The organism is Nostoc sp., from assembly GCF_036919595.1.
GTDB lineage: Bacteria > Cyanobacteriota > Cyanobacteriia > Cyanobacteriales > Nostocaceae > Nostoc.
On record NZ_JBALCO010000073.1, the window covers coordinates 1 to 57,671 of the forward strand.

General features: G+C 41.6%; 45 protein-coding genes and 1 pseudogene (1 of these 46 running past the window's edge). 18 read left to right on the forward strand and 28 right to left on the reverse strand.

Translation table 11 applies throughout. The features are described from left to right. Positions 1–330 precede the first annotated feature (330 nt). From V7K21_RS10155 to V7K21_RS10165, 3 genes are all read right to left on the reverse strand, one after another. Positions 331–906, reverse strand: coding sequence for a Uma2 family endonuclease (locus V7K21_RS10155; protein ID WP_335173885.1), 576 nt, complete (start codon positions 904–906; stop codon positions 331–333). Between the two features lie 53 nt (positions 907–959). Beyond that, positions 960–4,943: a magnesium chelatase subunit H gene (locus V7K21_RS10160; protein ID WP_335173810.1), complete on the reverse strand. Its 3,984-nt coding sequence runs from the start codon at positions 4,941–4,943 to the stop codon at positions 960–962. Positions 4,944–5,977: 1,034 nt separating this feature from the next. Beyond that, on the reverse strand, positions 5,978–6,796 hold the full coding sequence (locus tag V7K21_RS10165; RefSeq protein WP_335173812.1) for an Rpn family recombination-promoting nuclease/putative transposase: 819 nt from the start codon (positions 6,794–6,796) through the stop codon (positions 5,978–5,980). Positions 6,797–6,898: 102 nt separating this feature from the next. Between V7K21_RS10165 and V7K21_RS10170 the strand changes: the two genes are divergently transcribed. Together V7K21_RS10170 and V7K21_RS10175 are read left to right on the forward strand one after the other, a co-directional pair. Continuing rightward, the gene (locus V7K21_RS10170) at positions 6,899–8,188 is read left to right on the forward strand and encodes a lipid-A-disaccharide synthase (protein ID WP_335173814.1); all 1,290 of its coding nucleotides are present in this window, start codon (positions 6,899–6,901) and stop codon (positions 8,186–8,188) included. 573 nt (positions 8,189–8,761) lie between these two features. Beyond that, positions 8,762–9,634, forward strand: coding sequence for an FkbM family methyltransferase (locus V7K21_RS10175; RefSeq protein ID WP_335173816.1), 873 nt, complete (start codon positions 8,762–8,764; stop codon positions 9,632–9,634). Positions 9,635–9,783: 149 nt separating this feature from the next. On the opposite strand, the gene V7K21_RS10180 is transcribed toward V7K21_RS10175, so the two are convergent. Further along, positions 9,784–10,170 carry a hypothetical protein gene (locus V7K21_RS10180; protein WP_335173818.1) on the reverse strand — a complete coding sequence of 129 codons (387 nt, stop codon included), beginning with the start codon at positions 10,168–10,170 and terminating at the stop codon, positions 9,784–9,786. A 707-nt stretch (positions 10,171–10,877) separates the two neighbouring features. Beyond that, complete coding sequence (gene mutS / locus V7K21_RS10185) at positions 10,878–13,472, reverse strand: DNA mismatch repair protein MutS (protein WP_335173820.1); 2,595 nt, start codon at positions 13,470–13,472, stop codon at positions 10,878–10,880. 775 nt (positions 13,473–14,247) lie between these two features. Between mutS and V7K21_RS10190 the strand changes: the two genes are divergently transcribed. Next, positions 14,248–15,291, forward strand: a complete 1,044-nt coding sequence (locus V7K21_RS10190; protein WP_335173887.1) for a transporter substrate-binding domain-containing protein — start codon at positions 14,248–14,250, stop codon at positions 15,289–15,291. A gap of 456 nt (positions 15,292–15,747) precedes the next feature. Here the strand turns inward: V7K21_RS10190 and V7K21_RS10195 are convergent, their stop codons facing one another. Continuing rightward, positions 15,748–17,100 (reverse strand): ATP-binding protein, encoded by a 1,353-nt coding sequence (locus tag V7K21_RS10195; RefSeq protein ID WP_335173822.1) that lies wholly within the window; start codon positions 17,098–17,100, stop codon positions 15,748–15,750. 79 nt (positions 17,101–17,179) lie between these two features. Continuing rightward, positions 17,180–17,722, reverse strand: a complete 543-nt coding sequence (locus V7K21_RS10200; protein ID WP_335173824.1) for a methanogen output domain 1-containing protein — start codon at positions 17,720–17,722, stop codon at positions 17,180–17,182. Positions 17,723–18,597: 875 nt separating this feature from the next. On the opposite strand from V7K21_RS10200, the gene V7K21_RS10205 reads away from it, so the two are divergent. Next, entirely contained in the window at positions 18,598–21,216 is a 2,619-nt protein-coding gene (locus V7K21_RS10205; RefSeq protein ID WP_335173826.1) for a PAS domain S-box protein, read from the forward strand. A gap of 130 nt (positions 21,217–21,346) precedes the next feature. Here V7K21_RS10205 and V7K21_RS10210 read toward each other — a convergent pair whose 3' ends face one another. The 4 genes from V7K21_RS10210 to V7K21_RS10225 form a co-directional block, all read right to left on the reverse strand. Then, a complete protein-coding gene (locus tag V7K21_RS10210) occupies positions 21,347–21,568 on the reverse strand; it encodes a hypothetical protein (RefSeq protein ID WP_335173828.1) in 222 nt (73 codons plus the stop codon). Between the two features lie 256 nt (positions 21,569–21,824). Continuing rightward, a complete protein-coding gene (locus V7K21_RS10215; protein ID WP_335173830.1) occupies positions 21,825–22,928 on the reverse strand; it encodes an AI-2E family transporter in 1,104 nt (367 codons plus the stop codon). 101 nt (positions 22,929–23,029) lie between these two features. Further along, the gene (locus V7K21_RS10220) at positions 23,030–23,464 is read right to left on the reverse strand and encodes an NUDIX hydrolase (RefSeq protein ID WP_335173832.1); all 435 of its coding nucleotides are present in this window, start codon (positions 23,462–23,464) and stop codon (positions 23,030–23,032) included. A gap of 28 nt (positions 23,465–23,492) precedes the next feature. Next, on the reverse strand, positions 23,493–23,966 hold the full coding sequence (locus tag V7K21_RS10225) for a hypothetical protein (protein ID WP_335173834.1): 474 nt from the start codon (positions 23,964–23,966) through the stop codon (positions 23,493–23,495). 300 nt (positions 23,967–24,266) lie between these two features. Here V7K21_RS10225 and folD point away from each other — a divergent pair, with 300 nt between their 5' ends. The 3 genes from folD (at position 24,267) to V7K21_RS10240 (ending at position 27,109) form a co-directional block, all read left to right on the forward strand. Continuing rightward, positions 24,267–25,157 (forward strand): bifunctional methylenetetrahydrofolate dehydrogenase/methenyltetrahydrofolate cyclohydrolase FolD, encoded by an 891-nt coding sequence (folD, locus tag V7K21_RS10230; RefSeq protein ID WP_335173836.1) that lies wholly within the window; start codon positions 24,267–24,269, stop codon positions 25,155–25,157. A 138-nt stretch (positions 25,158–25,295) separates the two neighbouring features. Next, positions 25,296–26,228, forward strand: a complete 933-nt coding sequence (gene crtE, locus V7K21_RS10235; protein ID WP_335173838.1) for a geranylgeranyl diphosphate synthase CrtE — start codon at positions 25,296–25,298, stop codon at positions 26,226–26,228. 425 nt (positions 26,229–26,653) lie between these two features. Beyond that, positions 26,654–27,109 carry a divergent PAP2 family protein gene (locus V7K21_RS10240; RefSeq protein WP_298919701.1) on the forward strand — a complete coding sequence of 152 codons (456 nt, stop codon included), beginning with the start codon at positions 26,654–26,656 and terminating at the stop codon, positions 27,107–27,109. 513 nt (positions 27,110–27,622) lie between these two features. Here the strand turns inward: V7K21_RS10240 and V7K21_RS10245 are convergent. The 3 genes from V7K21_RS10245 to V7K21_RS10255 form a co-directional block, all read right to left on the reverse strand. Then, the gene (locus tag V7K21_RS10245) at positions 27,623–28,234 is read right to left on the reverse strand and encodes a L,D-transpeptidase (RefSeq protein ID WP_335173840.1); all 612 of its coding nucleotides are present in this window, start codon (positions 28,232–28,234) and stop codon (positions 27,623–27,625) included. Positions 28,235–28,408: 174 nt separating this feature from the next. Next, on the reverse strand, positions 28,409–28,993 hold the full coding sequence (locus V7K21_RS10250) for a hypothetical protein (protein ID WP_335173842.1): 585 nt from the start codon (positions 28,991–28,993) through the stop codon (positions 28,409–28,411). Between the two features lie 82 nt (positions 28,994–29,075). Beyond that, on the reverse strand, positions 29,076–30,569 hold the full coding sequence (locus tag V7K21_RS10255) for a protein kinase domain-containing protein (protein WP_335173889.1): 1,494 nt from the start codon (positions 30,567–30,569) through the stop codon (positions 29,076–29,078). Positions 30,570–31,319: 750 nt separating this feature from the next. On the opposite strand from V7K21_RS10255, the pseudogene V7K21_RS10260 reads away from it, so the two are divergent. Next, a pseudogene (locus tag V7K21_RS10260) lies at positions 31,320–31,589 on the forward strand (ISKra4 family transposase); the annotation flags it as partial. A 41-nt stretch (positions 31,590–31,630) separates the two neighbouring features. Here the strand turns inward: V7K21_RS10260 and V7K21_RS10265 are convergent. The 4 genes from V7K21_RS10265 to V7K21_RS10280 all read right to left on the reverse strand — a co-directional run bounded on the left by V7K21_RS10265 (position 31,631) and on the right by V7K21_RS10280 (position 34,775). Continuing rightward, entirely contained in the window at positions 31,631–32,296 is a 666-nt protein-coding gene (locus V7K21_RS10265; RefSeq protein ID WP_335173844.1) for a hypothetical protein, read from the reverse strand. A 458-nt stretch (positions 32,297–32,754) separates the two neighbouring features. Next, entirely contained in the window at positions 32,755–33,084 is a 330-nt protein-coding gene (locus V7K21_RS10270; RefSeq protein WP_335173846.1) for an MgPME-cyclase complex family protein, read from the reverse strand. Positions 33,085–33,149: 65 nt separating this feature from the next. Beyond that, complete coding sequence (locus V7K21_RS10275; protein WP_335173848.1) at positions 33,150–33,869, reverse strand: SnoaL-like polyketide cyclase; 720 nt, start codon at positions 33,867–33,869, stop codon at positions 33,150–33,152. A gap of 180 nt (positions 33,870–34,049) precedes the next feature. Continuing rightward, positions 34,050–34,775: a pyridoxine 5'-phosphate synthase gene (locus V7K21_RS10280; RefSeq protein ID WP_335173850.1), complete on the reverse strand. Its 726-nt coding sequence runs from the start codon at positions 34,773–34,775 to the stop codon at positions 34,050–34,052. A gap of 139 nt (positions 34,776–34,914) precedes the next feature. Here V7K21_RS10280 and V7K21_RS10285 point away from each other — a divergent pair, with 139 nt between their 5' ends. From V7K21_RS10285 to V7K21_RS10295, 3 genes are all read left to right on the forward strand, one after another. Continuing rightward, positions 34,915–35,154 (forward strand): hypothetical protein, encoded by a 240-nt coding sequence (locus V7K21_RS10285; protein WP_335173852.1) that lies wholly within the window; start codon positions 34,915–34,917, stop codon positions 35,152–35,154. Positions 35,155–35,401: 247 nt separating this feature from the next. After that, positions 35,402–36,040, forward strand: coding sequence for a Uma2 family endonuclease (locus V7K21_RS10290; protein WP_335173854.1), 639 nt, complete (start codon positions 35,402–35,404; stop codon positions 36,038–36,040). A 133-nt stretch (positions 36,041–36,173) separates the two neighbouring features. Next, entirely contained in the window at positions 36,174–36,413 is a 240-nt protein-coding gene (locus tag V7K21_RS10295; RefSeq protein ID WP_442948865.1) for a hypothetical protein, read from the forward strand. A 48-nt stretch (positions 36,414–36,461) separates the two neighbouring features. On the opposite strand, the gene V7K21_RS10300 is transcribed toward V7K21_RS10295, so the two are convergent. From V7K21_RS10300 to V7K21_RS10320, 5 genes are all read right to left on the reverse strand, one after another. Further along, positions 36,462–36,635 (reverse strand): hypothetical protein, encoded by a 174-nt coding sequence (locus V7K21_RS10300; protein ID WP_335173856.1) that lies wholly within the window; start codon positions 36,633–36,635, stop codon positions 36,462–36,464. Positions 36,636–37,132: 497 nt separating this feature from the next. After that, positions 37,133–38,818 carry a dihydroxy-acid dehydratase gene (ilvD, locus tag V7K21_RS10305; RefSeq protein WP_335173858.1) on the reverse strand — a complete coding sequence of 562 codons (1,686 nt, stop codon included), beginning with the start codon at positions 38,816–38,818 and terminating at the stop codon, positions 37,133–37,135. A gap of 177 nt (positions 38,819–38,995) precedes the next feature. Next, complete coding sequence (locus tag V7K21_RS10310) at positions 38,996–39,130, reverse strand: hypothetical protein (protein WP_335173860.1); 135 nt, start codon at positions 39,128–39,130, stop codon at positions 38,996–38,998. Between the two features lie 925 nt (positions 39,131–40,055). Then, the gene (locus tag V7K21_RS10315) at positions 40,056–40,787 is read right to left on the reverse strand and encodes a calcium-binding protein (RefSeq protein ID WP_335173862.1); all 732 of its coding nucleotides are present in this window, start codon (positions 40,785–40,787) and stop codon (positions 40,056–40,058) included. A gap of 821 nt (positions 40,788–41,608) precedes the next feature. After that, a complete protein-coding gene (locus tag V7K21_RS10320; RefSeq protein WP_335173864.1) occupies positions 41,609–44,737 on the reverse strand; it encodes an MFS transporter in 3,129 nt (1,042 codons plus the stop codon). Between the two features lie 1,067 nt (positions 44,738–45,804). On the opposite strand from V7K21_RS10320, the gene V7K21_RS10325 reads away from it, so the two are divergent. From V7K21_RS10325 to V7K21_RS10340, 4 genes are all read left to right on the forward strand, one after another. Beyond that, a complete protein-coding gene (locus tag V7K21_RS10325) occupies positions 45,805–47,115 on the forward strand; it encodes a histidine kinase (protein ID WP_335173866.1) in 1,311 nt (436 codons plus the stop codon). Between the two features lie 153 nt (positions 47,116–47,268). After that, entirely contained in the window at positions 47,269–47,730 is a 462-nt protein-coding gene (locus tag V7K21_RS10330; RefSeq protein ID WP_334795325.1) for a BON domain-containing protein, read from the forward strand. 185 nt (positions 47,731–47,915) lie between these two features. Further along, entirely contained in the window at positions 47,916–48,347 is a 432-nt protein-coding gene (locus V7K21_RS10335; protein WP_335173868.1) for a CAAD domain-containing protein, read from the forward strand. Positions 48,348–48,832: 485 nt separating this feature from the next. Beyond that, the gene (locus tag V7K21_RS10340; protein WP_334795327.1) at positions 48,833–49,231 is read left to right on the forward strand and encodes a hypothetical protein; all 399 of its coding nucleotides are present in this window, start codon (positions 48,833–48,835) and stop codon (positions 49,229–49,231) included. Between the two features lie 114 nt (positions 49,232–49,345). On the opposite strand, the gene V7K21_RS10345 is transcribed toward V7K21_RS10340, so the two are convergent. Next, on the reverse strand, positions 49,346–50,911 hold the full coding sequence (locus V7K21_RS10345) for a metallophosphoesterase family protein (RefSeq protein WP_335173870.1): 1,566 nt from the start codon (positions 50,909–50,911) through the stop codon (positions 49,346–49,348). A 176-nt stretch (positions 50,912–51,087) separates the two neighbouring features. Continuing rightward, on the reverse strand, positions 51,088–52,059 hold the full coding sequence (locus V7K21_RS10350) for a YegS/Rv2252/BmrU family lipid kinase (RefSeq protein ID WP_335173872.1): 972 nt from the start codon (positions 52,057–52,059) through the stop codon (positions 51,088–51,090). A 191-nt stretch (positions 52,060–52,250) separates the two neighbouring features. Here V7K21_RS10350 and V7K21_RS10355 point away from each other — a divergent pair, with 191 nt between their 5' ends. Then, positions 52,251–52,670, forward strand: coding sequence for a lysozyme inhibitor LprI family protein (locus V7K21_RS10355; protein WP_335173874.1), 420 nt, complete (start codon positions 52,251–52,253; stop codon positions 52,668–52,670). Between the two features lie 461 nt (positions 52,671–53,131). Here the strand turns inward: V7K21_RS10355 and V7K21_RS10360 are convergent, their stop codons facing one another. After that, the gene (locus V7K21_RS10360; RefSeq protein WP_335173876.1) at positions 53,132–53,416 is read right to left on the reverse strand and encodes a hypothetical protein; all 285 of its coding nucleotides are present in this window, start codon (positions 53,414–53,416) and stop codon (positions 53,132–53,134) included. 84 nt (positions 53,417–53,500) lie between these two features. On the opposite strand from V7K21_RS10360, the gene hemC reads away from it, so the two are divergent. Together hemC and glgA are read left to right on the forward strand one after the other, a co-directional pair. Further along, positions 53,501–54,472 carry a hydroxymethylbilane synthase gene (hemC, locus tag V7K21_RS10365; RefSeq protein ID WP_335173878.1) on the forward strand — a complete coding sequence of 324 codons (972 nt, stop codon included), beginning with the start codon at positions 53,501–53,503 and terminating at the stop codon, positions 54,470–54,472. A 131-nt stretch (positions 54,473–54,603) separates the two neighbouring features. Continuing rightward, complete coding sequence (glgA, locus tag V7K21_RS10370) at positions 54,604–56,046, forward strand: glycogen synthase GlgA (RefSeq protein WP_335173880.1); 1,443 nt, start codon at positions 54,604–54,606, stop codon at positions 56,044–56,046. A gap of 228 nt (positions 56,047–56,274) precedes the next feature. On the opposite strand, the gene V7K21_RS10375 is transcribed toward glgA, so the two are convergent. Then, positions 56,275–56,496 carry a hypothetical protein gene (locus tag V7K21_RS10375; protein WP_335173882.1) on the reverse strand — a complete coding sequence of 74 codons (222 nt, stop codon included), beginning with the start codon at positions 56,494–56,496 and terminating at the stop codon, positions 56,275–56,277. A 57-nt stretch (positions 56,497–56,553) separates the two neighbouring features. Continuing rightward, positions 56,554–57,671, reverse strand: the 3' portion of a protein-coding gene (locus V7K21_RS10380) for a HEAT repeat domain-containing protein (protein ID WP_335173883.1). It continues 154 nt past the right edge of the window; 1,118 of the gene's 1,272 nt are visible here — the last part of the coding sequence; the start codon falls outside the window, past its right edge; the stop codon is at positions 56,554–56,556.

Genomic DNA, 57,671 nt, shown 5'->3' on the forward strand with positions numbered 1-57,671 from the left:
TTGCTTGTTACCTTTAGCACTCGATTGCAATTACTTTACCGTATTTGCTGTGCTGTTTCTTAAATCCTTTACTAGTAAGCCTTTCAAGACTTAACAGGAAAAGTCAGGTCATTAATAGCTGCAATTACTTCGCCAGGATGTATTAGTTTTATTAATCTCTTATCAGGAATATCTTGCCAATTATCTATAATTAATACTCTTACTTAATAATTTGGTTAACTTTATTTAGCATTGTCTAAGCAATTAATATCCTATTAGAATAGGAATTAATGATAATCTTTAAGCTGCTACTACCTCTAAATTTCTCATGACTCTTGTTTTGTTTTTTAGTTACCAAATCGCTTCAATATTTAAAACAAATCCCTGTAAAATATCTTCTCCTGACAAAGTAACAGGCGATTCCAACACCTCAACCTCTTGATCTTGCCGATAAATCTCCACTTGCCGCGATTTACGATTAATTAACCAACCTAAACGCACACCATTATCTATGTATTCCCTCATTTTTTCTTGTGCAACCTTCAAACTATCACTTGGCGAAAGTAACTCAACAACAAAATCAGGAGAAATGGGGGGAAACTTTTGTTTTTCTTCTTCAGTTAAAGCATCCCATCGTTCTAACTTTATCCAAGAAGCATCAGGTGAACGATCTGCACCATTAGGTAATTTAAAACAAGTAGAAGAATCAAAAGCGATGCCAGTAAAATCGGTATCTGACCAATTAAATAATTGTTGATTTAGTCTACCATTACGATTTCCGGTTTCTCCCCCGGTTGGTGGCATGATAATTAATTCTCCGGTTGCAGTGCGTTCAAACCTCAAGTCACGGTTTGCCTGACATAGATTAAAAAACTGCTCATCTGTCAGTTCCAATACTGATTGAAGGTTGACGGTGAAAGCATTCATAGTCATATCTCAGATTGAAAAGTTAAGGCAGGCTTGATGCCTGCCCATTAATCCTACTCTATTCCTTCAATCCGGTCTTCAACTTCTTGGTACAACTCGCGTAGACGATTTAAATTATCCTCGCTAGTCTCCCAATAACCGCGTCCATTCACTTCCAACAAAGTTGATACAACCTTGCGGAAAGAATGGGGATTAAGGTTCAGCAACCGTTTCTGCATTTCTTCATCTTTGATGAAGGTTTCGTTAGTATCCTCGTAAATCCAGTTATCCACAGCGCCAGCTGTCGCACTCCAACCCATTGTATTCACCAATCGCTTGGAGAGTTCGCGCACACCTTCATAACCGTGATTCAGCATCCCCTCGTACCATTTGGGATTTAATAATTTGGTACGCGCATCTAAGCGCACGGTTTCTGATAATGTCCGCACTTGAGCGTTAGCTGTGGTTGTATCTGCAATATAAGATGCTGGTTTTTTACCATCACCCCGCAGACTTGCAACTAGCTTAGTGGGATCGGAATCAAAGTAGTGAGAAACGTCCGTCAAACTAATCTCAGAAGAATCCAGATTTTGGAAAGTTGCATCAGCAGTTTTCAATGTACTTTCAAAAATCTGTCGAGATTCGTCCATTATTCCGGGGTTATCGGAATTGAAGGAGAAGGATTTCCGGTTGAGATACATGTCCTGCAACTCGGCTTCGCTATCCCAAGTACTGTTTTCTACTGCCAAGTTGATATTTGACGAGTAGGAACCAGAAGCGTTGGAGAAAACACGCGTTGCTGCTTGACGCAGATTAATCCCCATATCCTCAGCTTGCTGCAAAGCATGTTTGCGAACAAAGTTCATTTCTAAGGGTTCATCTGCTTCAGCTGCCATCTTCACGCCTTGATCTAGCAGGTTCATTTGGTTGATGAACAAATCGCGGAATACACCAGAACAGTTGATTACCACATCAATTCTGGGGCGTCCCAACTCTTCTAGAGATATCAATTCCAATTTATTCACCCGTCCCAAGGCATCGGGAACCGGACGCACACCCACCATCCACATAATTTGCGCTAGGGATTCGCCGTAAGTTTTGATGTTATCGGTTCCCCAAAGGACGCAGGCGATGGTTTCTGGCCATTTACCTTCGTTTTCCGCCTTGTTACGTGCCAAAAGCCTGTCTACAACGATTTTGGCTGATTGGACTGCGGCTGTTGTGGGGATGGATTGCGGATCTAGTGCATGGATATTCTTACCTGTGGGTAATACATCCGGGTTGCGGATGGGATCACCACCAGGGCCAGGTAGGATGTACTCGCCTTCTAAGCCTTTGAGTAATGCTCCTAGTTCGTTGTCAGCACAAACTTGTTGCATACAGAATTCCAAATACTCAAATAGGGGTTTTAGTGTGGCTGTGTCAACTTTGGGATAACCTGCTTTATGCAATGCTTCTACCCAAGGTTCCTTTTTGCCCATGTTGAAGAAATTCAACCGGGAAACTAGAGAAACTCGCCCTTCCGCATCGGCTTGCTCTTGCACAAGGGCGCTAACTGCTGCACGGGTTGCTAAGGTGATATTTTGCAGTAATTGGACATCTTCTAAAATGCCTCTGTCGTTACTTTGGTAAATATCGTCAATATTACGCCCAATGCTGTTAGCGATAATTCCCGGTAAGCCTTGAAGTCCTTCTTCTTGACGATCTAGACTAGCAATGTTGACCAGAGTTGCGATCGCTTCTTCTGCACTTGGCGGTTTCCCAATCACGTGCAACCCACAAGGCAACAACCGAGACTCGATTTCCATCAATCGGCGGTAGACATTGCCAACGATATTATCGCGATCATCGGCACTCATTTCCTTGGCATCGGTTTCTGGCAGATTGATATCCTTATCCAGATTCACAATCCGGCATTTATCCATGATGCTGTTAACAATGGAAATGCCGCGTCCACTATCTTTCAAGGTTTGATAGGAAGCAATTAATTCGCTGAGTTCCTTCAAACCTTTATACAAACCAGCATTTTCTGCCGGAGGTGTCAAGTAGGAAATTGTTTCGGCATAACTCCGACGTTTGGCAATTGTCGCCTCACTCGGATTATTAGCGGCGTAGTAATACAAATTCGGAATTGAGCCAATCAAGTTATCTGGATAACAATCACCAGACATCCCCATCTGTTTACCTGGCATGAATTCCAAGGAACCGTGTGTGCCAAAGTGGAGTACAGCATCAGCTTTCCAAACTTGCTCTAAATAAGTGTAGTAGGCAGCAAAACCGTGGTGAGGACTAGCTGAACGGGAGAACAACAGCCGCATCGGATCGCCTTCATAACCAAATGTAGGTTGGACACCGATGAAGACGTTACCGAATTGCTTTCCATAAATCAACAGGTTTTGCCCATCACTATTAAGATGTCCCGGAGGTGGGCCCCAGTTTTCTTCTAAGCGTTGAGAGTAGGGGGTGAGTGCCTCATACTCAGGAACCGACATTTTGTAAGCAATGTTGAGTTCTGGGCTGTTGTACTGCGCTTGGGCGTCATGGATGACTTCTTGCATCAACGCTTCGGCTGATTCTGGCAATTCGGGTAAGTCGTAGCCATTATTCTTCAGGGCTTTCATCACCTCATAGATGGAACCGAATACATCCAAGTAAGCAGCGGTTCCGACGTTGCCTTTATCTGGTGGGAAGCTGAAAACGGTGATCGCAACTTTTTTATCAAGCTTCGGCTTACGGCGAAGACTAGCCCACTTTAAGGCGCGTTCAGCTACCGCTTCAACCCGATCGCGCAGGGCGATCGCTTTCCCTGTAGTCCCATCCCTACCCGATAAAATTATCGGCTCAATTGCCCCATCTAATTCCGGAATCGCAATTTGCAAAGCTACTTGAATTGGATGCAACCCTAAATCGCTATCCATCCACTCTTCTGTGGTTTGGAAGACTAAAGGTAACGCCACCATGTAAGGACGGTTTAAGCGTTTGAGTGACTCAATTGCTTTGGGATGGTCTTGTCTAGCTGGGCCACCCACTAAAGCAAAACCGGTCAGTGATATAACTGCATCTACTAACTGGATGTTGGTATTTGGTTCATAGAAGTAGGCATCCACAGGCTTAGAGAAATCCAAACCACCAGCAAACACAGGTAATACACGTGCGCCTAGTGCTTCCAATTCCTGCACCATTGCTACATAATGGGCATCATCCCCTGTAACTAGGTGAGTGCGTTGTAATACTAACCCGACACAAGGAGCTAAGGGATCTTTTAGATCGCTAGAAATATCCTTACGAGCTGTATACCAATTGAGATACTCTCTGACATCTTCAAACATACTGCTAGCCAAAGGATGCCAAATCCCTAAATCGGGATAAACCACCGGTTGTTGATACGTCGAAGGTGTAATTTGGTTCTCTAAACCTTTAAATACGTATTTATCAGCTAGCATCAGCAAAAAGTTTTCCAGATTTTCTGGAGAACCACCTAGCCAATACTGAAAACTGAGCATGAAATTTCGGGCATCCTGTGCCTTATCCATTGGTAGGAACTTCAGCACTTGCGGCAGCGTTCGCAAAAGCTTCAGCATCCCATCTTGGAATCCCGCACCTGATTTTTCTTTGCGTTTCCGCATGAATTGGGCAATCGCACTTTTTGACTGACCCAACTGTGCCAAGGAAAAAGTGCCCATTTTATTTAGGCGCATTACTTCTGGCATGGAGGGAAAGACAACGGAAACATCTAGGCGATCGCGGTGTGGTTCTACTGCTGCTACTACTTTCTGTGCTAAGTCTTCGATGAAAATGAGGGAAGCGATGAAGATATTCGCACTCTCAATTTCTCGTTTGAACTCCTGGTAGTTCTCTGGGTCGCGGAGTTCCTCAATCAAGTACCCGCTGATTTCAATCGCCAAGTTAGGATTGCTCGCGTTAATCGTGCGAACCGCTTGCGACAATGCACTCTGGTACTGGGACTCAAGCACGACATAGACCACCTTGATTAAATTACGTCCGCGTAAATTATCAGGCGCAATGTGTCTAATGGTGGACTTGACGTGGGTGAACATGCTTCCTCGGCTCCTTTGATGCGTGTTCTCTACTGCAAGTTCCTAGCGGCATCAGCAGCCACAGGTAACTTACTTATTGGCAATATGTGTTTTTTATCAGAAAACGCTTGCCCACTGGGCATTTTATCGTCTATCTGACACAAATCGATATAAAAAACGAAATATTTCTTTGTATTTGTTGACTGTATTTAAAAGTATTAGCTCATTTTTTGTAAATTTTTGTAATTTAATTGCTAAATAACTATTTAGCGATATTATTAAACTTAGAAAAAAACCCGTTTGTGCGGGTTGTAAAATTGGCAAAACGCGCCCGTGCAATATTAATGTTGGCATCAGGGGAAACATTCTGCAAAACAAGTCTTTATGTAGGAATGTGAGAACGTCACATCAGAAAGTGGGCAAGACGGTTTCTTAAACATGGAATTGAAGGATTATTCTGATGGCAAATGACCGGGACGACAAGAAAGTTTTTTCCCACTCAAGTCGCATTGTATCTGGTTAAAATTGCTTGTGAGCGACCTGATATGATGGAGCGTTCGTTATCGCAATGGAACTGTACGAGGATAAGACTAATAATTAACTTTGAGCAAGCTTTTTCTGAACCAGTTGCTGTTGCTAGCGGTAGTCCTTCACTTAATACTTTTTTGAGCTAAATACTAGCGTTATAAAAAATTATCAATATGATTAAATATTAATCTATGAGTATTGATACTATCGCGTTTATAGCTATTTTTTAGGAATGGGATCAACAAGAGCGATCGCCAACTTGCAGAATGTAGAATTTATGATAAATTACCGATTTGTTGATGATGTCACTGAACTTGATTATCGTCTGTTTTAACTTGCAATTGCTGAAGCTGAATATTTAAACCAGTAACGCTGACAATTAATGCGATAGCGTAACCGCCCGCCGTAGGCGATCGCCACTCCTTGATTGAGCATATTTACTGCAATTTCTTGAGCTTTTTGTTCAATAACCTGTTCAAGCCCTTCTTGACAGAATATCTTGATAAATCACAGATTCGCGCTTAATATCACTCGGCTTGATTACCAAGAGTTTTAACCTGTAATTCTTGAACTTGTTCAATAGTTAAACCTGTGACATCTACTATTGTTTCAATATCAATACCTTTATTAATCATTTTGATGGCAATTTCTTGAGCTTTTTGTTCAATACCTTGTTCAATACCTTGTTCAAGCCCTTGTTCTAATCCTTGTGCAAGCCCTTCTTGCAAAATATCTTGATAAATCACAGATTCGCGCATAGTATCACTCCGCAAAACTTTTTTAATCAACTCTTTATTTAATACTAGCCCAGCTAATACTGCTGTTGATGCAGCAACATTATTGCGGATTCGAGTGTCGTTTAGTGCTTCAATAACTTGGGCAACTTCTTCTAAAGTTCGTGCTTGATCCTCAGTTTGACTTAAAGCTGCAAACGGTAGCAAACCTGGAGAATTGAAAAATACTTCGGTTGGCTGTTCCCAAAGTCGAATTACTTCAAATCTGTGCAGGCTATTTTCTAGAACAAATTCCGTTTTATAGACTAGCTCAGAATCGCTTGGTTTCAGGTAAATAACTACCTGACGCATTCGTTTATGGGGAAATCTTCGATACACGCGCAAACGATAATCACTCATCCGAAAGGCAATATCGGCCTTGGGTACAGTTTGGAATTCAAGATGGAGAACAACCTTATCCGACTGCAATAAAATTAGTGCATCGGCGCGAATGGGTTCCAGGGATAATTCAGATGGACTAAGTTCGGTAAGTGTAATTGGTTCACCGAGTAGCCATGTTGCAAAGTCGGCTGAAAATGACTCTGCGAGAAACTTGCAGACGTTATCAAGCATAGCCTGCAATTATATCAGTAATGTTGTGCCTCTAGAAATTAGGAACGAATTAGGTAATATTTACCTCTTGACTAATGGTCCCTAACTCCTGACCATTAACTAATGACTCAAGTAGATATTCTCATCCTATCAAATGGCCCAGGTGAGGTAACAACCTGGGTGCGTCCAGTAGTGAAGGCGTTGCGGCAAGAACTAGGTGATGACCGTTCTGTGGTGAGGATTTCTGTGGTATTATCGCCTTGCTCAAATGCTAGTGGAAAAGAAGCTGCGATCGCTCTTTCTTACCCAGAAGTAGACAGAGTTCAGGGAGCAGAGCATTTTTGGCAATTTTTGCTTCAGGGCAAAACATTTGAAAATTGGGATTGGAGAAGTCGCGGTGTAGTTGTTTTCCTCGGTGGCGATCAAATTTTCCCTGTAGTCATAGGCAAAAAGCTCGGATATCGCACAGTGATTTACGCTGAATGGGAAGCCCGTTGGCATAACTGGATTGATCGTTTTGGCGTGATGAAACCTGAAGTTGCTAAGGGTGTCTCCCAGAAATATGCTCACAAATTCACCGTTGTCGGTGATTTGATGCTAGAAGCAGCAGGTGAAGCCGGGGAGAGCCTAGATTCCAATTCGCCTCTGCATCTGACTCCATCACTCAAAACTGAATTGATTGGTTTACTGCCTGGATCAAAAGCGGCAAAATTAGCCCAAGGAGTGCCATTAAGTTTAGGCATTGCCGAATACGTTCACTCAAAAAGGCCCCAAACCAAGTTTGTGATTCCTGTAGCCCCGACTTTGGATTTACAAACGTTAGCTAGTTTTGCTGATCCCCAAAAGAACTCTATTGCTGAAACCTTTAGCTTTGGTGGTGCTGACTTAATTGTCCCAGAGGACGCTAAAGGCAAGGCATTGCTCAAAACAACAACGGGCTTAACTGTAGAACTGTGGCAAGAAAACCCTGCCTATGACTTATTATCCCAGTGCTGCATCTGCTTGACTACAGTGGGGGCAAACACTGCTGAACTCGGTGCTTTAGGAGTGCCGATGATTGTTTTGCTACCAACGCAGCAACTTGACGCCATGCGTTCTTGGGATGGTTTACCTGGGTTGTTGGCAAATCTGCCGGGGGTAGGTACCACCTTTGCGAAGGTGATTAATTGGCTATTCCTGGGACTCGTGAGAAATAAAGGTTTATTAGCGTGGCCAAATATCTGGGCACAGGAAGAGATAGTGCCTGAACTTATGGGTAAACTTGAACCGCAAGAAGTTGGGGAAATGGTACTAGACTTATTAGCCCATCCAGAAAAATTGGATGAGATGCGAAGCAAGCTATATAGCGTTCGTGGCGAAAACGGCGCAGCACAGAGGATAGCACAGATTGTTTGTGAGGAAATTCGCAAGTAGGGGTTTGAACACAACCAAAGGGTGCAGAGGCACTAATACCGCAAGGCGGAAGTCAAAAATCAAAAGTCAAAAGTCAAATGGAATGGGCTTTTTAGGGATTTTAAATGGTTGCTCTATTTACGCCGTAACGTACTAAGGCTTTCATATGTGTGCTTTTTAATAAACCTGTTGCATAAATCCGATTATCCCCTGAAATTAAAAGTCACTGGCTCACATATTTAGCCTACGTAGGCAGGCTAAATATGTGATTTAACTTGAAAAATCTGGTTCATCCAGTCACAAATTTAATTCATTAAATATTTGGGCAATAGGTACTATACTATTAAAATATTTGTCAGTAAGTGAATTTGAACACATGAATAATGTGATCCAGGTCACTTACTTGAAAATAGGTACAATCATACCATCTTCTGGAATTGAGAATGCAGTAACAGGGCATGGGAAACTTGATACCCCCTCTGGGGATAAGGGGCGATAGGGCATGAGGTGTGTTACCAATGCCCTATCCCCTATGCCACAAGCCGCTTTCATGAAAAGTTTTTGAAGTATAGATAGGGAAGTATAAGACTTACTATGATATCAAGTTTACGAAGGAAATTCAATTATTTCATAAATCATAGGGCTTTTAAAGAGTCCCCTCTGAAAGTTACTTTCCGTTTAATATATTGGTGGATAGTTTGTCAGCTTTCTATTCCCCAAACGATTTTAGTTAAAAAGTGGAATGTTCGCTTTTTTTTACCGCCCGCTTTTTATAGAACAGGGAATACTAGTCTCTTTGTTTTCCGTGATACTTATGAGCCTGAATTAGGTTACATTGAGCGCACCCTCGCATCAGGTGAAGTGTTCATAGATGCAGGAGCCAACTGTGGTATTTATACCTTGTTGGCTAGCAAATTAGTAGGAGATTCTGGACTAGTTCTTTCCTTTGAACCAGGAGTAGAATCTTTAAAAAGTATTGAGCATAATCTAGAAATCAACAGCGTGAATAACGTCAAGTTATTCAAATCGGCACTTTCAGAAGAAGAAGGTACAGCTAAGTTGTATCATATTGAAAATGCTCCTACGAGTTATTCTTTGGGATCAGACAAGAGTGAAGAGATAAGTTTTGAAGAGGTTCCGATCACGACTCTCGATCATGTGTTGGCTCATGAAGGGATTGAGCGAGTGGATTTTATCAAGATGGATGTAGAGGGAGCAGAGGAACTTGTCTTTCGGGGTGCAACTTCATTATTTAGTCGGATGAAACCAAAAGTGATATTTGAGATTAGCTCTCAGACAAGCGCAAGACTTAATTTGTCAGCGGATGGTGCCTTCAATTTTCTTAAAAAACTTGGTTACCAGTTTTTCAAAGTTAAAAATACAGGCGAACTGTTCAGCTTTGAATCTCCTGAAGGTCAGAGAGGAAATATTCTAGCAATTCATCAGGATGATTTAGTGACAGGTTAAGATAATTGCACATTTGTCAATAGGTAATCGGAAAAAAGGGATAAATTTAGCTGAGGTCAAGGTTTGCTGATGGCTTTGACCACACCTAAACCCTGGTTTATAGAGGCGACAGCTTACTTCACCGGAGCTGTCGCTTTGTATTACTGTTGCTAATCCGAAGACTGTCCATCTCTTCGCCCTAGTTCATAAATGCCGCAACCAATACAGGCTAGTATGCCTGTGCTAATTGCCCAACTGCGACCTAAACTGATTTCCACACCCCAGTTGAATAAAGCGCCAATGACCAGAAAAGGCACAATGCTAAACAATGAAGCGTAAAAAGCGTTTTGGGATTCTCTAGCTTTACGAGTCCTTTCAAATTCTGACTGGCTGGTGTAAAGCGATCGCTCTGCAAAGTTAAACCAGCGGTTGAGTTGCTCGATTACCCATTCACTGACTGGGTTGAAAGCTAGATATAGCGCCAATGACCACAAACTCGCTCCAGCGATCGCGATCGTATCTAATTCAAAACGGAAAGGCAAAATTTCAGTCAGCATGGCTTATGGGAGTACTGCAAAGGGTTGACTTTAGCTGTCAGTAGATGCTAAAGTCAACCTCTTATGCAATTTTAAGCATAAAGGTTGACAAGATTTCAACTACTTGGCAATTGTCCCGCTCCTTTAAACTAGGATATCAACATATAAGTAGGTGCGGCGTAAATAATTCTTGTTGGGATAAAACAGGGGGCTTTCTAGCAGAGGGAAAAAAGGGTTTGAACCTTATTTACTTATCTTCACACAGTTTGGTTTTACTGGCCCAACTTACTTACCTCTGTCCAACCATTTATATCGGCAAACTGAAGATGCTCCTGATAAAACTCAGTTGGTAGCCTAAACGCTGCACTGTTACCAATTTTGGTAAGACAAATGCTGTAGGAGTTGCTCATCTTCAAGCCTATCTACATGAGGTACTTATACCAATTCTGTATGAAGATGCGCTAAACGAAATGAGGAACGAACTGCAAAGGACGCATTCGCTTAGTGTCTCGTAGAGAAGGATACAAAGGAAGAAATAAGAAGCCAAGAAAATTTGGTGCAGCCTCACAAAAAAATGGTATTACATGATAGTAATTTATTACGCAATACATTGGTCTGTATTAGTTAATGCGTCGGCTTGCATTGTTAATGCATCAACTTACAATGTTAATGCGCCAACCGCATTGTTAATGCATCAACTTACAATGTTAAGGAAATACGGTAAGACATCAATCCAGATTTTGCAGCCCCATCGCAATCTTACTATGTTTCTCAATTTGTCCCATGACTTGTTTTGCTCGTTGAATCACTACCGCTGGTAAACCCGCCAATCTTCCCGCTTCAATCCCATAAGACTTATCAGCGCCTCCCGGTTGGACTTGATGCAAAAAGATAATTTGGTCGGGTAATTCTTTCACAGTCACCTGATAATTAGCCACATTTGGCAAAATGCTAGCCAGTTCATTTAACTCGTGATAATGAGTCGCAAAAATAGTTCGCGCCCGAATATCTACTGCTATATATTCTGCCACCGCCCAAGCTATGGAAAGACCATCAAAAGTTGCTGTTCCCCGACCAATTTCATCTAACAACACCAGCGACCTAGATGTGGCATGGTTGAGAATATTCGCCGTTTCATTCATCTCTACCATGAACGTAGATTGACCAGTTGCAAGATCATCTACTGCACCTACACGGGTGAAAATGCGATCGCATATTCCCAATATGGCAAACCTAGCTGGCACAAAACTACCAATCTGCGCCATTAACTGAATTAATCCTACCTGACGCAAATAACAACTTTTGCCACTAGCGTTTGGCCCGGTGAGGATAATCAAATCAGGGAATGGGGAAATTTCTTCTTCACTAGTTCCTACTCCCAATTCCCCACTCCCTAGTTGAGTCGAATTCGGCACAAAGAAACCAGGAGGTAAAGACTGTTCCACTACTGGATGACGGCCATCAACAATGTTTATCTCCCTTCCTGGCAACATTTCTGGACGACAGTAACCTTGATGCACCGCCAACTCAGCCAAACCACATAACACATCCGCCGCCGCCACTGCCCGAGAGAGATTGCGAATTACCTCCGCTTCTTGTGCTACCTCTTCCCGCAACGCCGTAAAAATCTCATATTCCAACTGATTTAAATCATCCCGCGCCGTGAGAATCCGGGCTTCTCGTTCTTTCAAATCTGGGGTGATGTAGCGTTCTTCATTCGTCAGGGTTTGCTTGCGGATGTAATTAGCGGGTACTTGGTCGGCTTTGGTGCGGGAAATACTGATATAGTAACCAAAAGTTTTGTTAAATCCTACCTTTAGTGTCGAAATTCCCGTATTAGTCCTCTCATCAACTTCTAAATTGGCAATCCATTGCTGGTCTGCTTCTACAGTCGCTTTCCTTTCATCTAATAGGGAATTCACGCTAGGGCGAATCAATCCGCCTTCTTTGATTAGTATGGGTGGCAACTCCACAAGATGCACGTGTAACTTTTGTGCTAATTCTTCCAACACACTTGGGACTTTCTGCAAAGCTTTGAGGAATGGAGAACGCGCCTCAGTTACTAAGTGGGATAATTCTGGTAAGCGGGAGAGAGAATCTGCCAAAGCTACTAAATCTCTAGCACTAGCTGTACCAGAACCCGCCCTTCCTGTGAGTCGTTCCAGGTCATAAATTTGGCGTAACAACTGCCGCAAATCTTGACGCAGGGGCGTATTTTCCATCAATTCTTGGATGGTATCTTGCCGCGCTCGAATCCCTTTAATATCGAGTAGTGGCTGCAATAACCACCGCCGTAAAGCACGCCCACCCATCGCTGTACTAGTTCTATCTAGTGCCCAGAGTAGAGAACCGTGAAAAGTGCCATCCCGGACAGTTTGGGTAATTTCTAGGTTACGGCGGGTTTGATTGTCAACAATTAGATAGTCTTTGTCTGTGTAAGTACGAAGTTTCTGGAGGGAAACTGGGTTTTCCTTTTGGGTATCTTCCAGATATTCCAGAAGACCACCAGCTGCCCGGACGGCGAGGGGAAGATGATCACAACCGAGTCCTTCGAGCGATCGCACTTTAAATTTCTGCAATAATCTAGGTCTAGCTTCGGCTTGCGAAAAAGGAACTTGCGATCGCAAACTATAGCAAAATGATGGTGGCAAACACTGTGGCAGATGTGGCGAAGTTTCTCCTGGACGCAGCAAACTACCTAAATCAGGTGCATTTGTGGGAACTAACACCTCTGAAGGTTGCAAGCGCATTAATTCTTGTGTCAAATGTTCTAAATCACTACCTTGAGTCGTGAGAAATTCCCCTGTAGAGATGTCTGCATAGGCTAAACCCCAATGATTTGCGGCAATTACTACTGCTGCTAAGTAGTTATTGCGACTTGATTTAAGCATTCCCTCTTCTAGCAAAGTCCCAGGAGTCAGGATGCGCGTTACTTCTCGCCGCACCAATCTACCAGCAGCTTCAGAAGCATCTTCTACTTGGTCGCAAATTACCACTGCATAACCTTTTTCTACCAGCATCGTCGTGTAGCGTTCCCAAGCGTGGTGTGGAACACCAGACATCGCCACTCGTCCCTGTTCCCCAGCTTGCTTGCTAGTGAGGACTAATTCCAATTCTTGCGCTAGTTTTACAGCATCTTGGAAATAGCATTCAAAAAAATCTCCTACCCGATACAGCAATACTGCGTGAGGATATTTATCCTTCGTCTCGACATAGTGCAAATACATTTGACTTAGCTTACTGCGGTCTACCTGTCGATGGTCGGAAATAAAAGTACTCGCATCGGGCTTGTTAGATGGAGTTTCAGAGTGAGAAGCGGTCATAGATGCTATTGAGTTACGCACGGAAATTTCACAATATTCGATGATAGCGTGATGTGAAAGTTGGGGGGCGATCGCTCAAGGATTTTTGACCCTTCGTTATATTAGCTTGCTGAGGTACCATTGTTGCAGCTAGTTTAGTAAAGAGGTGAACGCAGTATGGCGAAGCTTGGCGAACCTTAGTTACATTCAATAACCCTAAAAGTTTTGGAGCGTGTGTCCTTGTAGTTCTTTTTTCATACTTGCCATTTTTTGAATGACGGATAGCTGTCTTTAACTAGATATACAAAGTTTATTTATAAATTTGCTCTATATATCTGATATTGTGCCATAAAACGCTCAATTCCATCTTCCCTATAAAATTATCTTAAAATATCAATATCAATATCAGCATAAACTACGCTTCCATTATTTGCACCATCAAGTGACACCGCTCATCTTCAAAATTCACAGCATCTAAAATCCAAGGATGATCTTCTGTTCTATTTCTCAGATGTTCTCAAGGTGTAGCAGTGGGATCAATTGGAGATAGCATGGTGTAGGATTCAAGAAAAGCGATCGATTTACTAGAAGGCAGATCGGTTTTTTTTGTGGTTGTTTTAGTAGACAATTGGTGGGAAAGTGCCTTTAAGAAAAGTTTAATTCGGATAGTTGAATGAGTGCAGTAATCTTTTCCTTAAATCTGTCAGCTAGTAAGTGTGGAAGAAAGGACACAAAAAACCAAACTAGTAAGTCCCTCATCCTAAATTGCTGGAAGTGGTTGGGAGTTGGATTTTTGGTGTTAGTGCTAATGCCGAGTCAGGTGTCAGCCCAGAAACCAACGAAACCTCTACGTGTGGCGACGGGATTAGCCACACCCTTTGTCTTTGAGAAAAACGGTCAAATTACTGGATTCAGTATTGATCTTTGGCATAGTATTACTGAGGAGATGAATGTTAAGTCCGAGATATTTGTCAATCCAACTACTCAAGATTTGCTGTCTGCTGTTAAATCTGGTAAGGCAGACGTGGGGATTGGCAATATATCTATCACTGCCGAGCGAGATAAAGATTTTGATTTCTCTCAACCGATGTTTGAATCAGGACTTCAGATTGTAGTACTAAATCATGAGAATGGTGTCAGATCAGTACCAAGTTTATTAGCAGTGATTTTCTCACCTGCCCTAATACAGCTTGTTGGCATCATTTTGGTAATTATTCTTGTGCCAGCCCACATTGTCTGGTTTTTTGAGCGCCACCGTTCTGAAGGAATGATCCCAACTTTGTCCTACTTTCCTGGTATTTTCAAAGCTTGCTGGTGGGCAGCTGCAACCCTGGCTACCCAAGCTGACGAAATGCCTAAGAGTGTAATCGGACGGGTAGTAGCCGTAGTCTGGATGTTTACCAGTGTTGTTTTTGTTGCCTACTTCACCGCTACAGTGACTACTTCGCTAACAGTGGATCAACTACAGGGAAATATTAAAGGTCCAGATGACCTAGTGTCCAAGCGTGTCGCTACTGTCATCAATAGTACATCGGCAACTTACCTGCATGAACAAAACATTCAGGTTCTAGAGTTCAATAAGGTTGCCCAAGCTTATGATGCACTCTTACAAGAAAAGGTAGATGCAGTTGTTTTTGACGCACCTGTTCTCCTTTACTACGCGTCGGGTGAAGGCAAAGGAAAAGTAAAAGTTATTGGCAGTGTTTTTCGCAAGGAGAACTATGGCATTGTCTTTGGGGCAAATAGTCCCTATCGAAAGCCTGTTAATAAAGCCCTACTAACACTACAAGAAAACGGCACTTATCAAAAGCTTTATCAAAAGTGGTTCAGCACCAATTGAAGAACAGGTTCACTTTTGCTTTATAGTGCGATCGCTCAAGGATATTTTACCCTTTTGTCCGGCTGCTTCGGCGTGTAGGTGGTTGTGGTGCAGGTGGTTCTTGGGATTTTAACTGGTGATTACCAGTCAAAAATTATACATAAAACCCCTTTTGGTGATAGTGCCAACCTAAGATTACAATACTGGCATCACCCATAGAAGTCTTTTCTACAGCTTCATTGGGAAATTTAACGGCTAACTCTTTCAATTTTTCCTCTTCCCAAAGAACAATTTGCTCACGGAACTTAGCCCAAGGTGTGCTTTCATCATAAGTAGGTCAGCACTTTCTATATCAGGACATACTAACGATAAATCCTTGAGATGCACCACACTCAATTTTAAGGTTTGGGAACAATGCTTAATTTACATGATTTTCAGCCTTAACTGAACCGTATTAGCATATGCAGGGGATTTATATTAGACTAAGCTAATAGGTATCTTTATGACAAATTCTGCACCCTTTCCTGGCGTAGAAAAACACCTAAGTTCTCCCTTATGTTTTTCAACTATAATCTGATAGCTTATAGATAGCCCTAGTCCAGTACCTTTGCCCACAGCTTTAGTAGTGAAAAACGGATCAAATAGCTTTGAAAGAACTTGTTCATTTATCCCCAAACCATTATCAGAAATACTAACTGCTATCCATTTTTCATCGATTAACTCAGTTCTAATTTGAATTTGGGGATTTACTGCTGACCACTGACTATTGTTCGCTGATGTCTCCAGCGCATCGATCGCATTAACAAAAATATTCATAAATACTTGGTTTAGTTGACTAGCATAGCAAGTTACATTCGGCAGTTGACCGTATTTTTTGATGACTTTGATTTCTGGGTAATTATCATGCCTAGCTTGCAGGTGATGCTCTAAAATCATTAAAGTATTATCGATTCCTTCATGGATATCAACTTGCTTAAGTTCTGCTTCGTCAAGTCTGGAAAAATTACGTAGAGATTTAATAATTTCCTTAATTCGTTCTGTTCCTACTTTCATTGAATCGAACAGTTTAATTATATCTTGAATCAAAAAGTCTAAATCTATTTCTTCTATTTCATCTTGGATTTCTGGGGGAGGAATGGGACAAAGTTGTTGATAAATTTGCACCAACTTCAGTAAATCCTGGGTGTATTGATAGGCGTGGTGAAGGTTTCCATAAATAAAACTCACGGGGTTATTAATTTCATGGGCAATACCAGCGATCATCTGTCCTAAACTAGACATTTTCTCAGCTTGGATAAGTTGAGTTTGAGTAAGTTTTAGTTCGCTTAGTGTTTCTTGTAAAGCAGTTGTACGTTCCTTAACACGAATTTCTAGCTCTTGATTTGCTTTTTTGAGTGCTTCTTCCGCTTCTTTACGTCTCTGAACTTCTTTTGCTAACTCATCGATTTTCTGATTCAGGAGAACGAAATTACTGCTGGCTAAAGTTCTCTTTTCCAAACGCAGAAGAATTAAAGCTGAAGATTCAGGAGACCAAGGTTGAATAACGGCTCCTTGACTACGATATATTAACGTTTGTCCATCATTCTTTCGTAAAGTCAAAGAGCCAATAACCATTGCTCTGCTACTTGAACAGGCTTGCAGGTACTTTACAACATCGTTAGTAGACTCGGTTACAAATTCAAAGAGCATTCTCCCCCGCAGTTTTTGACGGTGTAAACCCAGTATCTCTGCTACTGGTTGATTGGTAGCTAACAATTGACCCTCTCCACTTACCAGAAGTAAAGGCTCTGGTAAAACTCTGGCAAATTCAAGAAATTGTTCAGGAGTCATGGGGGTTTTCGGGGTTCAACTTTACTTTACATATCTGCACTTAAGTTTTTATCCTGGAGTTAGTTTAGTGCTGAAGGGTTTACACAGATTCTAGTCCTTTAAAGTATTCTCGACCTTCTGCATCTTCTGCCTCCTCTGTAAGTTTTAAGTAAACAATAACTCTACATCCAGAAGCACCCTGTGCTATGGTCTCTTGCAATTCTACTTTCGCATATCCCAGATTATTAGCTGCGATCGTCCCAAAGACGTTTGAAGTCATCATGCACATGGCAGGGCGATTCAGCACTTTTTCGGCAAATGGGCAGACGCGATTGCCAAAGACAATTTTTTCATCATTCTGCTCAATTATATAAAAATCGCCCTGAATTCGTCTTTTTAAATCAATTAAGACATCAGCTACCTGCTTACGAGAAAGGTTGGAGACTTCCAGGGCAGATTTGTAATCTTGATTAATCTGTCTACCCATCCTTTCACCAACTACGCTGATAAATCCAGAGGCTTCTTCTAAGCCAACTATGTCCTGCAATGTGCCAGATAACTCTCTGATTAATGTACGTAAAAATATATCGCGTTCTAAAGAAAGATTAAGTGTAGCTATTGAGTGGTTAAGTGTATTGGTCATAAATTTTGAAGACACGATCTTGGAACTACAGTTATAGAGTTCCCATAAATGCCTTTCAAGTAACTTTTTATTGTCTTTATTAAGAAAAATTAAAGTTTGTCGTTGCGAAAATTCCCAGTTTTGCAAAGTCTCTTCTAGCTAAAGTCTCTATTATTGCCCCATACATCAGGGCAAACTCATCTAAAGTATAAAAATCATTTCACTGCAAGAGTTCCAGTCTTGATCATCAAAGACTATTTTTTAATAACAACCCAGTACCTATTTAAATCTAGCTCCTACAAGTGGCGATCGCTCAAAGTTTTTCATCCTTCAATATCTCAGCAAAAAACAGCAAAGCCAGCAGACAGAGGAAAAAATTGCGTAATTTGTGGCAATAATTCCACCTGCTGTAATAGTTGAACGGAGTCAAAACTGACGGCGGTTTAGTTGCAATGGCGATCAGATTTCATGATAAATAATGGCAAGCTTAAGAAGGATTACACGATAGGTCTTTAGCAGATTCTGTTATCGCAACAAGTAGAAATTGAGTTATTTAAGGGTTAATAAAATTTCTGGAATTATTTTATAAATTTACTTAATCTAAAATAGTTAGCATCTGATTTTTACCTCTGATTAAACTCTACTTAAACTCATGACCATCTCTCAGAGATGAAATATCACCCTTGATATATCTGAATAGAAGCATTGCTGTACAAGCTTTTGAGGCTAGCGCCTCCAATTTGACCAAATTGGCTACGCTGACCCCCTACAACTGACTGTGAAATAAAAGTGCTTATAATTCAGCAAAAACTTTGGGAATAATAAATATCATTAAGGCTGATACACGCATAGCTAGACATTTAAGTTTTAGCTTGATTTTAGATCCGACTGAGCGTATGAATGATTGCAAATCTCTCAATGACTCCTCTTTTGCCCAATATACGCAGCAGCAAAACTTCTCGCTGGCTTTTCTGCTGCGGATGATCAACGGTATCTCTGACCCAATTTTTGTCAAAAACTACCAACATGAGTGGATACTACTTAACGATGCCTTCTGTAATTTCATCGGGCGTAGCCGAGAAGAATTAATTGGCAAGTCTGACTATGATCTCTTTCCTGTTGCGGAAGCTGATATGTTTTGGGAAAAAGATGAACTAGTTTTCACTACAGGCATAAGTGATGAAAATGAGGAATTTTTTACAGATTCCTCTGGCATAATACACTTTATCCTGACCAAAAAATGTTTGTTTGAGGATGAGCTAGGTAATCATTTCTTAGTTGGGACTATTCGCGATTTCACACAGCAAAAGCGGGTAGAAGCTGAACTAGCGGAAAAAGTCTCTTTAGCAGCTTTCCATCTAGAAATAAACACTGCTATCACCCAAGGTCAGACACTACAGCCAATTCTTAAGCGTTGTACTGATGCTTTAGTCAACCACGTTAATGCTGCCTTTGCCCGCATCTGGATGCTGAATACCCAAGAAAACGTACTGGAATTGCAAGTTAGCTCCGGAATGTACACTCATATTAATGGGCCCCACGCTCGTGTTCCTGTAGGGATGTTCAAAATTGGATTAATTGCCCAAGAACGTCAACCTCACCTGACTAATAAAGTTCTAGATGATCCGCGTGTAAGCAATCAAGAATGGGCAAAGCAGGAAGGCATGGTTGCTTTTGCAGGATATCCCCTGATTTTGGACGGCAATCTTATTGGCGTCATTGCGATATTTGCCCGTCAAACCTTGACAGAATCCGTCCTAGAGGCATTGCAATTGGCTGCAAACGAGATTTCCTTAGGGATCAAGCGTATACAAATAGAACTTGCCTTGAAGGAAAGTGAGAAAAAGTACCGTCACTTGGTTGAGACCTCTCAGAACATGATTTGGTCAGTAAATGCCCAAGGATGTTGGACTTTTGTGAATGAGGCAGTCAAAAGCATCTATGGCTATGAGCCAGCAGAAATGATTGGTCGTCAGTGTAGTGAGTTTGAGCCGCCTAAACAATTTCAGCAAGAGCCAGGAATTTTGCCCCCTATATTGGCAGGAGAGTCAGTGTTTGAGTACGAAGCTGTTGTGCTTGCAAAGGATGGTATCAAGCGAAATTTACTATGTAATGCAATGGTGTTGTGGGATGAAGTTGGGAATGTTTTAGGTACAACCGGCATAGCTACTAACATTACTCAACTGAAACGAGCAGAAGCTGCCCTGCGCCGTAGTAATGCTGTACTGCAAGCTCAACAGGAAGCTTCAATCGACGGTATTCTGATTATTGATGAAAATCGTCAAATTGCATCATCCAATCAATATTTCTCCTATTTATGGCAAATTCCTCCGGCAGTAGTCCAGACTGGTTCAGACTGGCAACTCCTAGAATGTGTGCTAGACCTACTAGAAAATCCAGCAGAATTTCTCGCTCAAATTGAATATCTGTACCAGCATCCAGAGGAAAACAGCCGTGATGAAATTGTGCTCAAGGATGGACGGACGTTTGATCGTTATTGTGCGTCAGTGCGATCGCCCGATGGAGATTATTACGGTAGAATTTGGTATTTCCGAGATATCACAGAACGTAAACAAGCAGACACAGTCCTCCGACAGCAAGCACAAGAATTAGAAACAGCATTATACAAACTACAAAACACTCAAACTCAGTTAATTCAAAGCGAAAAAATGTCCAGTTTGGGTCAACTAGTTGCAGGTGTGGCACACGAAATCAACAATCCAGTTAGCTTTATTTACGGTAACCTTAACCCAGCTGATGAATACACTAAAAATTTAATTTCACTGTTAGATCTCTACCAAAGATATTATCCCCAATCAGTGAAGCCAATTGAAGAGTTTGCAGATAAAATTGATCTGGACTTCTTGAGGTCAGACTTACCCAAATTATTCAAATCGATGATGATGGGAGCAGAGCGGATTCAAGAGATCGTGCTTTCTCTACGGACTTTCTCGCGCTTAGATGAATCCTCAATGAAAGTGGTTGATATCCATGAGGGAATTGATAGTACGATGATGATCATCCAAAACCGCCTCCAGCCTACTGACAAGCACCCGAAAATTGAGTTGATCAAAGAATACGGCAATGTCCCCTTAGTTGAATGTTATGCTGGACAGTTAAACCAAGTATTTATGAATATTTTAGTGAATGCGATCGATGCTTTAGAAGATTCAATGGTTAAAGGTCGGTGGGAAACAAAAAAACTAAAAACGGATAATCCCAGAATTTATATTCGCACCCAATTACTAGCGCCAAATCAAGTCACAATTCGCATTGCCGACAACGGACTGGGAATACCAGAAGATACTTTAAAGCAAATATTTAATCCCTTTTTTACGACCAAGCCCGTTGGACGAGGTACGGGGATGGGGCTGGCTATTAGTTACCAAATTATCACAGAAAGACATGGCGGTTCTTTAGAATGCATTTCCCAACCAGGAGTTGGTGCTGAGTTTACCATTTGTATTCCTCTCATTCAACAACGTCAAATTTCTAACGCCTTATTATGTCCCTGAGAACATTGCCTTTAGCTTCGAGCTATAGTCTGTTAGTATTGCTGCAAGTCCTGGTGGGATATTCACAATCGGAGTTTTTTGCTTGCCTTTGGTGGTAGACTTTCGGAAAGTGATAGCACCAGATTTGATATCAGTCGTCTGAAGTGCCAATGCTTCCGATACGCGACAGCCAGTCAAAAGGCAAATCCCAACAGAGCGCGATAGCGTAAACGTCCGCCTTCTTGCGATCGCGCTCTGTGAAAAATCCCTCAGTGAACAATCGCTTTAATTCGTCTTGGGTTAAAATCAAACCTCGCCCCTTGCCGTCTACTTTCATTTTTGCGATCGCGATTAGGATTACACGAAACTGCATTTTTGGTCAATTTATATCCGCTAATATCAATTAGCAGACATCAAATTGTTGTGGAAAAATACGGCGATTAACTGCAATGGATATCGGTTTTTAGCGAAGGCACTGAGTTTATTATTAAAATTCCAGTTCAACTTAATTATTAACAAGTTCAGAAAAAAGCTGTAAAATTTTAGCGGAAAAACAAGCAATAAGCTAAGGATAGACATGCTTATAAATAGTCAACATTGTCAGTTTTCCTTCACTTACAGATTGAATTTTAAGTATAAGTTCCTGCTCTCTCAGTAATGATTTTCACAGGTTCTGACACGATATCATTTAACTTATTAAACTCTCCAGCCCGCCAGCTGTCTGTTATATCCTTGATAAAACTGGCAATAGGGATCGCAATTAACAAACCTAACACTCCTCCCAACTTTGCCCCCAACAACAAAGAAATTACCACCCAGACTGGATTTAAGCCAGTCAAATTACCAAGAATTCGAGGTGCAACAAAATTAGAATTAACTTGGTCGATCGCAACAGCTACACCTAAGACTTCAACTCCTAGCCAAAAGTTTTGCAACGCCACCAACAAACTTACTATGGCAATACCTACTCCTGTACCGAAGGGGAAAAGAGAAAACAAACCAATACCGATACCAAAAAGTAAAGCCAAGGGAACTTGCAGCGCCAAAAACACCAGTGTAATTGTCACCCCTAACACAGCTCCCAATGTTGCTTGACCAATGAAGTAATTGTGGAAATCCTCTCGCAGTAATTCCCGTACTTTTAACCCAATGCTAGGGGGAAACCACTGAAAAACTCCGTCCCAAAGGCGTTCGCCATTCAATATTAAGTAGATAGTCAGCACTACCGCCAGCAACACATTGAGGACAATACCAATGGTATCGACGGCAAAACCGAGAATTCTCCCAGTGAAGGACTGAAGTTGGTTAGATAATCGATCAAGAACTTGGGTAAATAAACCACTTAAATTAATCGGAAGCTGTTGTTGACTTAACGCCCAATCCTGGAAAGCTTGCAGTTGTTCAGTACCAGAATCAATCCAACTGGGCAAAATATTAGCTAGCTCGTTGAGCTGTTGGATAATCAGGGGAACCAAAGTGATACCTAAACCCACTAAAACCACCACAGTCAAAAGCAACACTCCTGCGATCGCCAGGTTGCGTTTTACCCCTTGTTCCTGAAGAAACTGGATTGGATAGTTCAATACAAAAGCCAGTAGGATAGCGGCAGCAATAATACTAATCAAGGGTTGAAAATACTGTACAACCTGGAGTAATAGCCAGCCGTTGAGAATAATAATCGGAAATGCCAATCCTATAGTTAACCATCGCGGTAGTTTGTTTACTGATTGCATTAGTGATGACTCCACAAGAGTTATAACTTTATTTTGGCTTTTGAGGATTGGGACTGGGGACTAGAAAAAAGTTTTTTTATATGCCCATACCCTATGCCCATTTAAGTCTGTTGATTTGTCTGGATAAAATCCAATATAATTCGCTGATGCACATTCCCCAAAGGTCGCACTTCGCCAGCGTTTTCTGAATAACAGTTACCTTGGTTAATATCTTCTAGGGTCAATAACCCCATATCCCAGCCTTCATTCAAAACTAGTTGATTTAATTCCACCAAGAGTGGTGCATGAAAGACATGACGCACTACTCTTTCGTGAAAATAACAGCCAAATTCAACAAAAGATGGTAAATAGCCGATTTCTTCTAATATTTCTCGCTTCACTGCTAGATCCGGCGTTTCATCAGGTTCTATATGACCGCCAAAGAGTCCCCAATAACCAGGGTAGAGAATACCGGGGATATTGTCCCGCAGTTGCATGAGAAATTTATTTTTTTGGTAAAGAATTGCGATTGCCACATGTATCGGCTGATTATTCATATGTTAATTTTTAATTTTTAATTGCTGATTACTCTTCTTCCAGATAAACTTCCCCCAATTCTTTACCAGCTAAGGGGATACTTCGGTAGCGAACTTTACCCTTAATCACCACTTGTGCCCCCTTGACCAGATTCTTTTGATTGGTAATAACCCAAATTTTGCCAGTCGAATCATTAATTTGATAAGCCCACTGCTTGCTCAGAGGAGCTTGTTTTTCCACCTGACCTTGAATGTAAACTGTAGCCTGATTGTCTTGTTCTGGTTTAATTTCTCGAATTGGGGTGACATTGCTACCAATTTTAAAATTAGTCCCATTCAACCCAGACGAGGTTAAACTACCACAACTATAAAGTCCCACCACCAATAAAAAAATCAACCCCAGGCGGTAATAAACAATACTCTGCCCATACAAGAATGAAAAAGACAAATTTCTCCTTTGTTGCATGAAAGCCACCGATTGAGCAAATTTCTGCTTCGCTGTTTGCTTTGTCGCCAGTTTCATCAGGTCAGTTCCCATTTATACTATTCTCTGCGGTTTCAAAAACATCCTCTCAACTGAGCAAAAAAATGTTCTGAATTTCATCCTTAATTCTTTATCCTCCAGATAACGTCGTTCATCTGAGAAAATAAACATTATGGATTTACTGTGAGAAAAACGCCACGACATCAAACAGGAACATAATAATAGTCAAAAGTCAAGAGTCAAGAATCAATATTTTAACTCTGGATTTTGGACTGTTGACTCCGCCTAGACCAGAAGCGGCTGAGTTTTGACCAAAAGGCAATATAGCTGAGAATTCTCATGGAAACAAAAACTGCCAAACTCCTTGATGGTAAAGCAATAGCTGCAAAAATTCAGCAAGAACTTTCTGTTGGCATTAGACAATTACAACCAAAAATTGTCCGACCGCCTGGTTTAGCAGTGCTGATGGTTGGCGATAATCCAGCGTCAGCGGCTTATGTACGTAATAAAGAAAAAGCCTGCGCTAAAGTTGGTATGGCCTCTTTTGGTAAGCATTTTCCCGCCCAAACTACCCTTGGGGAGTTAGAAGAGGTAATAGCTGCACTAAACCACGATGAACGGGTGGATGGCATTCTTGTGCAGCTGCCCTTACCTAACCACTTGGATGCTGTAACTCTGTTACATCAAATTGATCCCGATAAAGATGCTGATGGACTACACCCAGTTAACTTGGGGCGACTAGTCCGGGGAGAAAGCGGTTTACGCAGCTGCACTCCAGCAGGTGTTATGCGCCTTTTACAAGAGTATGAGATTCCTTTACAGGGAAAACAGGCAGTAGTGGTAGGACGCAGTATTTTGGTGGGTAAGCCGATGGCGCTGATGCTACTAGAAGCTGATGCTACAGTCACGATCGCTCACTCGCGATCGCATGACCTCAAAACCATCATCCAAAATGCTGATATTCTAATTGCAGCAGTAGGTCGTCCCGGACTGATCACTGGTGATATGGTGAAACCGGGCGCTGTTGTGGTAGATGTGGGGATGAATCGCGTCACGGATGCTAGTGGCAACAGTCGCTTAATTGGCGATGTCCACTTTGAATCAACCTCTGCTGTAGCAGAATTTATTACCCCTGTTCCTGGTGGTGTTGGGCCTATGACTGTAGCCATATTGTTGCAAAATACATTTGCCAGCTATTCTAGGGCGGTAAGAAAAGAAAGTAAAAAGTGATGAGTGATGAGTGATGAGTTAAAAGTTAAGAATTCTTATTGGTAACTCTTAATTCCTAACTCTTCATTTTTTCAGCGCCACAGCACCTTAAAATTGTGACGTATAAGACAAAAATCCCAAAATGTCAGGAATTTCAGAATGGTAGCAACTGATAACGTTCAAAAGACACCACCAGAGGAAGCCACGTTTAACTTAGCAGCTTATCTAAAAGAGCGACAAAAGCTTTGTGATGCTGCTTTGGATCAGGCTATCCCCATCATTTATCCAGAAAAGATTTATGAGGCGATGCGCTACTCGTTATTAGCTGGAGGCAAGCGTGTACGTCCCATTCTTTGCCTTGCTACCTGTGAAATGATGGGTGGAACCATCGAAATGGCCATGCCAACGGCTTGTGCTGTGGAGATGATCCACACAATGTCGTTGATTCATGACGACCTACCGGCGATGGATAATGACGATTACCGTCGCGGGAAGCTGACGAATCATAAAATCTATGGCGAAGATGTGGCGATTTTGGCTGGGGATGGCTTGTTGGCTCTCGCTTTTGAGTTTGTTGCCATGCAAACCCCTCAAAGCGTTAAGAGAGAGCTAGTCTTGCAGGTAATTGCCCGTCTTGGTCGGGCGCTGGGGGCAGGTGGTTTGGTCGGCGGTCAAGTTGTCGATTTAGAGTCGGAAGGTAAATCAGATATTTCCCTAGAAACGCTAAATTTCATTCATAAACACAAAACAGCCGCCCTTTTGGAAGCTTGCGTAGTTTGTGGCGGGATCATAACTGAGGCATCACCTGAAGATGTGCAGCGATTGACCCGTTATGCTCAAAACATTGGGCTAGCATTCCAAATCATAGATGATATTCTGGATATCACTGCTACTCAAGAGCAATTAGGCAAAACAGCTGGTAAAGACCAAAAAGCGAAGAAAGTGACCTATCCCAGTATTTGGGGACTTGAGGAATCGCGCTCAAAAGCCCAAGAGCTAGTTAAAGCAGCTTGTGCGGAATTAGAACCATTTGGAGAGAGAGCCAAGTCACTCCAAGCGATCGCTCATTTTATTACCAGCCGCAATAACTAGTACCGCTTTGCGGAATTTTGAATGATGCTGATGACGCTCGATAGCGACTGTGCGTAACGTTTGACTCGTTCTAAGCAAACGCAAGAGCGTCTCTAAGAGTTGCCATGCCGCAGGCTTTACACTGCGATATTGCTCTTGGCGTGCCGTAGGCAAGACTTGCTAATACTACGCTTACGCTAACGGAATTCCTTTACAGCAAGCGTTTCATTGATTTTTAATGGGTGGTTTATTTACACTATAGTGTATTACTAGTGCCCAGCGGAATTCAAAATTCAAAAAGCTTATCAAATAAGCTTTCAAGCTATTTTGAATAATTGGTCTGTTTCCGCCGTGATGTACTAGGTTAATTTTGGATTTTAGGTTGAATCTAAATGTTTCCTCAACCAACAACTGCTGCTAATATTTACTAACCTAACCAAAATACCATGCAGGACATAGGCAACATTTTAGACAACCGGGTGCTGCTGGTTGCTCTAGTAGCTTGTTTAATTGCTCAAGCACTAAAGCTCGTAATCGAGATCATTAAACATCGCAAACTGAATGTGCGTGTTTTGGTGACAACCGGAGGTATGCCCAGCGCCCATTCAGCTTTAGTTACAGCTCTAGCTGCTGGTGTAGGGCAAACACTTGGTTGGGCATCTCCTGATTTTGCCGTTGCTACGATTTTTGCCATCATAGTCATGTATGATGCAGCCGGAGTTCGCCAAGCGGCTGGTAAACAAGCTCGCATTCTTAATCAAATGATTGATGAACTATTTGATGAAAAACCAGACTTTAGCCAAGACCGTCTGAAGGAATTACTCGGACATACACCTGTTCAGGTAATAGCTGGGTCGGCTTTGGGTATAACCATCTATTGGTTAGCTAGGTCTGCTTATTAAGCTCGGTCAATGAATCCTTGTTTCAGCAGCTATTTGTGATTGGTAACTGGTAATTTTTCAACCGATTTTGGATTTTGAATTTTATATTTTAGATTTACCTGATGAAGAAATTTAATAATTTGAGGATTTTCAATTTGTTCCACAAATAAATACGTTCACTTCAAACCTTTTTAAATTTTGAATTTAAAATCAAAAATTCGGTCAGTTGACAAATTACCATCCTGATAGTAAATATCAGTATTCCAGAAAACTTAATTTTATTTAAATGTCGGCAGCAATGCTTAAAAATTACGACCTACAAACGCGAACCCTGATGTTGTACTCGCAAACTACATAATTACGGCAGATTTAACGTAGCTGACACAAAATGCAAAGTTTTAAAACTATATGGCTTAGTTAGCACTTCATGTCAGCTGATGTCTGATAAAACCCATCATTTTTGTAATGTTTCACATAATAAACCAAATTAAGTTTAAAAATTTGAAAATCAATTTATTAACTCTTTCTTTTGCGTCATTTAGTTACTAATACAGGTGTTCCAATTTTCACCAATTCGTAGAGTTTACGTACATCACGATTATACATCCGAACGCAACCATGAGAAACTGCTTGCCCAACAGATTTTACACTCGGAGTACCATGAAATCCAATTTCATCCTTTCCATCTGTCCAAAATCCAATCCAACGTTCTCCTAGAGGATTATTTGAGTTTCTTGGAGGAATAATTTCTCTATTAGGAACGAAAGGGTTTTCCCAAGCTGGGTTTTGCACCATGTGAATAATTTTAAATTTGCCTGTAGGTGTTTCCCATCCAGGTTTACCAATAGCTACTGGGTAACTAGCTTGTAAACTGTCACCCCGATAAACGTAAAGTTTTCGTTCATTAAGTTTAAGTAGCAAATGGATTTCTTGCTCAAAAGTGTTGGGAATTATTGACTGTATAGGATGCTGGAGTTTGAGTAATAATCGGCGCTTTCGCTCAGAGTAATTAGAAATATTTGACTGTAGTGGTAGAGGGTTTAATTTAACTTGAGGAGAAACTTGAGAAAATTTTGGTTGACTACTATTATTAACCTGAGCAGTGGCGTATGATTGAAGCGATATCAGTGCTACTATTGTTGTCAAACTAATCTTGAAAGTTCTGCAAAAATACATACTACAAATCATTTTCTGTTGCATTAATTACTAATATTATAATTACTTTTAGTCACCAATAAAAATTCAGAACTCAGATATCAATTAGCTTTAAGTCTGAATTCTGAATTTCCAAATTACTAAATGTCGCAAATCAAAAAAGTTCTATCCTCGTGCTCTTACAGGAGATGAAGGTGCTGGTTGGGAGTTGGGAGTTGAGCCTGGGTCTTGTGTTGGAGTTGGGGCTTTTTGTCTTGGTTTTCGTCTTCCACCCGAGTCTTGTGTTCGAGTTGGGGTTTCTTGTCTTGGTCTTGTACCTGGATTTGAATTAGGATTTGAAGGTTGGTCTGGTTTTACGGGGATTTCGTCTGGTTTAACAGGGGGTTGGTTTGGAGTTGCAGCGGGAGGTTGGTCTGGAGTTACCGGAGTTGGTTGTGGAGTTGCCGGAGGTTGGTCTGGAGTTGCGGGGATTTCGTCCGGTTTTGCGGCGGGAGGTTGCTGTGGAGTTGCCGGAGGTTGGTCTGGAGTTGCCGGAGTTGGCTCTGGAGTTGCCGAAGGTTGGTCTGGAGTTGCGGCGGGAGATTGCTGTGGAGTTGCCGGAGGTTGGTCTGGAGTTGCCGGAGTTTGGCTTGGTTGTTCCTGCTGTGCTAAAGTTACCTGTGGCAGAATAACTATACCAAAGCTGGCGAATAAAAGTAACCAAGCAGTAGAAACAATGGATTTCAATTTTTTAGATGGCTTTTGTTTCATTTTTCGTTAATAAAGTGGATTTACATTCAATATTAATATTTATCATTCTTAGGGCATATTACATATACTACATAAAAGTTGTTTATATATTACATGATAAACTGCTGCCTGGCAATTTTCCATTCTGCCAAATTCCATTATTAAAAGAGCCATCTGCAAGTCTAAATATTCCTTGGCCTTCACAGTTCCCAGCTTTAAAATTGCCTCGATACTCATTACCATTTTTCCACCTAATTTTTCCTAGCCCCTCAAATTTATCGTTGACAAATTGACCTACATAATTATATTTAGAAGAACTGCTGCTTGGGGGATAGAAAAATATGCCACAACCATTGCGCTGATTATTTTTGAATTCTCCATCGTATCGACTACCATTCTTAAATATCATTACTCCCTTACCAAATAGTTTGTTATTTTTATCTTTAGCCCCGTAATATTTAGTACCATCTGCATACTTTATATCAGGTTTTCTAGTTGAAGGAAGTGAAGTTAGTTCCGAACTGCAAGGTAGTGAAATAAATTGTTCAGTTTTTTCTGGTATTTGGGGAGATTGCTGTTTGGGAAAATCAGTTTTTTCTGTTATTTGGGGAGATTGCTGTTTGGAAAAATAAGATAATGCAAGCATCGCCACTACTCCTGCTGCTATTACAGTTCCAGCTAAAACTGTCCGATGAAATCCAAATATCCGCCTGTATGTTGATTTTGGTTTTATAGAAGAAATTGGATAAGTTGGAGCTACGATGCGAGTTGAAGATGTTGAGAACCTTAGTGCTTGTAACGCCTCTGCTGCTGACTGGTAGCGTTGGCTAAAGTTGTAACGCACCATTTTTGTTAAGATATCAGCCAAGCGATCGCTGACATTTGTCCAATGACGCCAGATAATTTCGCCATTTGCATCTTCTGAGAATTCCTGAGGGATTCTACCTGTCAAAGCTTGAATAGCAATAATCCCCACTGCAAAGATATCGCTAGACAACCTTGGCTTAGAACTAGCTTGTTCATTAGGCATATAACCATTGGAGCCAATGATAATAGTCGAAGTCACTTGACCTTGAGTATTTGGTGCCAAACCTTTAATTTCTTTAACTGCTCCAAAATCAATCAGCATAATCTTGCCATCCTCGTGCCGACGCATCAAGTTTTGCGGCTTGATATCTCGGTGGATAATATTCTGCTGATGTACCACTACTAAAACTTCAAGAATTTCCTGCAACAGTTGAACTATTTGAGCTTCACCCCAAGGGTGGTCAGGAATTATCTCTGTAGACAAGTCCCGTCCATCCACAAATTCTTGTACTAGATAAAATTCCCCATTTTCTTCAAAATGAGCGAATAATTTGGGTATTTGCTTGCTTAGGTTACCTAAGCGGTATAAAACTTCCGCCTCTTTTTCAAATAATCGTCTAGCGATTGGTAAAACTGCTGTATCGGAGGTTTTCGGTTTTAAGTGTTTAACAACACACCTGGGCTTGTTAGGCAAATCTAAATCTTCAGCTAAATAGGTATCACCGAACCCACCGCTTCCTAAAAGCCCTACGATTTTATAGTGGTTGCGGAGAATTGTATTTATCGGCATCCATCTTACTCCGTAGGATGTTGTTGGCTTGATTGTATCACTTTGGCTGTTCATCCCTATTTGGCAAGAAGATAAAACAATGGAAAAAATATTTGTGAGTAATCATCGCAATTAAGCGAACTATACGGATGCTGCTGATAACTGAGAAAATTATGGCAGTCAGAGAGAATGGTTAAAACAAATATTGGTACTACAAGTTATAAATGCATCAGCCGTACTTTCAATGCGGGATATGATCAAAACTAAGTACAGTTTTGCATAAAAGCGTAGCGTTTTTAATGCAGGGGGATGCATTAATTAACATTGTATTGCAATGCATTGGCATTCTAGGGGGATGCATTAACATTGTATCGCGATGCATTGGCATTGTAGAGGGACACATTAACATTGTATCGAGATGCATTGGCATTGCAGAGGGACACATTAACATTGTATCGGGATGCATTGGCATTGCAAGGTATTGCCAAATTTAGTTCGCTCAGAATTAATGAAATGCTGTACTAAGTAAATACAAGCATTTAGGCAAAGCTGTGATGACAGAACATATTAATGTAGTCATGTCTGTTTTCAGACGTTCTATTTGGAATGAGATACAGAAAATAATTCATACCTTTGATGATTGCCTGTTAGACATTAGTTCTGGGTCTGAGCAAGAAGAGGAAGAACTAAAAGATTGAATTCCTATATTATTCGCGATAAATACTCGCGAATAACATGGATTTTTTATTTTTGCCAAATAGGGATGTTCCCGCTACTGGCGTGATTGAGGGTGCAATTCGTTACTTAATTAAAGACAGAATGGACATTACTGGCGCTCGATGGAGTCTTGAAGGTGCTGAAGCTGTTTTACGTCTTCGTTCTCTCCATGTTAGTAGTGATTGGAATGAATATTGGCGCTTTCATTTACTGCAAGAACGTCAACGTCATCATCTGGCTTTACATCAAGGTGGCATTCCTTTGCTCAAAGATGTCACTCAAGCTCGTTGTTCTACTCCACTACCAATAGCGTTGGTTGCTTGACTACATCTTCTTAAAAGAGTCGCACCCCAAACTTAATATCACTACAACCGCACAGTTGAGCGCAGCAGAATCACCTTACGACTATCTACTATACTTGCAACGAAACCGCCATTGTTCAGCTTTTGCAATGTGTTGTATGCTTCAGTTTGGTTAGTGGTATAAACTGCCAACAAGTAAGGGCGTTGTCCATAAGAAACAAAACCTACGTTACCTCCCACTACTTGCTGCACACTATTTACTAGTTCTGGACGATTGTAATAATCTACCAGCACTGCATAACCCTCTCCTAAGGCTTGAGGATTATAGTTAACTCTCTGCTGAGGTGGCTGTTGCTGTGCCTGAACATTTGTCGTTGTTGGTCGAGTGGTAATTATGGCAGACAAGCCAACAATATTGCTGACATATCTCGCCCAACGATTGGCATCGTCAATTTTGTTAAAGCCCCCTACTCGCGTCACAGTTTCGTTGAGATATTTGCAAGTAATGGTCTTCAATTGAGGTGGTAAGGCACTACGTAACTGCTTTTGATTATTTGCTGTGGGACTGACTACTAATAAAAGATATTCACCTGCATTTGGTGGTTGACAAAGGGGAATGGCTTGTTGGGCAAAGACAGAACTCATGCAACCAATCAACCCTGCGTAAGCGAAGCTCGTCGTAGACATCGCTAATCCTAAAACACTTGGTAAAGTCTGAAATCTATGCACAAAAGTTAGATTATGTAAATCAAGGTGTCCTAGAAAATTTTATAAGAAAAAAGCTGAAAACCCAGTTACTTCAGTATGGGGATGAAAGGAGTGTAAAAAAATATATTTTGTTATCTGCAAATAAAATAGGGAGTGGGAAATGAGTGGGACGAGAGGGATAAAGGAGAATTTACTCCCCCTTCTCCCTTGTATTTTTTCCATACCCGATGCCCAATGACGCCAGTTGCTTCTTTTGTTCAAAGACGCTTCTCTACCAGAGGCTCGGCCAACGCTAACAACGGATAGCGAACGCGAACAGCGTCTCTAAGAGTTGCGGTAGCGAGTCCTCTCCCAAAAGCAGACGATGCCGCGCAACGAGCGTCGGGAACCTTCCAACAATAAAAGCCAGTCGCCTTCAGGTGAAAACCCGCCGGAGAGCGCTGGACTCACCGCAACGCACTGACTCCCCAATGCCCAGATTAGGAAACAGTAGCAAGCGATGCCAAGGCATCGGGTATTATCTCAGAAGGAGCCTGAAATTCTCCAGTGATGACGTACTCTAAACGCAGTTTTAACCAAGTTATAAACTGGGGATTGGTGGAAATGATTGCTACTGCTGGTTGGGGACATTTCGCCTTTAGTTCTGTAAACTGCGGTGTTTCCAAGAAAGCTGGTTGCTGAACCAACCAAAAATCTATTTGTTTTTCTTGTTCGTGGTAATGACGGGTGCGCTCTTTGATAACTTCGTGTATCGGTTCTTCTTGGAGAAGAAAGCGTTGACTGGCCAAAACGTAATAATATGTTTGCATTTTCATCCTTTAGTTACTATGTAAATAATTTAAGGGTACAGAGTGTAGCACTGTACCCTTATAAACTAACTTTTTTGGAATTTCTTGAACCAAGAACTGAACGGACAAGCACTTCGCTGGTTTTCAGCATTTATTTGTTTGTCACCAGATGTTAGCTTTTCCAAGAACAGACTATTGTCAAAGTAGTGTTCTAAGGAAACAATCTTCAAATCATCGCTAACTTTTGCAATGCTCATGCCGATAATTTCTATTGTCTCTCCAGTCGGTGCATGGTCTTTGTATTCTCCGTTAAAATGTCCCCAATGCCGCCACTTGAATGTCACATTTGGTGGCCCTGAGAAGACTTCCACCACTTCCCAAGGAAATCCTTGGGGAAATGTTGTGTGGAAGAGTTTTCCGGATGATTCAAAGGTTTCTTCTGAAGCCTTGTAATGTTCTGAATCAGCCATAAACAAATTGTAAGTACCTTGGGCTGATACATCTGCTGCTGTGTACTCTACTCCACCATTGGTACTCACACGAAACTTGTCATTCACAATAGACAACCAGTGTTGCGGGTTAGCTTTGAAGGACACCTCCATCTCGAAGGTTCGTACTAAGTTTTGCACGATCGCTTCCAGTGTACCTTCAAGGTGATTGTAATTACTTTCTTGGGCGAGATCCTCGTTTGAACGGGAATAATCAGGCGGTGTTTGATAGCGCCACTCCACATCAGTGCTTTCTGCTATCACCTTATCTCTATTCTGTACCCAAAGCGGCAGGTTGTTAGACTGTGTTGCGCTCATAGAAGTTTTTACTGAAGATTTGATCCCAATTTCTAGATTTCGCAGTGACAACCCCTCTAAAGTTTAAGGCAGTGGGTGAGATCAGGGAGCAGGGGGAGAAAAATTTTAGATTTTAGATTTTGGATTTTAGATTGAAATTTAATCAAAAATCCTCAATCCAAAATCCAAAATTGAATTGCCCTATGCCCCATCCCCTCGGATAGCTTGTTTCATCTCGCGGACTGCCCTTTCCATACCTACTAATGCTGCCCGACTGATAATGGTATGACCAATGTTGAGTTCTTCCATACCTGGAAGCGCAGCCACCGGATAGACGTTCCAGTAGGTGAGTCCATGACCAGCGTTGACTCGCAATCCAGCTCGAATCGCTTGTTCACACCCTTTAGCTAATATGGCTAATTCTCGCTGGCGATTTGTTTCATCCTTAACATCAGCATATTGTCCGGTGTGCAATTCAATAAACCGCGCCTGTAGCTTGACAGATGCTTCAATTTGTGCTGATTCTGCATCGATAAATAGACTAACTGGAATGTTAGCGCTTTGCAATTTATCAACTATCTCACCTATTCTAGCAAGTTGCCCGACGATATTTAGTCCGCCTTCTGTTGTAACTTCTTCTCGCTTTTCCGGGACTAAAGTCACGTAGTCTGGTTTGATATCGAGAGCGATCGCTAGCATTTCATCTGTAGCGGCCATTTCTAAATTAAGATGCGATCGCACTGTTTGCCGCAACAGCAGCACATCTCGATCTTGGATATGCCGCCGATCTTCGCGCAGATGCACCGTAATTCCATCTGCACCCGCTAATTCTGCCAGCACCGCCGCCGCCACGGGGTCTGGTTCCACCGTCCGCCGTGCTTGCCGAATGGTGGCGATGTGGTCAATGTTAACGCCAAGTGTAGCCACCCCAAATTTCTCCCAAATCCACAGTCCTCAGAACTTGATTTTACCGGAAATAGCCGCAGTTTCGCTTGAGAATTAGAGACACATCACACACCTTATATCAATTCTTTGTGAAACTGGACAAAATCAAGCTTGGCGAAACTTGAAGCTTAAGCCTCAGACTCTCTCCAGTGAAATCAAACTGGATAAATTACTCACAAAGCTGTTGCAAGTAGTGATTGAAAATGCTGGAGCAGATAAGTGTGCGATACTACTGCTCAAAGAAGGTAGATTGGCGTTTGGTAATTTACTAGCAGGTGTTGCCCATGAAATCAACAATCCTATCGACTTCATTGCCGACAACATTGAACCAGCTAAAGTTTATGTCAATGATTTGTTTTGACTAATTAACCTTTATCAATAAAAGTTTCCTAATCCTGGCTTAAAAATTAAAGATGAAATTGAGTTTATCATTTGGATTGCTTTAACAAGTAAAAATTCATGAGAATATTTAAAAAACTAAATATTATGTCAATAATTTTTTGGCTAATTTATACATTCATTCTCAGAAACGATATACTTTAAGAAAGTTTCTTGGGAAACCTCATCTGCTAAATATAACAGCTAATACATCAACTCTCTGAATTGATATGCTTTTAAACCTGCAACAAATTATCGTTAAAGCTGGTCAGCAAATGTTAATTAAAGATCTTAATTGGCAGCAGCTAGAGAATATTTTGGAAGAAATAGGAGAAAAGCGTGCCGCACGTATTTCTTATAGTTATGGTTGGTTAGAAATTATGGTTCCCCTACCAGAACACGAAAAAGATAAAGAATATATTGGTGAGTTAGTGAGAATTTTATTAGATAAACTCCAAATTGATTTTGAGCCTTTTGGTTCCACAACACTTAAAAATGAGCGAATGCAGCAAGCCGTAGAACCAGATACCAGTTTTTATATTACAAATCAAGCTGCTATCATTGGAAAAAATCGCATTGATTTGAATATAGACCCACCACCAGATTTAGCAATCGAAATTGATATTACCTCCCGGACTAGATTTGAAAATTATGAAATTTTAGGAGTTCCTGAACTTTGGCGACATACACAACAAGGTTTAGAAATTTCTTTGTTAGAACAGGGGAAATATATAAAATCTGAATCTAGTCCTAATTTTCCTAATATACCAATTGTTGAATTAGTCAATGAATATGTTCAGCAGTGTTTAACAATTGGGAGAAGTCAAGCTATGCGTAATTTTCGAGATTGGGTAAAGAATAATTTATAACCATTTGTAATCTGTACTTTTTAATTCCGCAACTTCTCAGCAGATTATGATATAAATCTAAGGCTTTCTGAGAAAGATGATCGCTTATGACTACTGAGAACAATCCAGCAACCGTTGTGGACTGGGAACCCCCATGCCACCTACAGATTTAATTTTTGATGATGGTGAACCCTTTGAATCAAATCGCCACCGCATTGCCATGAATGTCCTGATTCTGTCATTGCAACAAGCTTGGGCTGACCGTAATGATTTCTTCGCTGAGGGCAACATGTTTATTTACTATAATAGCACCCAGGTTCGTAACCCTACGGCAGTTGCTACATTTTACGTCGGGATGATTCAGACCAGGCTTATACTCACTGACTCCTATTAGAAGTGCTACTTTCGCCATCTCGCTATTCTTCCTTACTGCTGGAATTTCTTAGTTACCTGCAACAAACTTTTGTGCTTGTTCAATGGCGGCGGTTAACTCTTCCCGACTGCTAGCTTTCACCTTGAGTTTTTTGTCGTTAGCTTCGACTTCCAATTCAATGGTTTTATTACACAAGCGATCGCCCAAATATCCCAGCAATTTCTTAAAATTGGCAAGACTCACCCCTGTCTGCAACACCCCCACTAAAAAACCACCAACAGACTTGGCTCCTTCGGGTATTTCTGTAACTGCTACGAGTTCAGCACTCTCTACATCTAAATCCTTGATTTCTTGGAGGAGATTTCACGTTTCCCGTTCTTGCTCTTCTGCATCTAAGTCTGGATTAGAAAGAGCGATCGTCAATTTGACGTTAGATTCAGAACTCATTTTTTACCCTTTACGGTTTTAAGCAGTTGACTGTCAACTATATTTCCGTGATTTCTCTATTGACATCATAGCTGCTATGTAAATTTCCTGAAACTTCTTCAAGATTTTTACAAAAATTCATAAAATTTAGGTAAAAATTACTAAAAATAGGAGTATCGCCCCTTTAGCTTTCAATAAACCACGCACGCAGCAGTTCTGGGGCTTTATATCCTATATTCCGCACTTTGAATGAATTGGCAAGCCTACACTGTACCGTCAGTCCAGTGTAGGTAGTTAATATCATGTCAGGTTAATTAAAACAAATCCAAATCTGTTACAGCACCAATACTGCTAGAAGATACCAATTTGGCATATTTCGCTAACACGCCTTTAGTGTAACGCGGAGCGGGAGGTTGCCAGTTGGCACGACGACGGGCCAATTCTTCTTCGGATATATTCAATTGCAATAAACGAGCGGGTGCATCAATAGTAATATTATCGCCTTCTTCTACAAGAGCGATCGCACCACCAACTGCCGCTTCTGGAGCAACATGACCAACCACCATGCCGTAAGTACCGCCAGAAAAGCGTCCGTCGGTAATTAATGCCACTGCATCACCCAAACCAGCACCGATAATTGCTGAGGTAGGAGCCAACATTTCTCGCATCCCAGGGCCGCCCTTAGGCCCTTCGTAGCGAATGACTAAAATATCACCAGGTTGAATTTTCCCCGCCAAAATTGCATTTAAAGAGGCTTCTTCCGATTCAAACACCCGTGCAAGACCGGTAATTACTGGCTTTTTCACTCCGGTAATTTTAGCAACAGCCCCTTCCGTTGCTAAATTACCTCTAAGAATAGCTAAATGCCCTTGGGAATACATCGGGTTATTCCAAGGACGAATCACATCTTGATTAGTGGATGGTTCTTCTGGTATATCTGCTAATATCTCTGCAATCGTTTGACCACTGATGGTGAGGCTATCACTATGTAACAAGTCATGCACAAGTAGCATCTTCATTACCTGCGGAATGCCACCAGCTTTGTGCAAATCTGTAGCTACATATTTACCACTTGGTTTCAAATCACATAAAACGGGAACACGGGCGCGGATAGTTTCAAAGTCGTCTAGAGTTAACTCTACATCAGCAGCGCGGGCGATCGCTAATAAATGCAACACCGCATTTGTCGAACCACCCACTGCCATAATCACAGAAATGGCATTCTCTATAGATTTGCGGGTGATAATTTGGCGGGGTAAGATTTGTTTGCGAATCGCTTCAACTAACACAAACGCTGATTTTTCCGTGCTGTCGGCTTTTTCGGCATCTTCTGCCGCCATTGTCGAGGAATAGGGCAAACTCATCCCCATCGCCTCGAAAGCTGAAGACATGGTATTAGCTGTGAACATTCCCCCACATGAACCAGCACCAGGACAAGCACGGCTTTCAACTTCTAATAGTTCTTTATCGTCAATCTTTCCAGCACTATATTGACCAACAGCTTCAAAAGAACTAACAACAGTTAAATCACGTCCGTTGTAATGACCAGGTTTAATTGTGCCACCGTAAACAAAGATAGCAGGGATATTCATCCGGGCGATCGCCAGCATTGCCCCGGGCATATTTTTATCACAACCGCCAATAGCTAGTACACCATCCATACTTTGTCCAGTACAGGCGGTTTCAATGGAATCGGCAATGACTTCCCGCGACACTAGGGAATATTTCATCCCTTCAGTTCCCATCGAAATCCCATCGCTAATGGTAATCGTGCCGAACACTTGCGGCATCGCTCCGGCGGTTTTTATCCCAACCTCTGCTATGAGCGCCAGTTGGTTGATCCCCATATTACAGGGAGTGATCGTACTGTAGCCATTGGCAATGCCCACAATAGCTTTATTGAAATCTTCATCTTTAAAACCAACTGCACGCAGCATAGCTCGATTAGGCGATCGCTGCACCCCTTGTGTTACAACTTGGCTTCTCAAATTCTCTGACATTTTTTTTCCTTCCGTGCCTCATCGCTTGTATTGCGATTGTATTACCTGATTTTCTCATGTATACGTGGCGCGATCGAACAACTATAAAAGGGAGAGGTAAGTTTAGCTTGCCATTAGTGCTGGTGCTCCTACGAGTTGAATCTCTAACTCGGCGAAAACATCAAAATCGGTATTAGCTTAAAGAATACCTCCTGAATAACGCACCTGAGCGATTCCGGTGAATGCAGCGCTGCCAATGAAAGTGAAAGCTTGGTTGCCATTGAAAATGAAGTTATTAGCGTCAATCGCAGATAGATCGATTTTGTCATGCATATATCAATGATGTTCGCATCAAAAATTGTGCAAGCAATCATATTTTATCCTTGCGCCTGATGTCTTCACTGATTCAAAGACCAGGCTGCTAGGCAAGAAGCAGATTTTATCGGATGCAGATGTAACTAAAGGTGTCTTGAGACGTTTTTAATCTATATCGAAATCACAAAGTCGTGATAGTACCCTGAGGGGTACTTTTTTATTTATCAGAAAAACTTATTATACCAAAAACTTTTGCGATCGCCATAACCTCAATATTTTTGTTAATTAAGTATATTAACATACTACATAATTGATGATTGCATATGCATGATGTTTCACAGTGGTCGTTGCCACCTGGTGTGTAAAATGTCCAATAGTTAAACTGAGATACTTGCCAGGAAAAAAGCAATTATTGTGGGGGCAACCTCGTCAGTCCATTGCTATTGATGTAACAGAAATTCCAATTGAACATCCTCGACAGGCACAGCGTTCATTAGCTCTTGTAAAAGTCCCTTTCGGGATCCGATGAGAACTGGTAAGAAGTGATCGCACACTTAGATACAGGCGATGCTACCGGATAATCATAAGGTAAGCTTATAAGGCACTCGAAAGTCAAACATCTCAAATCAGTAGAATTTCAAAGCTTCTGGGGTGTAAAACCTGAGACATTTGAGTACATGGTTGAAGTAATCAGCCACCACAGTCAACAAAAACAGAAACCAAAGCGACCAGGAAAAATCAGTTTGTCAGACTAAGTATTGATGATTATCAAAAGAATAGAGAAATAATTTGTACAGCACACTATTTCTAATTGTTTAAAGAAAGCAGACTCTTTTTAAATAAAAACATTAGACCTTTTGCATAAATCAAAAATAAGAACCCCACTCCTAAAAGCTTGCTCTTAGGAGTGGAGTGTTGAAGACTTTTGTAAGAGTCTATTAAATTAAAGGATAAAGTCGCTTAGCACTACTAGTGGTGCTCCTATAAGCCGAACCTCAAACTCAGGCGACCGATCCGCATCAGTACTAGCTTGGAGAATACCTCCTGAATAACGGAGCTGACCAGGTGCGGAGAATGCAGCAGCCCCAATGTAAGTGAAGGCTTGATTACCCAGTTTAGTGGAGTCGGCGTCGATAGCAGATAGATCGATTTGGTCACCTGGCAACGTACCGTTTCCTACAAAGTCAGTGATCAGATCCCGTCCAACAACAGCACTATCTGAAACTGAGCTGAACTTGAAAACATCGTTACCTGCTCCTCCACTGAGAATATCAGTCCCAGTACCGCCAGCGAGTGTGTCGTTGCCAGCACCGCCAGTGAGGATATCGTTGCCACCACCACCACTAAGGATATCGTTGCCATTTTCGCCAAAGAGGGTATCTTTGCCACTACCAGCGTTAAGGATATCGTTGCCATTACCACCTTTAACAGTATTGTTGCCATTGCCGGCGTTAATGACATCGTTGCCATTACCGCCAGTGAGGATATCGTTCCCATTACCAGCGTTAATGATATCGTTGCCATTAGTACCGTTAATGTTTTGGTTACCACCAGTAGCGTTAATGATTTTGTTACCATTAGTGATGACCTGGATATTGCCGCCACCGCTTTTTACAATTTCGTCGATGTCAAGACCGGTGATCTTATTTAAATCGATACCGTCAATAATTGCCATAATGAGCTTCTCCTAAGTTTAGAGGGGAAAAAAATTACCTCGTCACTTCCCCATGAGAAAACGGCGTTGCTGATTAAGAGTATGAATTTCGTTTCCCCCAAAGGCGCAAAGGAAACAGTTTCAAACATTAAATTTTTGAATTTCACACTTTTATTCAGCAACGCCGAGAAAACAAGGTGGACAAATAACGAGTGGGAAGATATAACTGAACTACACCTGATTAAAACAGGTCTTTGCTGTTAAGTCTGAAGACTTGAGAAGATTTCAGAAGGACTGGATGTATTGATGATGTTGGCATCAAAATTGTGCCAAGAGTCATGTAATATCCTTGTGCCTTATGTATTCAATGGTTTCAGTAGTAGGCTGCTAGGGAACAAGCAGATTTTCTCCTACGAAATTGCATATGTTTTCGGACGTTTTTACTGGATATCATGAATCACAAGACTATGATATAACCCTCAAGCGTACTTTTTTCTATCTATAAGAAAGAATAATTAACTTTTATATTTTAATCTCGTCAGAGTAAAATTTGAAATCCTTAGATTCAGATCGGGTTTTTTAATCTATATCTGAATAACAAGGTCGTGATAGTAAGTAGGTTGGTGGGGAAAACTAAACCATCTAAAGGTATGTAAACGAGCAAATAAGCTTAATTCAAGCATACTTCATAATATTTACAAAACTTTACATAGTTACTTTTAATAGCACCAACTTACTTACTGTGGACGGTAGTTTGTTTTATTTATAAAAAAAGTGGCATTCATTTGTAAAGACTGAATGCCACTTTGTATTTGATCAAAATTCCTGATGATAGAGATATTTTACCCAGGTAGAGTTATCCCAGTGACAGCGATCGCACCAGCGATCGCACTGGCTGCAAGGGAAGTCAATGCTGTCCCAAATAACCACCAAGCAGCACTTGCAACGGTTTTTTTGGTTTCTTCAGCTTGCTTTTTAGCTTGCTTTTGGATCGCTTTCAGGCGTTTTTGTGTTTCTTGCTGGATGCGTTCGGCTCGTTGCAATACGCCATCCCGGGCCGTTTCTATTTGGTCGATAATGCGATTAGCATCCGCCTCAGAAATATCCTCACGAGAACTGATGACAGCTACTAAGGTGTCACGATCAAATTCACTGAGGCGATCGCGCAATGCTTCAAATCCAGCTTGTGGATCGTCGAACACTTTAGCAAAGTCTTGCTTAATACCTTCATAATTGAGTTCCGAACGATCCAGGGAATTGAGATAATTGCGAACTTTGGCAAAAATCCCATCCAGCACTGATTGCACTTTTTCTTGGATCTGCTGGAATTGTTGGACAATCGAACTGCGAACAGACTCAATTTGATCCACAATTCGGTTAGCTTCCTCTTCTGAGATATCTTCTCGCCCAGATAGCAGCGCCACGATTGTCGAACGGTCAAATTTGGAGGCGCGATCGCTTAAATTACCAATTCCAGCCCGGGGAGAAGACAGCAGCAATTGCAAATCGCGTTTGATTGCTTCTGGGTTGAGTTCTTCTTTGTTGGTATTACGCAGATATTCTTCGAGATTGGCTTCAAAATCTAGAGCTACTTGAGTGGTACGTTTTGCTAAACGTCGTGGCGCTCTAACTATACTAGTAATCGCATCTTGACCGCGATCAATGATCTGATTAACCTGCTCTTGGCTCAAGTCTCCTCGCTGACTCACGAGTTTAACCAAGGTTTCTCGATCAACGTGAGACAAGCGATCGCGCAATGCTAATGCACCGGCTTTGGGATCATTGAGTAATTTTTCTAAATCATTCCTGATACCTTCTGGATCAAGTTCTTCCAAGTTGGTATTGCGGAGATATTCTGCGATCGCTTTTGTAGTTTTTTCGTACTGTTCTTTCGCCTGCTGCGGTACTTGCAAAATACTGTCTCGCACTGCTTCTAGCTGATCGAGAGTTTGGTTTACCTGTTCTTCGCTCAAATCTTGACGCTGACTGAGCAATTGTACCAGTGTATCGCGGTCAAATTGCGATAAGCGTGACTGCAAAAGGCTAATTCCGGCTTGCGGATCGTCTAGTAAAACTCTAAACTCACGTTTAATAGCTTCGGGATTGAGTTCATCTTTGTTAGTATTCCGCAGATAGTCTTCAACTCTTTGGCGTAGTTCATCAGCTTTCGCTTTTGCTTGTTCTTGCACTTCTCTAGCACTATTCAAGATATTATCGCGACTACTTTCAAGTTGACTAACAATATTATTAGCTTCCTCTTCGCTGATATCTTGACGCTGCTGGAGCAATTGTACAAAAGTGTCGCGGTCGAATTCCCCGAAGCGATCGCTTAAATCTTCAAACCCAGCTTTTGGATCTTCTATCAACTTGTCAAAATCCCGTTTAATACCTTCAGGATTGAGTTCTTCTTTCCCCGTGGAACGCAGATAATCTTCGATGCGGCTGCGGAAATCTTGCCCTTTTTCTTGCGTTTGGGCCTGTTTTACAGTTTCTAAAACTTCCAGGCGATCGCTTTCCATTTGTTCGGCAATTTCTTTCACCTTGGCTTCACTAATATCATCCCGCTGCTTCAAAAAGTTGGTGAAATATTCTTGATTGAGTTCTTCTAACTCCCGTCTCACAGTTGCCGGATCTGCATTTACGTCATAGATGACTTCTTTAAATTCATCTATTAGCGTAATTCGGTTAAAGTGCCAAGGAAATGAATTCAATATGTATTCTTCTACATCTGCTTTAATTGTGTTTTCGGGTGATGGCGATTTTGCAGCTACTTGCTCAGTTGCTTGCTCTCTGAACTTTTGTAGTTGTTCTATAATTTGAGCAACATCTACATCTTGAACTTTCTCTTTCAATTTTTGGAGCTGATTTGTAATTTTCTTGACATCTATATTGGGAAGGTTTGTGCTATCCAATACTGCTGGTACAGCAGCGCTCAAGCCATATCGAACCGCTTGTTTTATCACACCCTTACTTAGCTTGCCATTACCACCTCCAATTGTAAGCAGTTGCTGAAGCTGTTCACCTAATTGTTCGGAATTTAGTTCATCTGGAGTAGCAGATTTGAGAAAGTTAATTACTTCTTCCGTCGGATTTTTGCGATTCACAGCTTGTTGCCAAGCACCTTCAAATTGGTCGGTAATTCGATTGATATCTTCTTTAGATAAATCAGCACGACTGCTGATTAAATCTACAAAGGTTTGGCGGTTAATATTTTGCAAGAGGTCGTTGTTAGCGACAGATTGCAAATCTGTATCTTTAAGAAGCTGCTCAAATTGAGTCCGAATTTCTTTAATATCTAGCTTCGGTATTTGTAGAGAACCTAAGGAACTTTGGAGCGTATTTCTGATACCTTCAGCGTCAAAACCTGAAGTTAATTCCTGCCGGACTGCGGCTGTAATATCTTCAACAGTAGAAACTAACTGTTTTTTTGCAGTATTAGCACCGATACCAGCAGTTGCTGTACCTATCAGACCTTGAAAACCAGAGGTGACAGTACTAGCGATAGAACCAACTAAAGAACCTACTGCGGATGAACCTAACCAAATTACTAGTGCGAAATAAGTAGACCAGATAACTACACCAATAATTGCTCCTAGAAATGCACTTTCGATTAAGCTAAGTTTTACCGCTAGAAAACAAGCAATAAATAATGCAATGCTAACGTTTATCAACGCCCAAGCACCAACTTTAGCCTGAACTTTACGAATTGTCTTACCCAAACTTTCGGAATCATCGTCAGAATCTGAGTCAATTCCCCAAGATGAAATTCCAACAGCGACTGAAAAGTTTGTGAATAACAATTGAAAGGCAAATGCCATTAAGACGCCAGCCAGCAATGCTACCAAGATTTTAGGTCCAGAAAAAAGAACTGATGCTTCTTCTGGAGTTAGTACTTCCTGAGCTAAAGTTATCGGCGCTAATCCAAAAGGCAGCGAGTTCCATCCCCAAATAGTTAAAACATCTTGAAACATACTTTATTTCCCACTTCCACTCAATTAAATACCCATTTAGAAAATGGCTTACTCATTAGTTTAATTATCAGTTAGATAACCTGACACTTTCTTAAGTAATAAATTCTTTTACCAAAAGTCGTATTTTAATCAAAATAAATATTTTTATTACTCTTTTGCTAAAAAAATAATGTGATATTTGGTGATTTTTTCACATATTGGAATCCGATTTTATTGTGTGAAAAAATCTAAGTATATGTATGGTACGTTACAGAATCTGTTCTAATGCACCAAAGCCCTACGACGATGCTGTATTTTTGTCTAAGGGACTTCAAGTTAAAAAAACATCTCATAGTAAGAGCGCAAGGTCTTGCGCCTCTACAAATGTACAAATAATTTTGGATAATTTATTTTTTATCAGTCCTTAACATAACGCTCTGACACTCGTTATTGGCGTTTTCCTTTGGGAGAAAACTCCTTATCGGGTGACGCTACGGACAGTCGCTATCCCTACACTAACACCAGTCACTGTGACAGTTGAAAATCAAGTTGGGTGCGCTGGTTCACCAGTTGCGACAACTTTGGAAAAGTTCATAATGAACTGGCTCCCCTACGTGTATTTCAAAAATCAAATATGAGTCATACATATGCAATATTTAAGAAAATAAAATATTCTTAACAAAAGTAAATTTTATAAAAAATATATTTGATAAAGGAAATTTTTACTTATCTTTAGTCTGTAGATAAAATCACCTATGTCTCATGATAGAGATAAAAATTCTTCCAAGCGATTGATGAAAAGGAAACATAAACATGTATTAATAAGGGTTATTGCCCAATGGCACTAAAAAAGTGCAAATCCTTAAGAATGGCTTGACTTTTGGCTGTTAGGGTGTAAGGGGATAGGGGTTGCACGGTCAATAGCTAGCACGTGAAATCTAAGAACCGAGCGAGTCAGCAGATGCTAGCCTCTCGCATACACCCGTGTCCTAACAGGGGTTTGACCTTTTCTTAGTGACATTCGAGTTATTACCAGCTATAAATTTGTTTGTAAGTAAATAATTGATTTTTACTGAGGAGAAAAAATAATGGTTGTAGGTGTACATAAACGTGGTGTAGGTGTATTTTCTAATCGTCGAGATGTTGAACATGCTTTACATGAATTGAAAAACACCGGCTTTGACATGGATAGAGTCTCTGTCATTACCCAGGATGGAGACAAAGATGATATTGCTGGCGCTGAAGTGAGCGATCGCGTCGGTGACAAATCTGACGAAGGTGCTAAAGTCGGAGCAGTTACAGGTACTGCTTTGGGCGGATTGACTGGCTTATTAGTTGGTCTTGGTACTTTGGCTATTCCTGGAGTCGGGCCAATTATGTTAGCTGGAGCTGCTGCAACCACCCTAGCTACCACCCTAACTGGAGCTGGTATTGGTGCAATAGCTGGCAGCTTGCTTGGTGCATTGGTTGGTTTAGGAATTCCCGAAGAACGAGCTAGAGTTTACGACGAACGTGTCAGACGAGGACACTATTTAGTCATTATAGATGGCACAGATACAGAAATTCTTAGAGCAGAAGCAATTTTACGTCAGCAGGGTGTGGAAGAGTTTGGCATTTACGAAAATCCAGATGCTAGAAATGCAAGCACTGGTTATGTAACTCCAACTGCTACAGGCACTGATTATGTCACTCCAACTCCGACTGCGGCTCGTAGTGGTGTAGAGAGACGAGCAATTGGAGTATTTTCTCATCGCCGAGATGCAGAAGCAGCACTTACAGATTTGCGAGATGCTGGTTTCCCGATGAGTAGAGTATCGATCATTGCTAAGGATGCAAATGGTCAGGGGATCGCAGGTGTAGATGTAGATAGAACCGCAGGTGCAGGTAATAAAGCAGACGACGGCGCCAAAACGGGAGCAGCTACAGGCGGAGTATTAGGCGGCTTGACTGGTTTATTAGTGGGTCTTGGGACTTTAGCAATTCCAGGAGTTGGGCCTGTAATTTTGGGTGGGGCAGCAGCAACGGCTTTGGCGACAACAGTCGCTGGCGGTGCTATAGGTGCAGCAGCTGGGGGTATTGTTGGCGCACTGGTTGGCTTGGGAATTCCTGAAGACAAGGCGCGAGTTTATGGCGATCGCTTCCAAAGAGGCGACTACTTAATAATTATCGATGCTAATGAAGCTGAAATCCACCAAGCTGAAGCTATTCTAAAACGTCGAGGGATTGAAGAATTTGCGATCTACGATGGCACTGATCTCGGCGAACATCGCCCAGGTTTAGATCGAGCAACCGATTACGGCACACCTGTTGTTAATAGCGATCGCACCAATTACTCAACAGGGTCTTATACAGACGATCCTGCTGTAGTGATTGTTGACCGCCGTGATGAAACACTCTAAGCTAAAGTAGTTATCACTCACACTAGTTCCCCCAAAATTGCCGGAGCAAAAAGTTGAAAATTTTGCTCCTCATTTAAGTAAACTTGCTCCTCACTTCTGCCGTGAATATCAATAAACTCCACAACTTTCATTTTGCGATTCCGAATTCAATATATGCAAAAGCTAACTCCTTTTTTAATTAGTGGCCTTTTAGTTTTTGGTGTTGCTGCTTGTGATAACGCTTCTAAAACAAGTGAATCTGCACCAAATAGTACGAATGAAGCTCCCCAAACGCCGAGTGTACAAACAACACAAGCTTCTCAACAAGACGCGCAAAGTGATGTCCGCAAAAGACAGCTAAATGAGGATATTCGCGCCCGTGAACAGCGCAATAATGCTACGGGTGGTGATGCACAACGAGCCAAAGGTGACCTTAAAAGTGAAGTTCGCTCTAAGTTAGAGGCTAATATACCCAAGGGTCAACTAACAGTTGATGCCGCAGACAATGGAACTGTCACTGTCGCTGGAACTGTGAACAATCAGCAGGAGTTGGCTAAAATTGAACCTTTAGCTAAACAAATTAAAGGTGTCAAAAGTGTAGTTGTTAAAGCAACTGTTGTCGCACCGAAAAAATAAGGTAGGTAACAACAAATCCGCGTGAGTAGGTAGGCATAAATAAATTTAGATGCCCCTGCTCATTATTGGTGGTCAGTTATATTCAATACTGACCATTAATGATTGACAACTGACGACCTTAATAATTATATTTATTGACGCTCAGTCAGTTATAGAAACTCTTGTACTTCCAGAAAATAATAACTATGGAAACTGAACAACAACGTGAATCCATCAATGCCTCCTTATCACAAGGTACGCTAGCACTTGAAGGTGTAGATACAGCAAACTTGCCAAAGTTACCACCAGCAGTTGAACCGGAATCTCAATTGCAGCAAATTAGTAGACAAGTTTCTGAATTTTTGGAGCAATTACCCGAATACTTAAATAGCTTTTTTCAGGACTACAAGCAGCCTCTAATAACTGTGGCTTTAATTTTGGCGGCGATTGTTACAGCCAAGATAGTACTAGCAGTCCTGGATGCAATTAATGGGACTCCACTATTATCACCACTTTTTGAGTTAATTGGAATTAGTTACGCTACATGGTTCATTTTCCGTTATCTACTGAAGGCTTCAACTCGGCAAGAATTAGCGGATGAAATTCAATCATTGAAAAGCCAATTTGTGGGAGAATAAATTCCCAAACCATTAAATTAGTACACTATGGCTGAAGTTTATCTATCTTTAACAAGGGGATTTTGCTCCTTGTCTTGTTAATTGAGATGGTAACTATAATTTACACGAAGCTGTACTAGCCTCAGCACAGTATTAGGTATGGTTTTCTAATTAAATATATTCAATCCAAAGGTTCATATTCCCGACTTCTCTAAAAAGTAGAGAATTTTGTAACTATTCTATTTTACATGTAAAAGCCAGTAGGGGCAGAATAATGTTCATTGGTGTCAGTGTCAACTTCAGCCAAAACCCTTGTTCTACGCAATTAATGTAAATTATCAGTATTTAACCTGACTTAATATTAGTTTTTTGGATACATCCAAAGATAGAGAATATAACATTATTTTTAAATTTAAATCACTTCTAAAGATAGTAGATTTGAGATTAAAAACAGCCTAATCTGGTTTATGAAGTTATTTAATACATTCTTTAAGAGGACATAATTTATGGCTAATGAAGGTATAGATTCATCTGATAGAGCCGAAGTAAATACATACGATCGCGGCATTATCCCAGCTGAAACAGCTGCTCGAATGGAAAGAGAAGGAGATGAGTACAAAACACTCCCCACAGAAGAAAAAGAGGCAGATGCATCTACCGATGATCAAACTGATTCAGAAAGTATACGCACCACTGACGGCTATACCATAGACAAAGAAGGTTTGTCTAACAACTATGCAATTGAACCGGAAATGTACTACGAAGAACCGGGTGATGCACGCCAACAAGCAGCAGAAGAAAAGGCAGCACGTATTCAAGAACTTGCAGAAATTAGTCAAGATGACGAGGAAGGCAAGTTGACCGAAAAGGGTGACAAACGCGGTAGAGGTCCAGGAGTAATTTAATTAACACCATCCTTTTGGCTGTGTGTAATTACACGTAATAAGACTAAATAGGCGGTAAGTAGAGACGCAATCATTGCGTCTCTACTTATATGGGCTAATATTTTCAGAAGTATGTTACTCGATGATCAACGGCTCAAGTTCCCGATTATGCCATTGCCGCTGATGCCATTCGGCAACCAAGGGACGGACAATGAACTTAGGATGATGTTCGCCTTTAACATCAATGCGTAAACCTGAGTAAGGTCGTCGCTTCTGAAAACCTTGACCGTTGCGACCAATGAAGAGATGCGATCGCGCCACTAATCTATTTTCGTTCCCAAAAGTCTCCATCAAATCTGCTCCCTCAATCCGCTGGCGTCGCAAACTAAACCCGCTACCACCACAAATAATCCAGTGAATATGAGAATCAGCGTGTCCCGTATCCATTGTTTCCAGGTGTTCCAAGCAGTGCGCGTGACCGTTTAATACCAAATCAACCAAAGGACGCCCCTGAGTTAGGGAACCTATTTTTTTAGCTACCGCATCCAGCACATCACGGAGGCGATCGCGAATTATCAAAGTTTGTGCTTGTTGCCACTTTGTCGCCTCAGTTACATAGGGAGGATGATGGAAATAAATTACCCTTCCGCGAACTTCAGCAGTATTCCAAGATTCAATTAATCTTTGCTTGAGCCACTCCAGTTGTTCAATATCAGTTAGTGTTGTTTTATCAGCAGCTAATTGCTTATCGATATCAACAATAATTTCTTCAATTTGTGACAGCTTGGCGTGGAAGTCGTCTAATTGGTCGGCTTCGGTGGGGTTTTCTGGACGAAGCTTGCCTGAGGTTTCAACGATTTGCAGCTTTTCTTGCTCTAAATCTTCACGGCGTTTTTCTAAGACTTTGCGATCGGCATCGCCTTGTTTAGTTTTAGGTAGCGGTGGTGGATCGTTAAATGTATTAGAATCCAAGGCAAAGAAATCTATACCGCCATAGCGAAAAGTATAGTAGCGATTGGGAAGGCGGGTGAAGTGCCCAGGTTCATAGCTAAGACAAAGACCTGTATCTGTCTTGGCTGTGTAGTACTGATCTAAATGATGATTTAACTCTCCTGGAAGCTGAAACGCCTTAAGATAGTCCAGAAATGCCCGTGCGTAAGCGTCACCGGTTCCTGAGCCATGCAAGCCCACATCTAGGTCTAACCGCGATCGCAACAGGCCACGAATGGGTAATGTTGTTAGGGACGCCAAGCTCAATAAAATCGGCAAGTTATAGTAATCGTGATTTCCCGGTACAGGTAAAATGGGCAGCTTAAAAATCATCTGGTCATAGGCAATCCGTCTGGGATGCTCTCCGCCCAAGATAAACTCTCGGTAAGGCTGGATGAAGTTCTGGTGGTAGTATTCACTCGACCCCACCAAATAGATCACATCCCCCATGTGCAGCATAAAACGGGATTCGTTGTGATGGGGCAGCATCAGTTCAGCCACCTGTCGCTGGGGATTATGTCCCCGGTGCTGGCCGGAACCACTATCACCTACAACTAAAAATGAAAACTCACAATTGTCTGCTTGACCATCTTTCAACACCAGCCGAGTTTGGTCGATGTTCCGTTCCACAATTAACGGATCTTGCCACCGTACTCGCTGATTCATTTTACTAATTTTGTTAGCGATCGCTGGATCAGATACAAGTTTCAATGCAACCTACTCCTGAATCTTCTATTAAAGGGGACAGGGGAGCAAGGTTGTACCAAGTCTCTCCCCTTGATGCCACTTGCTTCTCCTAAGAAAGACGCTCTTGCTAGCTTGCTTCCCTGTAGGGGTACAAGCCGGGAAACCCGTTCAACGCAGTGGCTCCCCCATGCCCCATGCCCTTATTCTCCTACTGTGTCTTTCATCTCAATAATCAGGTTGGGGAGTCCCTCTAGTTTTTCAGTAGGCTCAACTTCTTCTACTAATGGCACAAAAATTTTCAAGCCTGCTGGAACACACTTAATTTCTACTGGAGTTGTGCCCACTATTTCACCATCTAGAACAACCTTTTGTGGTGGATTAGTCGTAATTTTAAATTGTTTGGCTCGTAGGAAGCCAATATCATCCCGTTCTACGGCGTTACCTGTTGAAGCCGTTTGAAATAAATGAAATGTAGCGGCGATCGCTCCTGCCTTATTAACTGAAGCTACAATCGTTAAATCTAGTAACCCATCATCATAAATAAGACCTGCTGGGCCCTGAGCTAAGACAGAAGTAGCAGGTGCAGCATTTGCTACTGTTACTGCACAAGCGCTAGTTTTAATTATTTTGTCCTCAGTTTCAATTTCAACATCAAAGTTTTTTAAGTTTCTCAGTTGCTGAATTCCAGCTAAGACGTAGGCCATCATCCCAAAGCGATTCTTGGCGTCTCGGTCTGCCAATTCTACAGTTTCAGCCTCAAAGCCAATACCTGCTAAAAGTACCATTGGTTGATCGTTGCAATAGGCTACGTCTACACTGCGGGTTCCTCCCTGTAAAATTGTGTGACACGCAGCTGCTATCGTGTCAGGAATTCCTAAAGCTGTGGCAAAAGCGTTTGCTGTTCCTCTAGAAATGATCCCAAATGGAATCTCAGTACTCACTAAAGCCGCTGCCGCCGCTGAGAGGGTGCCATCTCCCCCCGAAGCAATGATTGCATCTACACCCCTCGCTACCGCTGCATAGGCCAGTTCGTCAGCGTCGATTTCTTCAGTTGTGAGATAAATATCTAGGTCAATCTCTGGCTCTAATATTGTCCGAATTTCTGCCAGCTCTAAATCTGGGTCACCCTGACCCGCAACTGGATTGAAAATGAGGCAGGCGGAACGATTCATAAAATATAAAAGCTAAACTTTAGATTACTAAAATACCAAATTATTTTTAGCATTGTTGTGAAATCTCGACTTCCATCTGATGGCTGGTTTACATTTTGTAAAAAGTTCAGAAGTATTCTGCGTTGGAACACACTAATGCTGACGCGTATTTTGGTATCTTTTGTTTATACCTAAACAATAAAAATTTTGCCATGCGTCAATTATTACTAGTTTTGGCAAGTATTCTAACTCTCAGTAGTTTAGATACCCCCACCAAGACAATAGCAGGCACAACGCCTGATTTACCAATGCGCTTAGTTCAAAGGCTTAACTGCAATAATCCTCAAACTCAAGCAGCAATTAATGAATGCACGAAGTTATCTTATCAGAATACAGATAAAAAGCTGAATCTAGTTTATCAACAATTGCTATCTACGTTAGAAAGCTCTAGTAAACAGAAATTGATTGCTGCACAAGTAGCATGGATCAAGTTTCGAGATACCAATTGTGAGTTTGAGAGAAGCAGATATGAGGGAGGAAGTATTGCCCCAACCATTTATTTTGGTTGTCTAGAAAATTCCACCAAATTGCGTACTCAACAATTACAAGAATATCTCAAAACCGACCCTTAATTCGATAAAAATGATAATTTCAATTGTCCAGTTTGGAGCAATTAGCACATCATCTACAGGTTCTCTATTAAGTTAGGGATGCAGATTTTGCAACACTCATGACTTCTGCTATTCCGATTGAAGTGATAAGTCAGGATCATCAGTACATGGTAATCGAAGGTTGCTGAGTCTGCTTGACTTCTAAAAAATTAATGATTGTAACTATGTGTAGACATGAATCAGCTTGTTGTCAGCACTTCATGTGCATTCTACAAGAGGCTCGGCAAGCAGATAAACAATAAGATAGCAAAACACGTGTTTATACCCCTGAACTTTGGGACTTATTGATTGCTCATCAGTACGATCGCACCCGTAAATAGAAATCTGGGGAAATTGAGTTGATGAAGCAACTTGCAACCCAGGTTGCGATCGCCATCCAACAGTCAGAACTTTACAAATAGCTACAAACACTCAACGCTGAATTAGAACACTCCCTTCAACAGCGAACTCAATAGTTCGTTTTTAATGTCAAAAGATGCATTGGCATTATCAGCGGACACATTAGCATTGTCAAAAGACGCATTGGCATTGTCAGCTGACACATTAGCATTGTCAAAAGATGCATTGGCATTGTCAAAAGACGCATTGGCATTGGAGGGTATTGCCAAATTTAATTTGCTACAAATCCAATCAAATGCTCTACTAAGTAGTAGTGTTGGAGATTCCTCAAACCAGCCTTTGGTAAAGAATTGTAATCCAAAATCCAAAATCTAAAATCCAAAATTAGTATGTGTCCCTGACTACGGTAGTCTAGATGAAAGTGAATTAATCGCTTACTGATATATTGTTATATGATTTCAGTTGTTTCTAGTCCCCCACGCACTATTCGGATTGGTTCACGCAAAAGCCAACTTGCTCTGGTTCAAACCTACTGGGTACAAGAGCAACTCCAGAAAAGTTTTCCTGATATCACTTTTGAAGTCCACACCATGTCTACCCAAGGCGATAAAATCTTGGATGTAGCATTAGCTAAGATTGGCGATAAAGGACTTTTTACTAAAGAACTTGAAGTCGGAATGCTGAATCAGGAGATTGACTTTGCCGTTCATTCCCTTAAGGATCTGCCGACTCACTTACCAGAAGGCTTAACACTTGCAGCAATTACTGAACGGGAAAACCCAGCAGATGCATTAGTGGTGCATGAAAAGCACAAAAATAAACAAATCGATACTTTACCAGAGGGTGCTGTAATCGGTACATCTTCGCTACGGCGGTTAGCACAGTTACGTCACCACTTTCCCCACTTTACATTTAAAGATGTGCGGGGAAACTTGATTACACGGTTGGCAAAACTGGATGCAGGCGAATACGATGCTTTGATTTTGGCAGCAGCAGGGTTAGAGAGATTGGGAATGAGCGATCGCGTTCATCAAATTCTCCCCGCAAATATCTCTCTCCACGCTGTTGGACAAGGAGCCTTGGGTATAGAATGCCGGGCTGATGATAGTGAATTGCTATCTTTACTCAAAGTGATCGAACATCCCCAAACACGCGATCGCTGTCTCGCCGAACGCTCTTTTCTACGCTCTCTAGAGGGCGGATGTCAAGTACCTATTGGTGTAAATACAGAAATATCTGGTGAGAATTTGACCTTAACAGGGATAGTCGCCAGTGTAGATGGTCAAAAGCTCGTGAAAGATACCCTCACAGGCATTGCCAACAATGCCGAAGGGCTAGGCATAGAACTAGCAGAACTATTGCGTCAACAGGGAGCGCAAGAAATTTTATCAGAAATTTTTGCGGTGATTCAGCGCGGTTCCTAAGCAATTGGGCAAGCCGATGTGATTAGATAAGAATTGATCGCCGTTGCGCTCTCATACGTGCCAGACGCGACATATCGCGTTGATCGGGATCATAGAGCTAATTTGACAATCTCAGGGAAGCAAAAATTACCATGCGGATTCTATTTGTTGCAGCAGAGGCAGCACCCATTGCGAAAGTAGGAGGAATGGGTGATGTTGTCGGGGCATTACCCAAAGTCCTGAGAGAAATGGGGCATGATGTGCGGATATTCTTGCCTTACTACGGCTTCCTGCCAGACAAAATGGAAATTCCCTATGAACCCATCTGGTGGGGAGATGCCATGTTTCAGCACTTTGCAGTATATGAAAGTGTTCTGCCTGGTACTGATGTTCCCTTGTACTTATTTGGACATCCCGCCTTCATGCCCCGCCGCATTTATTCTGGAGAAGATGAAGATTGGCGGTTCACTTTGTTTGCTAATGGTGCAGCCGAGTTTGCCTGGAATTACTGGAAGCCAGAAATTATCCATTGCCACGATTGGCACACGGGGATGATTCCCGTGTGGATGCACCAAGATCCTGATATCAACACAGTGTTTACCATTCATAATCTGGCTTATCAAGGGCCGTGGCGTTGGTATTTAGAGAGAATTACTTGGTGTCCCTGGTATATGCAAGGACACAATACAATGGCAGCAGCGGTGCAATTTGCCGATAAGGTAAATACAGTTTCGCCCACCTATGCCGAGCAAATCAAGACACCTACTTATGGTGAAACATTAGAAGGTTTGCTGTCTTTTATTAGCGGTAAATTATCTGGGATTATTAACGGTATTGATACCGAAGTTTATAACCCAGAGAATGACAAATACATTACTCAAACCTTTACTGCTGATAGTTTAAATAAACGCAAGTCCAACAAAATTGCTTTGCAAGAAGAACTGGGGTTAGAAGTCAACTCCAAAGCCTTTTTTATTGGGATTGTGACCCGATTAGTGGAACAAAAAGGCATTGATTTGATATTACAAATCCTTGATCGCTTCCTATCTTATACAGATTCACAGCTTGTGCTGTTAGGGACAGGCGATCGCTATTATGAAACTCAGATGTGGGAATTAGCATCCCGCTTTCCTGGACGCATGGCAACTTATCTACTGTATAACGATGCCCTGTCTCGCCGCATCTACGCTGGTACTGACGCTTTCTTAATGCCTAGTCGTTTTGAACCTTGCGGTATTAGCCAAATGATGTCTTTGCGCTACGGTTCTGTACCCATTGTCCGCCGCACAGGTGGATTAGTTGACACTGTAACCCATCATGATCCCGAAAATGCAGCAGGCACAGGTTATTGCTTTGACCGTTATGAACCCCTAGACCTTTTTACCTGTATGATCCGAGCTTGGGAAGGCTTCCGTTTCAAACCGCAATGGCAAGAACTCCAAAAACGGGGGATGAGTGAAGATTTTAGTTGGTATCAATCTGCCAAAGAGTACGTAAAGTTGTACAGGTCTATTTACGGTTTGCCGGAAGAAGAAGAGAAGACAGCAGAACCAGAGTTAGTTTTAAACGAAGCAGTCACTAGTAGCAAGTCCTAAACTGCCAGGGGCGTACATCTGTATGCCTCTACTCGCATCACTGATAAGTTAACGTAAGTTCGACAAACCTCTCCCTGCCTTGAACTAAAGTTCAAGTCTGTTCCTCTCCGAATCGGAAAGGGACAGGTTTTGCGTACTAAAACCAGGCAGAGGTCTTTTGATTTGACTAATTAGGCGGACACCATCTAACCCGTCGAACTCACGTTAATCCCCTAAGAACTTGCAAAGCTACGGTGTATACACAAGTCTTTTGACCTGCAATGGCATTGTTTTGACTAACAACGCTATTGTGTTGACTGACAATGCTATTGTGTTGACTAACAATGCCATTGTGTTGACTAACAATGCCATTGTGTTGACTAACAATGCCATTGTGTTGACTGACAATGCCATTGTGTTGACTGACAATACCATTGTGTTGACTGACAATGGCATTGTATCGACTAACAATGCCAAGGTATCGACAATTATCTAGACTTGATAGAACTCCTAACTTCTAACTCCTAACTATTGAGTACTCGTCGCTTTCGCCCTAATTAACCAGTCAGTATCATGAGCGCAAATTTCCCGACCAGACGAGTCTCCTAAGCGGTCTAAGGCTAGTAAACAAGCGTATTTCAAGTCCCAAATCGGTGTATTTAGGCAAGTTTTGAGTTCAATAATTGCTCGTGAATCACCTAATTCACTAAGAGCGATCGCACAAGCAGCACGAGATTTCTGAAACTGAGGTTCGCGATTGTACAGGTTTTCTACTAACAAATCGTAGGCGGGAGCATATTTCAGCCAGCCGAAAAGTTTCATGACATGATAATGAGCGCCATAATCGTTATATGCCTTGTCAGAATAAGTTGCTATAAGTGCTTCTGGTGCTTCTTGTGCATAGATATCCAGTAAGGTTTTTGTAGCTAAATAACACCGTCCAAAATCGGTTTCGTAGAGTTCGTTAATGACAAAATCTAGAACAGGGGTAGCGTCATACTCATGTACTAAATTAAGATCGTTGGGATGATCGTCCAGTACTTGCTCTAAGTAAGGTTGAATTTCTGTAAAGGTAATTTCACCACTGGGAACGCCTGCATCCAAAAGCATCCGCAATCCTCGCAACCGAAACACCAGAGATACAGGACAACGGGCAATTTCTGGGATTGCTTTGTAATAGTGTGAATCAATCAGGTCTTGAATGCAACCGCGCCGTGCATTGACGCTAGAACTTTGCAGTAGCGCCATCACCTCAGTGATTTGGGAGTAATCACCTGTGAAACGACAAACTGTAGCGATCGCTGCACTACGGGTAGGTTCATCCTCAGCTTGGGTAAATTTCCGAACACGTTCTAGAGACGCCTGATAGTTAGCGTTAGCTAGAGTGTGAATAATAACTCGGTATATTTGACCTGGTTTATCGAGCAGCTGCGCCACTTCTTCGAGAATTTCTGGATCTTTAGTCCCGATTTCCCCGATCGCCCACACGGTATTTTCTACAGTATATATATCATCATCTTTAAGACACTGCTGAATTACAGGCAAAGCTGATTCGGCCTGCAATCGCCCTAAACTTTCCACAGCCTTGCGTCGAACAATCCGGTGGTCTAACTCATCAGGATTACTGGTTTCAATCGCCCGTACCA

Excerpts from the sequence above, each read along its gene's own strand:
- V7K21_RS10155 (WP_335173885.1), bottom strand. The coding sequence starts at position 906 with ATGAATGCTTTCACCGTCAACCTTCAATCAGTATTGGAACTGACAGAT.
- V7K21_RS10160 (WP_335173810.1), bottom strand. The coding sequence starts at position 4,943 with ATGTTCACCCACGTCAAGTCCACCATTAGACACATTGCGCCTGATAAT.
- V7K21_RS10165 (WP_335173812.1), bottom strand. The coding sequence starts at position 6,796 with ATGCTTGATAACGTCTGCAAGTTTCTCGCAGAGTCATTTTCAGCCGAC.
- V7K21_RS10170 (WP_335173814.1), top strand. The coding sequence starts at position 6,899 with ATGACTCAAGTAGATATTCTCATCCTATCAAATGGCCCAGGTGAGGTA.
- V7K21_RS10175 (WP_335173816.1), top strand. The coding sequence starts at position 8,762 with ATGATATCAAGTTTACGAAGGAAATTCAATTATTTCATAAATCATAGG.
- V7K21_RS10180 (WP_335173818.1), bottom strand. The coding sequence starts at position 10,170 with ATGCTGACTGAAATTTTGCCTTTCCGTTTTGAATTAGATACGATCGCG.
- mutS (WP_335173820.1), bottom strand. The coding sequence starts at position 13,472 with ATGACCGCTTCTCACTCTGAAACTCCATCTAACAAGCCCGATGCGAGT.
- V7K21_RS10195 (WP_335173822.1), bottom strand. The coding sequence starts at position 17,100 with ATGACTCCTGAACAATTTCTTGAATTTGCCAGAGTTTTACCAGAGCCT.
- V7K21_RS10200 (WP_335173824.1), bottom strand. The coding sequence starts at position 17,722 with ATGACCAATACACTTAACCACTCAATAGCTACACTTAATCTTTCTTTA.
- V7K21_RS10205 (WP_335173826.1), top strand. The coding sequence starts at position 18,598 with ATGAATGATTGCAAATCTCTCAATGACTCCTCTTTTGCCCAATATACG.
- V7K21_RS10210 (WP_335173828.1), bottom strand. The coding sequence starts at position 21,568 with ATGCAGTTTCGTGTAATCCTAATCGCGATCGCAAAAATGAAAGTAGAC.
- V7K21_RS10215 (WP_335173830.1), bottom strand. The coding sequence starts at position 22,928 with ATGCAATCAGTAAACAAACTACCGCGATGGTTAACTATAGGATTGGCA.
- V7K21_RS10220 (WP_335173832.1), bottom strand. The coding sequence starts at position 23,464 with ATGAATAATCAGCCGATACATGTGGCAATCGCAATTCTTTACCAAAAA.
- V7K21_RS10225 (WP_335173834.1), bottom strand. The coding sequence starts at position 23,966 with ATGAAACTGGCGACAAAGCAAACAGCGAAGCAGAAATTTGCTCAATCG.
- folD (WP_335173836.1), top strand. The coding sequence starts at position 24,267 with ATGGAAACAAAAACTGCCAAACTCCTTGATGGTAAAGCAATAGCTGCA.
- crtE (WP_335173838.1), top strand. The coding sequence starts at position 25,296 with ATGGTAGCAACTGATAACGTTCAAAAGACACCACCAGAGGAAGCCACG.
- V7K21_RS10240 (WP_298919701.1), top strand. The coding sequence starts at position 26,654 with ATGCAGGACATAGGCAACATTTTAGACAACCGGGTGCTGCTGGTTGCT.
- V7K21_RS10250 (WP_335173842.1), bottom strand. The coding sequence starts at position 28,993 with ATGAAACAAAAGCCATCTAAAAAATTGAAATCCATTGTTTCTACTGCT.
- V7K21_RS10255 (WP_335173889.1), bottom strand. The coding sequence starts at position 30,569 with ATGCCGATAAATACAATTCTCCGCAACCACTATAAAATCGTAGGGCTT.
- V7K21_RS10270 (WP_335173846.1), bottom strand. The coding sequence starts at position 33,084 with ATGCAAACATATTATTACGTTTTGGCCAGTCAACGCTTTCTTCTCCAA.
- V7K21_RS10275 (WP_335173848.1), bottom strand. The coding sequence starts at position 33,869 with ATGAGCGCAACACAGTCTAACAACCTGCCGCTTTGGGTACAGAATAGA.
- V7K21_RS10290 (WP_335173854.1), top strand. The coding sequence starts at position 35,402 with ATGCTTTTAAACCTGCAACAAATTATCGTTAAAGCTGGTCAGCAAATG.
- V7K21_RS10295 (WP_442948865.1), top strand. The coding sequence starts at position 36,174 with ATGCCACCTACAGATTTAATTTTTGATGATGGTGAACCCTTTGAATCA.
- ilvD (WP_335173858.1), bottom strand. The coding sequence starts at position 38,818 with ATGTCAGAGAATTTGAGAAGCCAAGTTGTAACACAAGGGGTGCAGCGA.
- V7K21_RS10310 (WP_335173860.1), bottom strand. The coding sequence starts at position 39,130 with ATGCATGACAAAATCGATCTATCTGCGATTGACGCTAATAACTTCATT.
- V7K21_RS10315 (WP_335173862.1), bottom strand. The coding sequence starts at position 40,787 with ATGGCAATTATTGACGGTATCGATTTAAATAAGATCACCGGTCTTGAC.
- V7K21_RS10320 (WP_335173864.1), bottom strand. The coding sequence starts at position 44,737 with ATGTTTCAAGATGTTTTAACTATTTGGGGATGGAACTCGCTGCCTTTT.
- V7K21_RS10325 (WP_335173866.1), top strand. The coding sequence starts at position 45,805 with ATGGTTGTAGGTGTACATAAACGTGGTGTAGGTGTATTTTCTAATCGT.
- V7K21_RS10330 (WP_334795325.1), top strand. The coding sequence starts at position 47,269 with ATGCAAAAGCTAACTCCTTTTTTAATTAGTGGCCTTTTAGTTTTTGGT.
- V7K21_RS10335 (WP_335173868.1), top strand. The coding sequence starts at position 47,916 with ATGGAAACTGAACAACAACGTGAATCCATCAATGCCTCCTTATCACAA.
- V7K21_RS10340 (WP_334795327.1), top strand. The coding sequence starts at position 48,833 with ATGGCTAATGAAGGTATAGATTCATCTGATAGAGCCGAAGTAAATACA.
- V7K21_RS10350 (WP_335173872.1), bottom strand. The coding sequence starts at position 52,059 with ATGAATCGTTCCGCCTGCCTCATTTTCAATCCAGTTGCGGGTCAGGGT.
- V7K21_RS10355 (WP_335173874.1), top strand. The coding sequence starts at position 52,251 with ATGCGTCAATTATTACTAGTTTTGGCAAGTATTCTAACTCTCAGTAGT.
- hemC (WP_335173878.1), top strand. The coding sequence starts at position 53,501 with ATGATTTCAGTTGTTTCTAGTCCCCCACGCACTATTCGGATTGGTTCA.
- glgA (WP_335173880.1), top strand. The coding sequence starts at position 54,604 with ATGCGGATTCTATTTGTTGCAGCAGAGGCAGCACCCATTGCGAAAGTA.